Here is a 57,350-nt window from a genome sequence, read left to right as displayed (position 1 = left end):
GGCTTCGGCTCGGAGAGAGGGGTCAGCTCGGGCAGGCAATCCACTCCGATCGCTGCCCGGGGCGCCGCCGCAGGACATGCGGCTGGCTCTGTGTCGCTCGGGCAGCATAGCGCTCGGTAAGCGCGGCGACCCGGGCAGAGCGGATAGGAAGGCGCGAATCGGCGACCGCCGTAGTTATCTGTACAAGAAAAGTTACTTACTGTGATTGTGGTGGTGATTGGTCAGGGCAGGGCGAGCATCTGGTCCAGTGCTGCCCGGGCGTGCTGAGCCGTCGAAGGGTCGACCGTGATCTGGTTCACGATTCGTCCGGCGACCAGTTCCTCCAACGCCCAGACCAGGTGCGGCAGGTCGATCCGGTTCATCGTCGAGCAGTAACAGACCGCCCGATCCAGGAACATGATCTCCTTGTCCGGGTGGGCGTTGGCGAGCCGCCGTACGAGATTGAGCTCCGTGCCGATCGCCCAGGCCGAACCGGCCGGCGCGGCCTCGATGGTCTTGATGATGTACTCCGTCGACCCGACCTGGTCGGCGGCGGTCACCACCTCGTAGCGGCACTCCGGGTGGACCAGCACATTCACCCCGGGCACCCGCATCCGCACCTCTTCGACGCTGTTGAGGGTGAATCGGCCGTGCACCGAGCAGTGTCCACGCCACAGGATCATCTTGGCTTCCCGTAGCTGCTGCGCGGTGAGCCCGCCCCCCGGCTTGTGCGGGTCGTAAAGAACACAGTCGTCGAGGTCGAAGCCCATCTCCAACACTGCGGTGTTACGGCCCAGATGCTGGTCGGGCAGGAAGAGCACCCGCTGGCCCCGCTCGAACGCCCAGGTCAGAGCCCGCTTGGCGTTGGACGAGGTGCAGACCACGCCACCGTTGCGCCCGACGAATCCCTTGATGTCCGCCGAGGAGTTCATGTACGTCACCGGCACGGTCATCTCCGCCACCCCGGCGTCGGCCAGCACCTCCCAGGCCGCCTCGACCTGGGACAACGCCGCCATGTCCGCCATCGAACAACCGGCGGCCAGATCGGGCAGGACCACCTTCTGTGCGTCGGTGGTCAGGATGTCGGCGCTCTCGGCCATGAAGTGCACGCCGCAGAAGACGATGTACTCGGCGTCCGGCCGGGCGGCGGCCTCCCGGGCCAGCTTGAACGAGTCGCCGGTCACGTCGGCGAACTGGATCACCTCGTCGCGCTGGTAGTGGTGCCCCAGCACGAACACCCGCTGACCGAGCTTGGCCTTGGCAGCGGCGGCCCGGGCGACCAGGTCCGGGTCACTGGGCGCGGGCAACTCACCCGGACACTCGACACCACGTTCGGCGGCGGGGTCGGAACCCCGTCCGAGGAGCAGCAGTGCGGTAGCGGTGTCAGACGGCTCAACCCAGGTCGAAGTCACCCGTTCATGGTCCCCCAAGCGGTGGGCCGGACGCAGCCCAAGGGCATGTGGGCTGCCACACTGCCGGGCATGCGGATCCTGATCTGTCCGGACAAGTTCGCCGGTACTCTCTCCGCCCCCGAGGTGGCCGAGGCGGTGGCCGCCGGCTGGCGTGACACCGCCCCGGCCGATGAGATCGTCACCCGCCCACTCTCCGACGGCGGGCCGGGTTTCGTGGCGGTGCTGGCCGAAGCGCTCGACGGTCGCCGGTTGCCGGTGGACACCACCGACCCGTTGGGCCGTCCGGCCGCTGGCGAGGTGCTGGTCGTCGACGATCCGGTCAGCGGCGGGCGCACCGCGTACGTGGAAAGCGCCCAAGCCTGCGGCCTGCACCTGCTCTCCGCCACCGAACGCGACCCGAAGGCCACCACCTCGTACGGCCTCGGTGTGCTGGTTGCCGCCGCGGTGGAGACCGGGGCCCGGCGAGTGGTGATCGGCCTGGGCGGGTCCGGCACGAACGATGGCGGTGCCGGGATGCTCACCGCGCTGGGCGTGACCCCGCTGGACGAGACCGGATACGCCCTACCGTACGGCGGTGCCGCCCTGGTCGCCGTGGCCGCGTTGGACGGCGTACCCCGGGTGCGGGGGGTGGAGTTGGTGGCCGCCACCGACGTCGACAACCCGCTCACCGGCCTGCACGGCGCAGCCAGCGTGTACGGCCCGCAGAAGGGGGCATCCCGGGCAGACGTGCTGTTGCTGGACTCCGCGCTGGAGCGCTTCGGTGCGGTGCTGGAACGGGACCTGCCCGCCTGCCCGCCGGGACTGGCCGCCCAGCCGGGAGCCGGTGCCGCCGGTGGACTCGGCGCGGCGATCCTCGCCCTGGGCGGTCGGTGTGAATCGGGCATCGGGCTGCTGAGCCGCCTGATCGGGCTGGACGCTGCGATCGACCGGGCCGATCTGGTGATCACCGGCGAAGGATCGTTCGACCACCAGTCGCTGCGCGGCAAGCTGGTCGCCGGGGTCGCGGGGGCCGCCCGGGATCGGGGGCTGCCGTGCGTGGTGCTCGCCGGCCGGTGCAGCACCGGCCGCCGGGAGGCAGCCTCGGCCGGGGTGACCGAGTTCTACAGCCTGGTGGACCACTTCGGCGGCGAGGAACATGCTGGCGTCGAGCAGGCGCTGGCCCGACCCGCCGAGGGACTTCGCGAGATCGCCGCCCGGCTGGCGCGCCAATGGAGCCGCTGAGGTGTGTGAGGGGTGCGTGCGGGTGTTAGGAAGGGCCCCTTCCTATCGTTTTTTGTATAGGAAGGGGCCCTTCCTAACAGCCAAGGCCCAGTCAACCGGGTGACGTACGCCGCACCGACCTACAATCGAGGCGGCACCTGATTGGGAATCACTGGCCATGCGGATAGCGTTGGCCAGTACGTCCAGACCGAACGCGCGCAGGGAGAATACAAGTGACCACGCCAGCGCAGACCGAGTCGACCGAGGCCCAGGCCCCGACCACCATCGTCCTCACCGACGTCGCGGCGCAGAAGGTCAAGGCCCTGATCGAGCAGGAGGGCCGTGACGACCTGCGGCTGCGGGTGGCGGTGCAGCCGGGAGGCTGCTCCGGCCTGCGGTACCAGTTGTTCTTCGACGAGCGTTCGCTCGACGGGGACATCGTCACCGACTTTGACGGTGTCGAGGTTGTCGTTGACCGGATGAGCGGCCCGTACCTGGCCGGTGCGACCATCGACTTCGCCGACCGCATCGACGCCCAGGGCTTCACCATCGACAACCCGAACGCGCAGAACTCCTGCGCCTGTGGTGACTCCTTCCACTGAGTCGACCTCTGCTTCGTCTGGCGGGGCCGCCCAGGCACTGACCGACCACCGACCGGATTTGTCCGGCCGGTTGACGGGATCGGTGTTGGGGCGGCCCCGCTGTCGTTCTCACCGATCACCAGCCGGCTCGTCCGGGTACGCAACTGGGCACGACCGGCGTACGGCGGCGGTTCCAATGATCTTCGGTCGGCCGTCGGATGACCTCCGGGTGGCCTTCGGGCGACCTCCGGGTGGCCTTCGGGCGAGGAATGCGCAACCAGATGACATCGATCGGGTGCCCGGACCGGTAGGCTGACCGGCGCTGAGCCGTCCGCAACCGATTTCGAGGGCCAACCGAGATGAAGATCGCCGTTACCGGTTCGATCGCCACTGACCACCTGATGCACTTTCCCGGGCGGTTCGCCGATCAACTCATCGCCGATCAACTGCACCAGGTGTCACTCTCCTTCCTCGTGGACGACCTGGTGGTACGCCGGGGCGGGGTGGCGGCCAACATCGCCTTTGGCATGGGCCAGCTCGGGCTGAACCCGGTGCTGCTCGGGGCGGTCGGTGCGGACTTCGCTGACTACCGCTCCTGGCTGGAGCGGCACGGCGTCGACTGTGTGTCGGTGCACATCAGCGAGGTCGCGCACACCGCCCGGTTCGTCTGCACCACCGACGTCGACATGTGCCAGATCGCCTCCTTCTACGCCGGGGCGATGAGCGAGGCCCGCAACATCGAGCTGGCGCCGGTCGCCGATCGCATCGGCGGGATCGACCTTGTCGTGGTCGGTGCCAACGATCCGGCGGCGATGCTCCGCCACTCCGAGGAGTGCCGGAGCCGGGGGTACGCCTTCGCCGCCGACCCGTCCCAGCAGCTCGCCCGGATGGACGGCGAGGACGTGATCGGGCTGATCGACGGCGCGGAATACCTGATGACCAACGACTACGAGAAGTCGTTGCTGATGAGCAAGGCCGGCCTCACCGAGGACCAGCTGCTGGACCGGGTCAAGATCCGGGTCACCACGCTCGGCAAGCGCGGAGTGGAGATCGTCGGTCGGGACATCGAACCGATCCACGTACCGATCGCCCGCGAGATTCAGGCCTTCGACCCGACCGGGGTGGGCGACGGCTTCCGGGCCGGCTTCCTGGCTGGTCTCTCCTGGGGCCTGGGCCTGGAGCGGTCCGCACAGGTCGGCTCCCTGCTGGCCACGCTGATCCTGGAGACCGTCGGCACCCAGGAGTACGAGGTGCGCACCGACGTCTTCGTCAAGCGCCTGGCCGAGTCGTACGGCGACACCGCCGCCGACGAGGTACGCCAGCACCTCCTCGGCATCGGCTAGCCAGCCGAGGCACCGCTTCGTGATCAAGAGGTTTACGTCACCCGGTCCACGCCTACATGACGCAAACCTCTTGATCAACGGGGGAGGGGCCGGGCGCGCGGTGAATCAGTTGACCTGGTGGCTGACGAATGTTGCCGATCTGACGGCGGACAGGAACGCGGACCACTGGGTCGACGTGAAGACGAGGGTTGCCTGTGAGGAGGCCTTGCTGTCGCGTACGGCCACCTGGCCGGGCAGGTGGGCGCACTCGACACAGTCACCGTTGTTGGTGCTGCGGCTGCTCTTGAACCAGTGGGCGGTGGAGTGGTCAGGATGGGACACGGTTGCCTCCGGGCTAGGCCGCGCCGGCGAGCTCCCTGATCAGCGCCCGTGACTCGGCGGGCGAGAGGGCGACCTGGCGCAGGTTGTCGGCAACCATGCTATAGGTCCGCACCCCGTCCGGGTCCTGTACGTACATCGCCCCGTCGAGCACCTCCGTGTAGGCGATGGGGCGGACGTGCGTGAAGTCCAACACGACGAACTTGCCAATTGCGCCAGCCGCATGTGGACCGTCCTCCGGGCGGAGCACCTGGATCGTCACGTTGGGCAGTTCCGACATGGTGACGAGGTGGGCGAGTTGTGCCAGCCGGGTCGCATCGCCGTTGACCCGCAGTCGTAGTGCCGCCTCACCGATCACCGCGTGCAGGCTCAGTGGCGCGTCACCGGTGAGCCGTTGCGCTCGGGACTGGCGGAACGCGACGAAGCGTTCAGCATGATCAGGTCGGACGAAACCGGTGCCCAGGGTCAGCGCCTGTGCATAGTCCTCGGTCTGCAACAGGCCGGGAATCACCAAGGACTCGAAGGCGAATGCGCTATCCGCCAGCCCTTCGAGACCGACGAAGGTCTTGAACCAGTCGGGCATGACGTTCGCCCAGGGAGCCCACCAGGTTTTGGCGTCGGACCGGCCCGCCAGCGTCGTGAGCCGTTCGATCGCGCCTTGGTCCGCGCCGCAGGCCCGCAACACCGCCGCGATGTCGTCGGGGAACTGCTGGTAGCGCCCGCTCTCCATGTGTCCGAGCTTTGGCTTGCCGATGCGGGTTGCGGCGGCCAGTTCGCTGAGCGACATCGGCACTTCACGCCGGTAGCGGCTCAGTTCCGCGCCGATCAACCAGCGCAGCGCCGACGGGTCAGTGCGGGTGCTCACCAGGGCTCCACCTCTCGTCCGATCGATAGAAGCATCATCCGGGTAACCCTTTCGTTACGCAAGGCTAGCTGCTATACGTATAGCTACCCGACGTGATTTGAGGTTCCAGATGCGTGATGCAACGCCTCAACCGCTCGGTACCCCGGAGGAGTTCCACCAGATGCTGGTCGACATAGCGGTCGACTTCGCACCCCGGCGCTTCGCGATCTGTGAGGAGTACGGCGACCGGCTTGACGGTCGGGTCTTCGCGTGGGGCTTGGCGTTTGAGGAGCAGGCCCTGGTCAGTGACGTCGAGTGCAGGTTCCTGGGGCGCTTCCAGGCTGCCGACAGCGCGGTGCGGCTCTTCTCCCGCACCGGACGGCACCTGCGGCTGATCTGGGTTGATGAGGTGTCGTCCGGCCCAGCCGAGTCACTGTAAGCGGCGGACGTCGTACGCCGGGGCGTCGTCCACGCGCGACGCGCCGATGAACTCCTGCCCCCGCATCCGACACCAGGCCGGGAGGTCGACGGCGGCGGCTGGGTCGTCGGCGAGCACCCGGACCACCGTGCCGACTGGCAACTCGGGCAACCGGCGGGCGATCGCTATCACCGGCAACGGACAGCGCTGACCGCGACAGTCCAGGATTTCCGTTGGTTCGCTCACAGCCCCACCACCCCGGCCTCGGCCCGCAGGTCCGCCACCACCTGCGGCAACTCGGCGAGAAACCGGTCCACCTCGGCCTCGGTGGTCTCCCGGTGCAGCGAGACCCGTACGTTGCCGTGGGAGAGCACCCCCATCGCCTCCAACACATGTGAGGGTCGCAACGTCGAGGAGGTACACGACGAACCCGACGAGACCGCGAAGCCGCGCCGGTCCAGCGCGTGCAGCAGCGCCTCGCCGTCGACGTACAGGCAGGAGAAGGTGACCAGGTGGGGGAGCCGGTCGACCGGGTCGCCGACCACCATCACGTCCGGCACCGTCGCCGGCACGGTTACCCGGATCCGGTCCACCAGCGCCGAGAGCCGGGCCGCCTCGGCGGCCGCGTCGGCGACCACCGCGCGCAGCGAGGCCGCTGCCGCGACGATCGCGGGCAGGTCAAGCACCCCCGGTGTACGACCGGCCTCCCGATCGTCGGCCGGATAGGGCGACTCCCAGCGGGTGCCTTTGCGGACCACCAACAGTCCGACGCCGGGCGGCCCGCCCCACTTGTGGGCGCTGGCGGTCAGCACCGACCAACCCTCGGGGACCGGTGCCCGGCCGACCGACTGGGCGGCGTCGACGTAGAGCGGCACGCCAGCGTCAGCACACACCTGTGCCGCCTCGGCTACCGGTTGCACCGTACCCACCTCGTGGCTGGCGCTGATCAGTGCCGCCAGCGCGACTCCGGGGGCAGCGACCGCCGCTGACCAGGTCGCCAGGTCGAGCCGGCCGAGGGTGTCCACCGGCACCGACACCGCCGACCCACCGGTCGAGACGTGCCGCTGCGCGGCATGCAGCACTGCGGAGTGTTCGATCGCCGAGTGCACCAGTTCGCCGCCGGTACGTCGGCGGCCGGCCAGTCCGCCCAGCACCGCCGCGTGCGCTGCGGTCGTACCGCTGGTGGTGAAGGAGAGCTCGTCGGGGCGTACCCGGAGAATCTCGGCGGTCGTGGCCCGCGCCGCGTCCAGGAGTTGGCGGGCCCGGCGGGACTTCGCGTAGAGCTTGCCCGGGTCGGCCCAGCCGTCCTCCAGGGCGGCGAACAGCGCCTGCCGGGTCACCGGATGTAGTGGCGCGGCGGTCGCCGCGTCGAGGTAGACCGGTGGGACGTTCACGACGGAAACGGTAGCGCGTCGCAGGTGGGCAAGATCCCCGACCGGATGACCTGGCTACCCCAAGGCTGCCCAGGCTGTCATGGTCGAGTAATCTGCGACCGTCGGTGACGCCTTTGCCGCTGGTGCTGACGAAACAGACATCAGGCGGCGCGCTAGGGAGGCAGGACCAGGTGGTCTCAAGGGGTTCGGAGGTACGGCCTTCGGCTGTACGACACAGTGCTCCCCAGAATGCCGCTGGGCGTGGCCCACGGCGTGGTGTTGGACGGCTTGCCGGTCTCGGTGCTGGTGGGGCGGCGCTGCTCGTCCTGCTCACCGGTTGCGACGTCGGCAAGACGTTCGGCGGGTTCGGCTGGCCGCAGGGTGGCATCACGCCCCAGGCCAACAAGATGTACGACCTGTGGATCGCCTCAGCCATTGCCGCCCTCGCGGTCGGCATCTTCGTCTGGGGTCTGATCTTCTGGTGCGTCATTCGCTACCGCAAGCGGGGCGAAGAGCTGCCGGTGCAGACCCGGTTCAACATGCCGATGGAGTTCCTTTACACCATCGCGCCGATCCTGGTCGTCGCCGTGCTCTTCTACTACACGGCGATCGTGCAGACCAACGTCGACAAGGTCGGCAAGAACCCGGACGTCGTCGTCGAGGTCGTGGCGTTCAAGTGGAACTGGCAGTTCAACTACCGCGACGGCATCGGGGTGGACGCCAACACGGTTGCCTCCACCACGGGCACCACCGAGATCATTCCGGTGCTGGTGCTGCCGACCGACCGGACCATCCGGTTCGAGGAGACCAGCCGGGACGTCATCCACTCGTTCTGGGTGCCGGAGATGCTGTTCAAGCGGGACGTCTTCCCGGGTAAGGCGCGCAACGTCTTCGAGGTGACCAACCTCCAGACCGAGGGCGCGTTTGTCGGCCGGTGCGCCGAGCTGTGCGGCACGTACCACTCGATGATGAACTTCGAGCTGCGGGCGGTCAGCCCGGAGAAGTACGACCGGTTCCTCGCCGCCAAGCAGGACGGGATGACGACCCAGGCCGCGCTGGAGTCCATTGGTGAGGCGCCTTACGCCACCACGACGCACCCGTTCGACACCAAGCGCGACGAGCAGAACTTCAACAAGACCAGCGCTGCCGGCATCGGAAACTGAGGACCAGGCATGAAGACTGAGTGGCGGATCTTCGGTATCGTCGCGAGCTTCCTGATCGCTGTCTCGATCGTCTACGCCGTGTGGACCGATGGGCAGCTTGGCCACGTGGAGTGGGCCGGCACCACGGCCCTGATCCTCTCCGCTCTGCTCTGCGCGATGTGCGGTGGCTTCTTCTGGTTCGTTTCCCGTCGTATCGACCCGCGGCCGGAGGACCGGCCGGACGCGGAGATCGCCGAAGGGGCGGGCGAGATCGGCTTCTTCAGCCCGGGTAGCTACTGGCCCCTCGGGTTGGCGCTGGCCGCCACGATCGCCGGCGCGGGTCTGGCGTTCTGGCAGGTCTGGCTGATCCTCGTCGGTGGGGTTGCGATCATTTTCGCCGCGTGCGGATTGCTCTTCGAGTACTACACCGGCACCCGGCGTACCGCCGAGCACTGAGTTCGACCCTGCCGTTGCCCCGGCCAGCCCACCGGCTGACCGGGGCAACGTCGTTTCCGGAGGAGACAGCAACGTCGTTCTCGAGGAAATCAGTGCGCTGGGAAATCATCGCGGAACTCTTCCAGCGGCTGTCCGCCATTGCTTTCCGGGATGGTGCTTCCAGCCGCCTGAGATGGCGGCTCAGGGCTTGGCCAGCAGTATCTGTGTCGCAATAACCGGGCGGCCGTTCATGGTCTCCACGGCGATTTCACGGGTGGCAACCAGGATGAAGTTGGCCAGCAGGTCGTACAGCCAGTCCAGGGTGTGGTGCCGGCAGACCGCGCCATCGGCGGTCTCGAAGACGCCGTAGCTGCCGTACCTCTCGGCGAATTTCTGATATCGGGAACGGTTGCGTTGGTCTGCTTGTAGACACAGGTCGCTGACGTAGAGGAATCCGCCCGACCGCAGCACGCGGTGCAGCTCCGCGACCAGCTCGCGCTGCCCTGCATCGGTGACCACACATGTCAGAACCGCGAAGAGCAGTACCACGTCGATGCTTTCGTCGCCATGGGGTAGCCCGGGCGTGTGGTCGAGAACTGTGAACCGCGCGCCCGACTGTTCCTGCCGGGCACGGGCGATGAGCTGCGGAGCGGAATCCACTCCTTCGACGTTCTCAAAGCCCCACCCGGCGAGCAGCCCCGCCAGGCGCCCGTACCCGCAGCCGTAGTCGAGGATGCGCGCCCGCCGGTCGATCCGGTCCAGCCACGAGGGCTCCGGTGGATGTCCAAAGGATTTCGTCGTCCCGATGGAGTTCCAGTACGCCACTTGGTTGTCCAGCTCGGTCATGCCGGTGACCCTGTCACACCCGGTCGCCGCCGCTCGAGTGGATCGACCCGCGAACGAGAGTGGCGCCCGCCGGAATCGGCGGGCGCCACTCGTCGGTGACTGGGCTATCGGCTACGGCTTACTTGCCGCTGCTGCCGACCTCCTTCTGCTCCGGTCGCGGCTCGACCGGCGGGTGACCCGGCGAGACCGGAGCCTCGACCGGCTTCTCGATCGGGTAGAAGAAGCCCTTGATGGCTGGGCCAAGCGCGCCGAGCCGGTTCATCTTCTTCGGTACGACCCAACCGACGTAGTCCAGTTCGCCGTGACCGTGCTCGTCGGGCGTGGTGAGCGGCTGGTGCACCTCGACGAAGCGCCCGTCGGGCATCCGGCGGATGATGCCGGTCTCCACGCCGTGCGCCAGCACCTCACGGTCATGCTGCTGGAGACCCAGGCAGATCCGGTAGGTGATGTAGTAGGCCAGCGGGGGCAGGATCAGCAGGCCGATCCGGCCGACCCAGGTCATCGCGTTGAGGCTGATGAAGAACTTCTCCGCGATGACGTCGTTGGCGCCGGAGAGGGTCAGGACCACGTAGAACGTGACCGCCATGGCGCCGATCGCCGTCCGGTTGGGCACGTCACGCGGACGCTGGAGCAGGTTGTGCCGCTCCTTGTCCTTGGTCATCCGTGCCTCGATGAACGGGTAGGCCAACGACAGCCCGACCAGGATGCCGGGGAGCACGACCGTCGGCCAGAACATCGGCGGGATGACGTAACCGTCCCCGATCGGGATGACGATCTCCCAGGCCGGCATGAGTCGGGTCGACCCGTCGAGGAACATGACGTACCAGTCGGGCTGGCTGGCTGCGGAGACCACCCATGCCTCGTACGGGCCGAAGATCCAGATCGGGTTGATCTGGAAGAGACCGCCCATCAGCGCGATCACGCCGAAGACGACCATGAAGAAGCCGCCCTGCTTGAGCGCGTAGCGCGGGAACATCCGCTCGCCGACCACGTTCTTGTTGGTCCGGCCGGGGCCGGGCCACTGGGTGTGCTTCTGCTTGAAGACCAGCCCCAGGTGGGCACTGATCAGTGCGACCAGCAGACCGGGGACCAGCAGCACGTGGGCGATGAAGAAACGGCTGATGATGATGTCGCCGGGGAACTCGCCACTGAAGATCGAGGAGGTCACCCAGGAGCCCACCACCGGGATGGAGAGCATGATCGCCGAGGCGATCCGCAGACCGGTGCCGGAGAGGCCGTCATCCGGGAGGGAGTAGCCGGTGAAGCCGGCGAGGAAGCCCACCCAGAACAGCAGCGAACCGATGATCCAGTTCAGCTCACGCGGCTTGCGGAACGCGCCGGTGAAGAAGACCCGGAGCATGTGCACCACGATGGAGGCCATGAACAGCAGGGCCGACCAGTGGTGCATCTGCCGCATGATCAGGCCGCCACGGACGTCGAACGAGATGTCCAGGCTGGAGGCGTACGCGGCCGACATGTGCGTCCCGCGCAGCGGGGCGTAGCTGCCGTTGTAGGTGACCTCCTGCATCGACGGGTCGAAGAAGAAGGTCAGGAAGACACCGGTCAGCAGCAGCACGATGAACGAGAACAGCGCGATCTCGCCCAGCAGGAACGACCAGTGGTCCGGGAATACCTTGTTGAGTATCCGCCGCAGCGGGGTGGCTACCTGGAGCCGGTCGTCGACCTGGCTGGCTGCCTTACCCGGCAGCGCGGCCACGTCCATTTTTCGACGCTTCACCGCATCTCCTCGCTGCGCTCGTCGTCGCCACGGACATCAGGGCTGAGCGGACTGATCCGCTCGATGGGCTCGTTCACGGCCGCTCCCAGAAGTCGGGCCCGACGGTCTCGGTGTAGTCCGACTTCGCCACGAAGAAGCCCTCCTCGTCCACCTCGATCGGCAGCTGAGGAAGCCTGCGGCTCGCGGGGCCGAAGATCGGCTTGGCGTTGTCGGTGATCAGGAACTGCGACTGGTGGCAGGGGCAGAGCAGCCGGTTGGTCTGCTGCTCGTAGAGGCTCGCCGGGCAACCCGCGTGCGTGCAGATCTTCGAGTACGCGACGTAGTTGCCGAACATGTAGTCGGCATGGCCCACCCGTGCGTTCGCCTCCCGAGCGTCCTGCGCGTCGTCATCGCGCAGGTGGATCAGGAGGGTGGGGGAGTCAGCGTGCTTGTTGGTCGCACCGTGCGGGATGCCGGGGAAGACCGTCATCTGGCCACCGGCGCTCACGTCCTCGGGGCGGATCGGGCTGCCGTCCTCCCGGGTCAGCCGGATCAGCTTCTTGGTGCCGTGGTCGTCCGTCGGAGCCCACCCGGTGGTGAACATCTGGTTGTTCTCGTGCGGCTGCTTGATCAGACCACCGACCAGCGGCGCTGCGGCGACCGCGGCCACCGGAGCCAGACCGGCGAGCAGCGAGACCCCGAGCAGCGGCCGGCGGCGTACGCCAAGCTCGTCAGCGATGTAGGCCATGGTGCCGGCGGTGATCTTCTGGTCTTCCGGGCTGGACGGTCCGTCGTGCCGGTCCTGGATCGCCACCTCCTTCGGCAGCAGCTTCTTGCCCCAGGTGAGGATGCCGAAGCCGATGCCGAGCAGCGCGACGCCCAGCGTCACGCCGAGCAGCGGCGTGAACCACTTGTCCTGGCCGGTGCCGGCGCGGTACTCCCACGGCCACCAGATGTAGATGGCCAGGAACGCGGTCGCCGCCAGGCCGGTGAGCAGGAAGAAGAACGCGACCGTACGGACCAGTCGGCGCTCGCCCTTGGTCCCCGAGACCGGGAACTGCGGCTCGTAGTGGACGATCTCGATGTCGTCCCGGCGCAGCCCTTCCTTGAGGACGTCGAACCGGGTCAGTGACGGGTCGTCGAGGTCGACCGGCTCCTGGCCGGCCTGGGATGCCTGCGTGCTCATGACTTCCCCGCAATCCAGAGGCTGGCGAAGACCAGTGCCACGATGCCGACCAGGAAGATCGCCACGCCCTCGGTCGAGGGGCCGAGCCGGCCGAGGTTGAAGCCACCCGGGTCGCGGTCGTTCTTCAGCGTCTCCTGCACGTACGCGATGATGTCGGCCTTCTCTTCCGGCCGCAGCTGGTTGTCACCGAAGACCGGCATGTTCTGCGGGCCGGTCAGCATCGCCGCGTAGAGCTGGCGGTCGGTCGCTGGCTCCAGGCCGGGCGCGAACTTGCCGGAGGAGAGGGCACCGCCGCCACCGCCGAACGAGTGGCAGGACGAGCAGTTGATCCGGAACAGCCGGCCGCCCGCCGCCACGTCGCCGTCCTTGGCCAGGTCCGTACCCTCGGGCAGCTGCGGGCCGCCACCGAGTTCCTGGACGTACTGACCGAGCTGACGGATCTGGTCGTCGGTGTAGACCGGGGGCTTCCGCTCGGCCTGCGCCTCTTGACGGGCCATCGGCATCCGGCCGGTGCTCACCTGGAACTCGACGGAGGCCGAGCCGACGCCGATCAGGCTCGGGCCGCGGCCTTCGAGGCCTTGGGCGTCACTGCCGTGGCAGGAGACGCAGCTTACGTCGAACAGCGCCTTGCCGTCCTGCGCGGCACCGGTCAACTGGGGGGTGTCCTGCGCCTGTAGGCCCGGTGCGAAGACGGTGTAGGCACCGCCGGCCAGGGTCAGCGCGGCCAGCAGTCGTACCGCGGCGCCCAGCCGGCGGCGGCCCCGGCTGCGTGGTGTGGATCGCCCACGGCGTAGCCGCGCGAGCACGCCTCGCCCGCCCGTCTCGGGGCGGCTCGCCGACGATGCGGCCGCGCCCGAACGGGCGTCGGGGATGTCAGAAGTCATGGCCTGTGTCCTTAACGGTTTTCTCGACCTTGTTCCAGGGACGGAGCAGCTTGTCTCAGAGACGGCACAGTGGCGTCGCGGGTGGCCCTAGATCACTGGAGCCAGTAGATCATGAAGTAGAGGCCTACCCACACCACGTCTACGAAGTGCCAGTAGTAGGAGACGACGATTGCCGAGGTCGCCTGGGCCGGGGTGAACCGACCCATGGTTGTGCGGATCATGAGGATGAGGAACGCGATGAGGCCACCGATCACGTGTAGAGCGTGGAAGCCGGTGGTCAGATAGAACACTGATCCGTATCCGTCTTCATTGATCTTGACGCCGTGGTGGATCAGCTCGCGGTACTCGTTGAGCTGGCCGAGGACGAAGATCAGGCCCATCACGAAGGTGATGGTGAACCAGCGCCGGAGCGCGTGCACATTGCCCCGCTCCGCCGCGATCACGCCGATCTGACAGGTGACCGAAGAGAGCACCAGGATCGCCGTGAAGGTCGTTGCGTAGGGGACGTTGAGCACCTCGGTGTGCTTCTCCCACTGCTCGGGAGCAGCCGCACGGATGGAGAAGTACATCGCGAACAACGCCGCGAAGAACATCAGTTCGCTGGAGAGCCACACGATCGTCCCGACACTGACCATGTTTGGACGTGTCAGCGAGTGGATCCGGCTCTTGTCAATGGCTGGGGCCGCAGTCACGCGGTCATTATTGCCCGCGATCAGCCTCGCCGGACGCCGGGGTGGCCAAATGACCAGTCTTGCGGGGCGGCCGACCAGGCACGGACCGGCTGGCATAGCCTGAAAAGCGTGCTGCACGTCGATCCGAGTCCTAGTATCGCCCCGACCCTGGCGTCCGCCGTCGCGGCGGGCGGGGACGGGACGCCGCCGCCCTTCACCGTCTCCACGATCCTGACCGAGTCCACGCTGAACAATTGGCTGGCGGTCATGCTCGTGCTGGTGGCCGGGTGCTACCTCTACGGCGTGCACCGGCTGCGACTGCGCGGCGACCACTGGCCGGTGGCGCGGACCGTGCTCTTCCTCGGCCCCGGGCTCGGCTCGATCGCGGCGGTGACCCTGACCGGTCTGGGCGCCTACGACACCACGCTGCTCTCGGTGCACATGGTCCAGCACATGGTGCTCTCGATGATCGCCCCGATCTTCCTCGCGCTGGGTGCGCCGATGACCCTCGCGCTGCGTACGCTGCCCGCCGCTCCCCGGCGGCGGTTGCTGGCGATCGTGCACAGCCGGGTGGCGAAGGTCGTGAGCTACCCGCTGTACGCGTTCGCCATATTTGTGATCAACCCGTTTGTGCTCTACTTCACTGACCTCTACCGGCTGTCGCTGGAGAACGCGTTCGCGCACGAGGTGGTCCACGCCCACTTCATCCTGACCGGCTGCCTCTTCTTCTGGCCGCTGGTCGGGCACGACCCGCTGCCGGGGCGCTGGCCCTATCCGGCCCGAGCCCTGCTGATGGTGCTCTCCGTGCCATTCCACACTGTGCTCGGGCTCACCATCATGGAAAGCACCACACTCTTCGGTGGCGACTGGTACCCCTCGTTGGGCCTCGACTGGTCCAATCCCTGGTCTGACCAGGAGGTGGCTGGCGGGATCCTGTGGGCCGGTGGCGAGTTCGTCAGTGTCACCATGCTCGCCGTACTGGTCGTGCAGTGGATCCGACAGTCCGAGCGGGAGGCCCGCCGGGTCGACCGCGAACTGGACCGTCAGGAGGCCCGGGAGCGAGTTGCCCAGCTGGCCCCGGGGCAGGTTGCTCAGCCGGCCTCGGGTCAGGATGTTCAGCCGGCCCGGGAGCAGGATGCTCAGGAGGCTCGCGGATCCACCGCCGAGTCCGCGCCTGCCTGATCTTCCGAATGGCGCCGCCGCCCCGCTTCGCGTGGTGGTGCCACCGCTTCGGTCGGCCGGCGTGTCTGGATGAGTGCCTCGATTCCGTCGAGCACCCGTTCGAGGCCGAAGACGAACTGGTCCTCCATGCCGTCACCGTCGTCGTCCCAGACGTCAGCCTCGACGGCGAAGGCGTCGGCCTCGACGACCGTACTGAGCTCTGGGAACCGCTGCTTGTCGATCAGGCTCCGGAGTAGTTGGGTGTAGCCCGTCATCACCTGGCTCAGCATGACGTTGGAAGCCTGGGCGGCGGCGTTGACGTCTGCGGCCGTGGTGCTGGCGTTGCGGACGTACCCGGTGAGCAGCAGGATCACCGAGAGCTTCTCGGCTGGGGTGAGTGCGGTGTTACGCAGGCAGCGCAGGCCCTTCTCCAGCCAGAGGAGGTTGTTGGGAGTGGCCGGTGGTCCGCTGATCGGTACCCGGAGCACCCAGGGGTGCTGCCGCAGCGCTTCCCGCTCGGCCCAGGACCATCGGGTCAGCCCGCCCCGCCAGTCGTCGTCTAGGCCGCCAGTCGTCGGAGGGCTTCCGTACGCGGCGTCCACCATGAGGACCAGCAGTTCGTCCTTTGAGACGACGTAACGGTAGAGGGACATCGGTGCTGCCCCGAGTTCGGTGGCGACCCGGCTCATCGACACTGCAGTCAGGCCGTCGCTGTCCGCAACCCGGATGGCCGCCTCAACTATCTGCGGCAGGCTCAGGCCCCGCTTCGGTCCCTTCGGTGGGCGTTCCCGCAGCCCCCAGGCTGCCTCGATGCCTGGCGGCAGGGTGCCGGTGCTGTCGTCTTCCATGCCTTCGCTCTCTTCGGGTTGACCCGCATCCTAGTGGTGCGTATAACCTACGCAGTAGAGCGTAGACCCTACGCAGAAAAGCGTACGGCCTACGCGGAACCGGGATTGTTGGCGTCGAGGAAGAACGGGGTGCATTTCGAATGAGTGGGGCAACCCAACCCAGGGCGGGACGGCGGGAGTGGATCGGGCTGGTCGTACTGCTCCTGCCGCTGTTGTTGGTGTCCATGGACGTGTCGGTGCTGTATTTCGCGGTGCCGTTCATCAGTCGGGAGCTGACTCCGACCAGCACCGAGCAGCTGTGGATCTTTGACATCTACGGATTCGTGCTGGCCGGGCTGCTGCTCACGATGGGGGCGATCGGTGACCGGATCGGCCGTCGCCGGCTGCTGCTGATCGGCGCGGCGGCGTTCGGACTGGCGTCGGTTGCCGCCGCGTACGCCACCAGCCCGGAGCTGCTCATCGCCGCCCGGGCGTTGCTCGGCATCGGTGGGGCGACCCTGATGCCATCGACCCTGGCGCTGATCCGCAACATGTTCCACGACGACAAGCAGCGCGGTACCGCCATCGCGATCTGGTCCGCAGTACTGACCGGGGGTGTCGCGATCGGCCCGGTGATCAGCGGCCTGTTGCTGGACCACTTCTGGTGGGGCTCGGTCTTCCTGATCAACCTGCCGGCGATGGTGCTGCTTCTGGTGCTCGCACCGGTGCTGGTGCCCGAGTTCAAGCCGGCACGGACTGGCCGGTTCGACTGGATAAGCGCGGTGCTTTCCCTGTCCGCCGTCCTGCCGGCGATCTACGGCATCAAGGAGATCGCGGCGCACGGTGTCGACCTGACCCGATTGCTGATCATCGCTGCCGGCCTGGTCCTCGCTGTCCTGTTCATCTGGCGGCAGCGGATCGCCGGGAATCCGATGATCGACCCCGCGTTGTTCCGTAATCGGGGGTTCGGTAGTTCGGTCCTCACCAACCTGGTGGCGATGTTCGCGATCGTGGGCTTTGCCATCTTCACCACGCAGTACCTGCAGTCGGTGCTCGGCATGCGCCCACTGGAGGCGGCGCTGTGGAGCCTGGTGCCCTCGCTCGGGGTGAGCGTGGCGGCACCGCTGTCGCCGATGCTCGCCCAGCGGATCAACCGGGCCTACCTCATCAGTGCCGGCTTCCTGATCGCGGTCGTCGGCTTCGTCGTACTGGCCCAGGTCCAGGTCGACTCGCCACTGTGGGTGGTGCTCACCGGCGCCGGTGTCTTTGCCGCCGGCACGGCAGTGGTGATGACCCTGATCACCGACCTGGTCGTGGGCACCGCCCCGCCGGAGCAGGCGGGCACCGCCTCGGCGCTGGTGGAGTGCTCCTCGGAGTTCGGCGGCGCGCTCGGCATGGCGGTGCTGGGCAGCATCGGCCTGGCCGTGTACCGCGACGAGGTGACCGACGGTGTGCCCGGCGGCCTGCCCGCGGACGCGGTGGCCGGCGTACGGGAAACCCTGGCCGGTGCCACCGTGGTCGCCGAAGGTCTGCCTGGACCGGTCGGTGACGCACTGCTTGTGGGTGCTCGGCTGGCGTTCGTGCACGGGATGCAGGTGGCAGCCGTCACCGCCGCGGTCGTGATGGCCCTCGCCGCCGTCGTTTCCCTGCTCGCCCTGCGCCGGGTACGACCCGTTCAGCTCGGGGGCGACACACACCGGCTCTCGCCCCCGGCCTGGTCTTCGGCCGAGGCCACCGACCCGGCCCGTTCGTCGGCCTCCGTCGGCTGACCGTCGCCCGCACCGTCGGCACGTACCGGCTACCTGCACCGTTGGCTTGCGCTGGCGGCCTACATCGGCGGCCCGGCGGCCACCGGATGGTATGACGAGGGGCGCGGTCGCGCCCCTCGTCACGTCGACCCGGCCGGGACGACGGGGGTCCCACCCCGACCGGTACGATCGGCGGGCACGCCGGGGTCGTCCACCAGCCCAAGTCCGTTGGACGTGGTGAACCACCCCACCGACGCGGGAGCCATGCGACTGATGACCGATCGTCTTTACACCGTCCTGCTCTACAGCCACGACCCGCAGGTCCGGGACCGGATGCGGCTCGCCGTCGGCACCCGGCCGGCCAGCGACCTGAAGGTCGAGTTCGTCGAGGCAACCAGCTACGCCGAGTGCCTCCAGCTGGTCGACGACTACGAGATCGACCTGCTGCTGTTGGACGGCGAGGCCAAGCCGGCGGGAGGCATCGGCATCGCCCGGCAGATCAAGGACGAGCGCACCGACGCCCCGCCGACCTGTCTGGTGATCGCCCGGGCCGCCGACCGCTGGCTCGCCGCGTACGCCGAGGTCGAAGCGACCCTGGTGCACCCGCTCGACCCCGTGACCACCGGCCAGACCGTGGCCAGCCTGCTGCGCTCCACCGACAGCGGCGCGACCACCGCTGCCTGACCCGGCAGCGCTGGCGGCCGTACCGCCGTATCCGCCGATCCACCGCCCGCTCGGGAGGCCCATCATGGGCGAACGGACCTGGTCCAACCTGCTCAACGCGCTGCTGGGCAGCGAGGAACTCTCCACCGCCGACACCGCCTGGGCGATGGGCGAGATCATGTCGGGGTCGGCTACCCCGGCCCAGATCGCCGGGTTCGCCGTGGCGTTGCGGGCCAAGGGGGAAACCCCGGCCGAGCTGGCCGGTCTGGTCGAGACCATGTTGGCCGAAGCCGTTCCGGTGGACCTTCCGGAGGAGCTGCGGCAGAGCGCCCTCGACGTCGTCGGTACCGGCGGTGACCGGGCCCACACGGTGAACATCTCCACGATGACCGCCATGGTGGTGGCCGGTGCCGGGGTCCGGGTGGTCAAGCACGGCAACCGGGCTGCCTCCTCCTCCTGCGGTGCCGCCGACCTGTTGGAGTTCCTGGGCGTACCGCTGGACCTCGGCCCGGCGGGGGTGGCCCGGTGTGTCGCCGAGGCCGGCATCGGGTTCTGCTTCGCCCCCCGGTTCCACCCCGGCTACCGGCACACGGCGAGCCCTCGACGCGAACTCGGCGTGCCCACCGCCTTCAACTTCCTCGGCCCGCTGACCAACCCGGCCCGCCCCCGCTCAGCCGCCGTCGGCTGCTTCGACGCCCGGATGGCTTCCGTGATGGCGAGTGTCTTCGCTGGTCGTGGCGACTCGGTGGTGGTGATGCGGGGGGAGGACGGGCTCGACGAGTTCAGCACTGCCGCCCCCACCCGGGTCTGGGTGGCCCATCAGGGCCAGGTGACCGAGAGCGTGGTGGACGTCGCCGACCTCGGCGTTGCCCGGTCCGCGCCGGGTGATCTGCGCGGTGGTGACGCGGCGTTCAACGCCGAAGTCGCGCGCGGGCTCCTTGCCGGGGAGTCGGGACCGGTACGGGATGCCGTTCTGGTCAACTCCGCCGTGGCGTTGGCCACCCAGGGTGGTCTCGGTGGCGACCTCGCCACCGCGATCCGAGGCGGGATGCGGCGCGCGGCCGAGTCGATCGACTCCGGCGCGGCCGGCCAGGTGCTGGACCGCTGGATCGAGGTGGCTCGGGCCGCCCAGACGGCCGAACATTCGGACAAATAACCCTTTCGGTCGTAGAGCTTCACATCTCCCCGATTTCATCGGGATGGTCCGGGTTGATCCCGCGTGGATGCCTATCACGCGGGTACGCCCGAGGTTCAGCCATTCGAGGGGGGGATCAGAATGTTGGGGGTCAAACGCCTGGCGTCACTGGCCGGGCTGGTGGTGCTGTGCCTGGCACCGGCGACCGCGGCGCACAGTGCCATGTCGGCACCGCACGTTGCAGCGCCGTCGACACAGGATCAACAGTTCCTGAAGGCGATCCACCAGGTGAACCTGATGGAGATCGCCGCCGGTAACCTGGCCCAGCAGAAGGGTGCGAACCAGCAGGTCAAGGACCTGGGGGCACGGTTCGTGACGGACCATACGCAGCTGGACCAGACGGTGCAGAACACCGCCAAGTCGGTGGGGGTGAGCCTGCCGAACGCGCCGAGCGCCGAGCAGGAGACCGTCCTGAAACAGTTGCGCGGGCTGAGCGGTAAGGCGTTCGACACACAGTGGGTTTCGTCCCAGTTGACCGCGCACGCGCAGGCTGTGCAACTGGTGCAGTCCGAACTGGCTCAGGGTGTGGATTCGATGGTGAGACAGGTGGCACAGGACGCGTTGCCGGTGCTCCAGGCACACCATGAGGCACTCATCGCACTGGCTCAGCGGCTGGGCGTGACCGTGCCGGGCACACCGAGCCCGAGTGGTACGGGTACCCCACGGCCGGGTACGCCCACTCCGGGCACCCCGAGTCCGGGCGGTACGAGCACCCCGAGTCCGAGTGGTACGGGCACCCAGGGACCTGGCGTCACCCCGACAGTGCCAGCACCAACGGTCAGCTGATCTGCGGATCAGTTGCGGTCAGGCCGGCGGCAAACCCTGCCACCCGGGCGGCGAGCGGAGCAGAAGCTCGTACCCAGGTGAAATGATCCAGGGGGCCGCCGGCCTCTGCCGTGGTGTAACGCTCCCGGCGGATCGGGGCGTCGGTCAGCTTGCCGCACAGATGGTCGAGCGTCTCGTGCGGGGTGAACTGGTCGTCGTCCACGCTCACCGCCAGGATCGGGGTCCGTACCGACCGGAGGGCCGCCTCCGGGTCGACTCCGTCGAGGATCGGGAATCGGCCGGTACGGGCGGTGTAGGCCCAGTCCCGGATCACCCCACGGGCCTGCCGGCCACCGAAACCCCAGCCGGGCCAAACCCCCAGTACGGCAGTGGCGGCGGCGATGCCCTGGCTGTACGGCAGCAGAGCGTAGCGCCGCAGGTCGGAATAGGCCCGCCAGTACGGCACACCGACGGCCAGCAGGGCGAGCCCGTCCACCATCTTCTCCTCGGCGAGGGCGAGGTGCAGCAGGGCGGCCTGCCCGCCCAGCGAGTGCCCCAGCAGCAGCCGGGTACGCCCGTCGAGGCGGGACTTGAGGCTCTCCAGCACCGCCCCGACGTCGGTGACCAAGTCGGCGTAGCCGTAGCGGTCGGCGCGACTCGGTGCCGGCGTACTGGCTCCGGTGCCCCGCAGGTCGGCCACCACGACGGCCAGCCCGGCCTCGCGCAGCGCCGCCGCGAACGGCCGGTAGTAGCGTGCGCGTACCCCCATGGCCGGGCAGATCACCACGATGGGTGCCCCGACCACGCCGTCCGGCTCGGGATAGACCTGCACCCCGAGGCGGCCGCCGGGGACGTCCACGAACTCCTGCGTGTACTCCGGAGTAACTTCCACCGGCACAGCGTACGGGGGCCGATGACCGGGGGAGTAGGGGGCGGCCGGCGGCAGGTAGGTGGGGCGGCTGGCGGCCGGTCAGTCCGCGTTGGCGAGCCCGATGGCGAACGCCTCTTCGAGGTCGTGCTGGGAGTAGGCCCGGAAGGCGATGTGCGACTCGGTGTTGAGCACCCCGGGCACCTTGGAGATCCGCCCGGCGATCACCTTGGCGATCTCGTCGAACTCGCGTACCCGGACCATCGCGATCAGGTCGACGTGGCCGGCGACCGAATAGACCTCACTGACCCCGGGTAGGGCGGCCAACGCCTCAGCCACCTCAGGGATCGAGTCGGTAGCACAGTCGATCAGAACGATCGCGGTGATCAAGGTGGTCCTCCCGTTCGCGGCCTACGTCGGCATCGTGGCTCATGCTAGATGGTCGACCGGACCGCCGGACGTGCTACCGGCACCCCGCCGGCCGACCCGGGTCGGCCGGCGGGTGACCCGGCACCGGCCGGTGCACAGTGGGCCGGCAATTCGTCACCAGCCCGCCGGCGGTTCGTCACCGGCTCACCGGCAGTTCGTCACCGGCCCGCCGGCACGGTCACGTCCCGGCCGAGGCGCAGCACCTCGGTCAACAGCTCGCCCTCGGCCACCTCGCCGCCCGGCCAGACGACCGACCGGGTGATGCTGCCCCGTACCACCGCCCCGGCCCCGACGACTGACTGATGGCAGACGCCGGTCACCGTCGCGGTGGGATGGATCAGACTCTCCCCGGCCGCCGCGTGCAGGTTGGCAGCGAGATAGTCGGCCGGGGTTCCGGTGTCGAGGTAGGTGCCGGAGAAGCCGACGACGGTCAGTTCGCCGGCCGCCTCCGCCGGTCGCCACACCGCCCGGACCAGCTCGGCCCGCTCCAGCGGCAGGTCGCGTACCCGGTGCCAGGGCAGCAGCGACCAGCCGGCGAACCGGTACCCACTGAAGCTGCCCGGCTCGTCCGGGCCGGTGATCGGCTGGCCCAGCAGTCGTACGCTCCGACCGTCCCAGCCGGCGAGCAGGGCGGCGATGTCCGGCCCGGGTAGGGTCGGCGGATCGGCCAGGTAGCCGTCGGCGTTGCCGACCAGTACGCCGCGCCCGTCGATCCAGTTTCGCAGGTTGGCCAGGGCGCCGGCCGTACCGAGTAGGCCGCCGGACTCCACCGACAGGTGGGCGCGCGCCCCCACGTGCTCGACCACCTGTTCGCCGAGGTAACAGGCGTTGACAGCGACCCGGTCCGGTCCGGTGAGCTCAAGTCCGGCCAGCCGGGCCAACACCCGGTCCAGCAGCGGTACGTTGCCCACCGGGCACAGTGCCTTGGGGCGGTGTTCGGTCAACGGCCGCAGCCGGGTGCCTTCCCCGGCGGCGACCACGACCGCGCAGATCCCGTCGGGCAACAGTGACGTCGCCGGTGCCGGTGCCGGGGCTGCTTGGGTCGGGGTCGCGGCTGCTGGGGTGCTCATGAGGAGGCGGGGGAGGGACCGAACTCCCCGGCGCGCGGGCCGATGCCGTAGTGGCCGAGCAGGACACCGGTGGCCCGGGTCAGCCGGGGCAGGTCGTCGAGGGGATGCCAGGCCGCCTCGTACACCTCGGCACCGTCCACCACCAGGTCGGTCGTGGACGCTGGCACCCGGGCCTCGAACACCACATCCACCCAGCCCTTGGCGTGCACCACGGCGTTCGGTACGGCCGGCCGGAGCTCCGTCGGGTCCAGTGCGACGCCGGTCTCCTCCCGTAGTTCTCGGGCTGCGCCGACGATGGGTGCTTCCGCGCGGTTCAACAACCCGGCGGGCAGTCCCCAGCCGGGGCCGGACGGCTGGCGGAGCAACAGGATCCGGCCGGGTGCCTCCGCTTCGGCGTCGAAGACCAGGGTGACCGCGCCTACGACGTACTTTCGCACGGTGAGCCGGACCAGCCGCCGTCGTACGGGGACGGGCAGCCGGTAGAAGACGCCGTACAGGAGGGCGCGGGCGGGCGAGCGGCGAATGATCACGAGGCCAGGCTAGAGGTCGGCGGGCAGGTGGGTGAGGGTTGGGGCGGTCAGGGGCTAGGGGCGCTGGTCGACCTGGGCGATGAGCTGCTCGACCACCGTATCGGGCTCGATCGCCCGGTCGAAGACCGCGACCAGCATGGTGTCCAGGTCGGGGTAGCCCAGTTCTTCCGCGAGTTGACGTAGCGGTGTGTCGTTCTTCAGGCCACGGTTGTGCTTGCGCAGGGCCAGCCCGATCGTCGAGCGGCCAAGCCGGATCTTGTCGATGACCGAGATCCCGGGCTCGTGGTGCTCGGCGAACCACCGGTTGATCTGCATTCGGGCCTGGGGCGACTTGACGAAGCCGAGCCATTCCCGGCGGGGGCCGGGCCGGGCGACCGCGACGTCGAACTCGGTGCGCCCGTCGGCCTCGGTGAAGATCTCCACCACGTCGCCCTCGTCGAGCTGTGACGAGAGCGGGGCCAACCGGCCGTTGATCTTCGCCGCCAGGCAGTGGTCACCGCGTTCGGTGCCCAGTTCGTAGGCCAGGTCGACCAGGGTGGAACCGGCTGGCAGCACGACCGGGCGGCCCTCGGTGAAGACCTGGATCTGGGCTTCGGAGAGGTCACAGCGCAGCGACTGGAGGAACTGCGCCGGATCGGCGGTGTCCGGCTCCCAGTCGAGGACCCGACGCAGCCAGTCGAGCTGCTCGGCCCGAGCGGCGGCAGATGCGGCGGCGGAGGCGTTCGGCTGCGGGAAGCGGTACTGCGCGGCGATGCCGTACTCGGCCAGCCGGTGCATCGCCACAGTACGGATGAGCACCTCGACCGTGGTGCCGTCCGGACCGATGACGCTGGTGTGCAGGGAGCGGTAGAGGTTGTTCTTCGGGGATGCGATGAAGTCCTTGAATCGACCGGGGACCGGCCGCCACCGGCTGTGTACGGCACCGAGGGCCGCATAACAGTCGGTCTCCGGCCCGTCCACGACGATTGCGATCCGGGGCAGGTCGAAGGGGGTCACGTGCTGCCCGGCGACGGTGTCCTTCCAGATCGAGTAGTAGTGCCGAGGTCGGGGGGTGATCGTCGCGACGACCCGGTCCCGTTTGAGGGTGGCCTCGGTCGGGCCGATCACCGCCTTGAGGTAACCGTCCCAGCTTCCGCGCTCCTTGACGTACCGGTCGATCCGCTCGTATTCCTCGGGTTCGAGATGTTCGAGGACCACGTCGTCCAGTTCGCGCTTGAGCCACTGGATGCCGAGCCGGTCGCAGAGGGGGACCAGCACCTCCTGGGTGGCGCGGGCGATCCGGGCCCGGGAGGCGGGGGAGCGGACGCCAAGGGTACGCATGTTGTGCAGTCGGTCGGCCAGCTTGATGATCATCACTCGGACGTCCCGGCCGGCCGCGATGATCATTTTGCGGATGGTTTCCGCCTCGGCGGCCTTGCCGTAGAACGCCTTGTCGAACTTGGTGACGCCGTCGACCAGGTGGGCCACCTCGGGGCTGAAGTCCTCGGTCAGGGCCTGCAACGTGTAGTGGGTGTCCTCCACCGTGTCGTGCAGCAGGGCGGCTATCAGGGTGGTGGTGTCCATGCCCAGATCGGCGCAGATCTCCGCCACCGCGAGCGGATGGGTGATGTAGGGCTCTCCGCTCTTGCGGAACTGGCCCCGGTGCATGCTCTCGGCGATGGCATAGCTGCGACGCAGCACAGTGGTGTCGGCACCGGGGTGGATGCTGCGGTGGCTCTGGGTCAGCTGGGCCACCGGATCTTCGTTGGCCGGTGGGCGAGACAACAGGGCGCGCAGGCGTCGAGCCAGCGGGATCTCGGTCGGCTTCGTCAGCCGGGCGCCGCCAATGGCGGCCCCGTGGCCGGCGTCGAGGTCCACGTGGAGACACCTCCTTACGCAGCTTCCCGCTGGTGCGACCAGACGAACGGAAGCAGGCCACGAAACGGGCAGGACTGCACTTCCTCAACACCCTATGTGAGTCGACGTTATCCGATCGGCCATATGCTTATGGGCGTTCGGTGGAGAGTCGCACCAAAGTGGCCGCCTCAGCCTTGGCGAGCAAGTCACGAAACCGCGCCGCACCCCTGATCGGGGAGGCCCAACCGGTCGATGTGTGCACCAGCCGGGTGTCCGGTCGTTCCAACCAGGACAGGACACGTTCGGACTCCTCAGCCGAGGCGTTGGGGACCGGACCATGGCCGGGCGGCACCGTTTCGGCGGTGGCGCGTACCAGATCGAGGGTTGGACGTGGGTCGATCCCTGGTGGAGTGGCGCCCGCTCCGGCCAACCGACCGTGCCGGACGACCGCGAGTTCCCAGCCACCGTCGGACCCCCGTCGGGCGGCGGCCAACTCGCCGATCCGGGTCAGCCCGGCCAGCCGCTGCATCCGTACGACGGCCCGCAGCAGTACGGCCAGCCGACCGCGTACCACCGCCGCCTCCTCGAACCGTTGGTCGGCGGCGAGCGCGTCGATCCGGGCGAGCAGAGCGTCGACCACCGGCTGCGGATCGCCGGTCATGGCGGTACGGAACGGGTCGGTCGCCTGGTGTGCGTAGTCCGACACGGAGATACGGTGCTCGCAGGGAGCCGGGCAGCGGCCCAACTCGGCCAGGGCACAGGCCGGCATGGTGCTCCGGGTCGAGAGCCGATGGGTGCACTGCCGTACCGGCAGCGCGTCGTGGACGGCGGCGGCCGCCAGTTCCGCCGTACGCCGGGAGGTGAACGGCCCGAGGTAGGCGTCGTCGTCCGGGCCGATCGACCGGACCACCGACAACCTCGGGTACGCCTCGCTGGTCAGCTTCAGCCACACCGCCCGCTCCGGATACTTCGACCGGCGGTTGTACGGCGGCGCGTGCGCGGCGATCAGCCGCAGCTCGCGTACCTCGGCCTCCAGTGCGTGCGCGCACTCGACCGCCTCGACCCGTTCGGCGGCGGCGAGCATCTCGGAGATCCGGGCCCGCTTCTCGCTGGCGGTGAAGTAGCTGCGGACCCGGGTGGCGATGTCCCCCGAGGTGCCGACGTAGAGCGGGCGGTCGTCAGCGGCCCGGAAGATGTAGACCCCCGGCACCCGGGGTAGGCCGTCGGCCAGATGCCGTTTGCGGCGCTGGGTGGGGGTGACCGCCTTGGCGAACTCGATCACGTCGCCCAGGGTGTGCACGCCCTGGTTGCCCAGCCGGCCGATCAGGCCGTGCAGCACGTCGACGGTGGCGTGGGCGTCGTCCAGCGCCCGGTGGGTCGGCTGGACGCTGGTCCGGAAGTAGGCGGCCAGCGTGCCGAGCTTGCGGTTGGGGACTTCGTCGCGGGTCAGTACCCGGCGGGCCAGGGCGGCGGTGTCGACCACCCGGGGGTTGGGCCAGGTGTGTCCGTGCCGGGCACAGGCGGCCTTGAGGAAACCCACGTCGTACGGGGCGTTGTGGGCGACCAGCACCGCGCCCTGCAGGAACTCCAGGAAACTGGGGAGCACCGCCTCGATCCGGGGCGCGGGCGCGACCATGGCCTGGGTGATGCCGGTCAGCACGGTGACGAACGGTGGGATCGCCTCACCCGGGTTGACCAGGGTGCCGAGGACGCCCAACTGCTCGCCGCCGCGTACCTTCACGGCACCGATCTCGGTGATGCCCCCGCCGTCCGGGGCTCCGCCGGTGGTCTCCAGGTCGACCACCACGAAGGTGGTCCGGTGCAGCGGCAGGGTGTCGGCGGGGCGGTTGCCGTCGTCGTCGACCAGCAGTCCATCCAGGGTGTCCTGCACATATCCGGGTTGAGCCACGCCGGCAGGGTACGGGCCTCACCTGACACTTCTGTCCCAGTGGTACCGAGAGTGTCGGCTGGCTAACCCCGTGAGATCATCAGTGTCACTGAGCGGCGAACCTACTCGCGGTGGGAGACTGGTCACATGCCCCTCACCGAACCGTCCGACGACCGCCTCCCCGAGGCGGCAGTCGCCGCCGACCCACTCGGCGGCACGGACGGCGTGGTGGGCGATTACGTCGATTCGCCTGATTCGGCCCTTCCTGAGGCGACGGTGCCTGATTCGGGCCTGCCTGAGTCGGCGGTGTCTGATGCTGACCTGTCTGATTCGGCGGTGTCTGACTCGGCCCTGCCGGAACCGACGTTGCCGGAGCCGGTCCGGCAGCGGATCGTCACGCTGACCGCAGCGGCCCTACCTGGACTGCCAGCCGACGAACTGCCCGCCCCGTTACGCCGAGTGGCGAAGTTCGCGCCCAATCGCCGGGCCCGCCTCGGCGGCGGGGCGATCGCCACCCAGCTTGCCGGCGACCCACTCTTCCGACAGCGAGTGACCAGCCGGATCCTGGCCGAGGCCGGCGACCTCGGGGCGGCGGTGGTCGACGGCGTCGTACCGGCAGCCGCCGACCCGGTGGAGGTGGCCGCGCTCGCCTACCTGGTCCGGCCACCTGGCTGGCGGGACCAGGTCGAGGCCGCCGGTGCGGCCGTGCAGGCCGACGTCGACAGCGCGGTCGTCGCCGAACTGGTCCGCGGCGCCGAGCAACGGGTGGCCCGGGCCGAGCACGACCGGGCCGTCGCCAAGGTGGAGGCGGACAAGCTGCGGGACGAGCTGGCCCGGGTCCGGGAGGAGCTGGGCCAACTCCGGGAGGAGGCCCGGACGCTGGGCCGGTCCCTGCGGGAGACGCAGGCCCGGGAACGCAAAGCCACCGAGATGCTCGCCACCGAGAAGGGTCGATCCGCCCGGGCCGCGAACGACCACGACGCGGAGCTGCGCCGGCTGCGCGCCAAACTCGCCGAAGCTGAGTCCGGTGCCGCCGCCGCACGGCACACCGCCAAGGAGGCGCGCTCGGTCGACGACGCCCGGCTCTGGCTGCTGCTGGAGACGATCGGCCGGGCCTCCGCCGGGTTACGCCGGGAGTTGGCGCTCGACCCGGTCGACTGGCTGCCGGCTGACACGGTGGCCGAGGCGTACGCCGAAGGGCCGACCGCCGCGACGACCAGCCGGGCGCGGGACACCGACGACCCGGCCCGGCTCGACGAACTGCTTGCCCTGCCCCGGGCGCACCTGGTGGTGGACGGTTACAACGTCACCAAGCGCGGATTTGGCGAGATGTCCCTGGAGCAGCAGCGTAAGCGGCTCATCGCTGGGTTGGGCGGTCTCGCGGCACAGACCGGCGACGAGGTCACCGTCGTCTTCGACGGGGCCGAACGGATGCACGGGCTGCCTCCCGCGCCGCGCGGTGTCCGGGTGCTCTTCTCCCGTAAGGGGGAGACCGCCGACGAGCTGATCCGCCGCCTGGTCCGGGCCGAACCCCGGGGTCGGCCGATCGTCGTGGTCTCCTCGGACCGCGAGGTCGCCGACGGGGTACGCCGACACGGGGCCTATCCGTTGGGGGCCGACTCGCTACTGCGGCGACTAGCCCGATCCTGACCGGTCGCTGCCGGCCGTCCGCCTTGACCATCCCGAGGCGACTCGTCTGATCCAGACGGATCTTGGGCGGCTCATCCGGCCCGTCGGTTTTGTCGTACCCCCGAACTACCGTCGATGTAACCGACGGTGGTCGGGTCGCAACTTGCGGCGCGCACCACCTCCATTGCCGAGGAGGTAACCATGATCATCGACTGCAACGGCTGCACCGGACACGGAGTAGCGTGTGGTGACTGCCTGGTCAGCGTGCTGTTCGACGCGCCCCGGCGCACCGCTGACGCGCCCCCGGCCGAGGCTCGGCTCACCGCCGACGAGCAGCGGGCAATCGAGGCGTTCAGCCTGGCCGGCTTCGACGTGCAGGTGCTCGACGACGCGAGCAGCTCGATCCCACCCACACCGATACCCATGGCGCCACTGCCGTCCATGCCGGCCCGAGCCACCAGCCGCCCCCGCTCCCGATCGCGTACCCGTCGTCCCCGGCAGGTCGCCTGACTCCGCGTCGCCCGTACCTCGCCCGCCCGGTTCCCCGGTTCCGGGCAATAGGATGGGCGGCGCGGTGCCCGGCGAGAAGGAGGAACGGCGTGCGGACTGGACGGCTCACGGCTGCTGGCGAGCCCGAGCCGGCCCGTGGCTGTGCCCCGGCTGACTCGGCCCGTAGTCAAGACCCGGACCGTGGCTTCGACCCGGGCCATGACCGTGGCAGGGGGTTGGCGTGACCCCCCGAAGCTGGGCGGCCGTGACGCTCGCCGGACTGGTCGTCGCACTGATCGCCGCCGCCGTGCTGCTCGTGCCCTGGGGACGGCCACCTGCCCCCCGATCGGATCAGCTGGCCGCCCTGGGCGACCTGCCGCAGGCCGAGGTGGCCCGAGGGCGGGAGTTCCGCGCCGCGCTGCGCCCCGGTAGCTACGGCGCGCTGGCCATCGGCCTGCTGATCGCGCTGGTGCTCGGACTGACCCCGCTGGGCGCGAAACTGGTCAGCCTCGTCGGACGGCCCTTCGGTGACCACTGGATCGCCCAGGCGATACTCGGCGGGCTGGCCGTGGTGCTGGTCGCCGACCTGGTCACCCTGCCCTTCGCCGCCTGGCGACACGCCATCGTCTCCCGCTACGGACTCTCCACCCAGGGCTGGAGTGGGTGGACCGTCGACCTACTCAAGTCGTACGCGGTCAGCGCCATCATCGGCGCGGTGGTGCTGCTCGGCTTCTACACCGTGACCCGACTCGCCCCCCACTGGTGGTGGGCGTTCGGCGCGGCCGGTGCCGCCGCGCTGGTCGTACTGCTCTCCTTCATCCTGCCGGTGCTGGTCGAGCCGGTCTTCAACCGGTTCACCCCGATGGAACCAGGTCCGCTGCGCACCCAACTGACCGCGCTCGCCGCCCGCGACGGCGTACCGGTACGGGACGTGCTGGTGGCCGACGCCTCCCGACGTACCCGGGCAGTCAACGCCTACGTCTCCGGATTCGGGCCGACCCGCCGGATCGTCGTCTACGACACCCTGCTGCGGGAGGCGCCACCAGCCGAAGTGGCCAGTGTGGTGGCGCACGAGCTGGGGCACGCCAAGGACAAGGACGTACTCACCGGCACCCTGACCGGGGCGCTCGGCGCGGCAGCAGCGGTCGTCGCCCTTTACCTGCTCGGTTCCTGGGGTGCGCTGCTACGCCTGGCCGGGGTCGAGTCGATCGCCGAACCTAGGGCCTTCCCACTGCTGCTCGGGCTGATCACCGTGGCTGGCCTGGTGGCCACCCCGGCCCAGGCGCTCGTCTCCCGACACGTCGAAGCCCGCGCCGACGCACACGCCCTAGCCCTGACCGGTGACCCGGCCACCTTCGAGGCGATGCAGCGTCGGCTGGCGACGATCAACCTGGGCGACCCGGATCCGCCCCGCTGGGAATACCTCTACTCCGCGACACATCCGTCCACCGTGGAGCGGATGGCCGCCGCCCGCGCCTATGCCCGAGGAGGCGGCGGGTGACCCGTACGCTGCTGGTCACCAACGACTTCCCGCCGCGTCCCGGTGGCATCCAGTCCTTCGTGCACAACCTGGCGATCCGCCAGCCCACCGGATCACTGGTGGTCTACGCCTCGACCTTCGCCGGCGCGGAGAAGTTCGACGCCGAGCAGCCGTTCGAGGTGATCCGCGAGAACACGCAGATGCTGCTGCCCACCCCGGCGGTGGCGCGCCGGGCAGCCCGGCTGGCCATCGAGTACGACTGCGACACGCTCTGGTTCGGGGCTGCCGCCCCGCTCGGCCTGCTCGCCCGAGGGCTGCGTCGCCGGACCGGAATCGAGCGGGTGGTGGCGTTGACCCACGGCCACGAGGTGGGCTGGGCCGCGTTGCCCGGGGCGCGAACCCTGCTGCGGCGGATCGCCCGGGACGCCGACGTGGTCACCTACCTCGGCGAGTACACCCGGGTACGGCTCGACCGGGCGTTGCACGGCCTCACCGACCTGCGTCGGCTCGCGCCCGGCGTGGACATCGACGTCTACCACCCGGACGTGGACGGCTCCGAGGTGCGCGCCCGGTACGGCCTCACCGACCGGCCGGTGGTGGTCTGCGTGTCCCGGCTGGTGCCGCGCAAGGGGCAGGACGCCCTGATCCGGGCGCTGCCCGAGATCCGTCGCCGGGTGCCCGACGCGGCGTTGCTGATCGTCGGCGGCGGGCCCTACCGCGATGAGCTGGGCAAGCTCGCCCGGCAGACCGGGGTCGCCGACGACATTTTCTTCACCGGTGCGGTGGAGTGGGCCGAGTTGCCGGCGCACTACGCGGCCGGGGACGTCTTCGCCATGCCGTGCCGGACCCGCAACCGGGGCCTCGACGTGGAAGGGCTGGGCATGGTCTTCCTGGAAGCCTCGGCGACCGGGTTGCCGGTGGTGGCTGGCGACTCCGGCGGCGCACCCGACGCGGTCCGGGAGGGCGAGACGGGGTTCGTCGTCGACGGCCGCAACATCGTCCAGCTCGTCGACCGGATCGTGCCCCTGCTCGAAGATCCGGAGCTGGCCCGCCGGATGGGTGCCGCTGGTCGTACCTGGGTGGAACAGGAGTGGCACTGGGGGCTCCAAGCCGCCCGAATGGCCAAGCTGATGGGGCGCAAGGCCGGCTCAGCGACCTGACCAAGGCAACCTGAGCAGGGCGAGGGAGCAAGTAGGTCAGCGAGGCCAAGTACGACCCGCTGGGCCGACTCGTCGAGGCATGGGGACCCGGCCGTACCCCGTCCAGCACAGCGATCCCGGACTTCCGGGCCGAGTACGCCACCCCCGTCGGCAAGCCCCCGTACATCACCACCTTCAGTCGTGGGCACGAGGGCCGGATCGAGGTATCCGTCACCCTCTACGACGGTCTCGGTCGTGAGCGGCAGATCCAGGAACAGGCCACCGGTGGCGGCCGCCTGATCACCGACACGCTCTACAACAGCTCCGGCGAGATCTGGCAGACCAACAACGCCTACCTCACCGACGGGTCGCCGGTCGGCACGCTCTTCACACCGCTCGCGGACAACGTCGTACCCAACATGACCCGCTACACCTACGACGGCCTCGGTCGAGTCACCACGGAACTGCCGGTCCTGCGCGGTGTCGACACCCCGTCGCGGGCCACCAACTACGAATACGGCGCCGACCACTCCACCGTGATCAACCCGGCGGGGGCTGCGTCGTACCGGCTCTTCACCGACGCGGTGGGCCGGACCACCCGGGTGGACACCTTCACCGACGCCGCCCGCACCGAGTTCACCACCATGCGGTACGAGTACGACGCGCGCGGCCAGATGGTGAAGGCCACCCACTCCGCGGCTCCGACCCACCCGTGGACCTGGGCCTACGACCAGCGCGGCCGCATGGTGATCACCACCGACCCGGATGCCGGCACCACCAGCTTCACGTACGACCACCGGGACCGGCAGCTCACCACCACCAACGCCCGCAACGTCACGACCTGGAACGGGTACGACGAGCTGTCCCGCCCGACCCAGCAGCGGCTCGACAACAGCACCGGCCCGCTGTTGGCCGAGTTCACCTACGACTCGGTTCCCGGCGGCAAGGGCCTGCCCGCGATCGCCACCCGGTACACCGAGGGACTGGCGTACACCCAGACCATCGGTGGCTACACCGACGACTACCAGCCGACGTCCACCACACTCCTGCTGCCGCAGTCGATTGCCGACACATGGGGCCTCCAGACGTCCTACCGGTACGACTACTCGTACACCGACACGGGTCTGCCCGAGTCGACGACCTTGCCAGCAGCGGGTGCCTTTCCCAACGAAAAGATCCTGTACCGCTACAGCAAGGACGGTCTGCCGCTGTCGGTCTCCGGCGCGGACTGGTACGGGGCGGAAACCATCTACTCGCCGTACGGTCAGGTGTTGCGCTCCACGCTCGGCGCGCAGCCGTACCGGGTGTGGACCATGGCCTCGTACGACGATGCCAGCGGGGCTCTGACCGATCAGCAGGTCTACCGCGAGCAAACCGGGGATGCGAGCATCGTCACCGGGAACCTCGTCTCGCACCGCTCCTACGCGTACGACGCCGCCGGCAATGTCACCGCGATCCGTGAGGGTTCCGTCGGCATCCAGGAGCGGCAGTGCTTCAGCTATGGCCAACTCGGTCAGTTGGCGAAGGCGTGGACAGCCAGCGACCTGACGTCCTGTGGTACTGGTCCGGTCGGTGCGGACGGGGCTGTGAATGTGGCTGCCGGGCCGGATGGTGCGGGCTACTGGCAGGAGTACGAGTACGACCTGCTCGGTAACCGTAAGAAGCTGGTGGAGAAGAACCTTGCCGGTGATGCCGCCAAGGACGCGACCACCACCTACACCTACGGCAAGGCCGACGGCAGCCAGCCGCGAACCCTGACCAAGGTGGCCAAGAGCTACGTCACCCCGGCGGGCGCGGCGGTCACCGCCGAGGCCCAGCGGCTGTACGAGCTGACCGGCGAGACCAAGTCCGTCACCTCCATTCAGAACGGTGACCAGCAGACGCTGTCGTGGACCTACGACAGCCAGGTCGAGCGGATCACGGGTGCGGGCAGCAAGGGCCGTACCTCATACGTGGGGCTTGCGGGCAAGTGCCTGGACCTTCGTACCAGCCTGGCGGTGGCCGGACAGCCGATTCAGCTTTACACCTGTAACGGCTCCATCGCGCAAAAGTGGACCTTTACGCCGGCCCCGAACCAGACCAACGCCAATCTGGGCACCCTTTCCGCGCACGACAACTGGTGCATCCAGCCGGCCGGTGCCACGGCAGGGTCGGCGCTGCAACTACAGCGGTGTGACGGTTCGGCCGCCCAGCAGTTTGAGCGCGCTGCAACGGGCAACCTCAAGCATCCGGCCTCCAGCCTCTGTGCCGCGGTGGAGAACGGGGCGGCCGTCAACTCGACCCCGATCGTGCTGGCAACCTGCGACAACGATGCTCTTGCCCAGCAGTGGGAGGCGCAGGACGAGACCCGGCACATCTACGGGCCCGGCGGCAACCGCCTGCTGACGGTGCAGGGGCAGCAGGCCACGCTGAACCTGGGCGAGGTGCAGGTGACCGTGCAGCGGGGCGGGGTGCAGGTGAGCACCCAGCGCTCATACGCCACTCCGGGCGGTTCGGTACTGCGTTACGCGGATGGTGCCCACGCCCCCGGTCTCATAGCCCTTGTTGGTGATCATCAGGGCAGTCCGTATGCGGAGGTGCATCTCAGCGGCGGGATGATGGTCGGGATCCGTAAGCAGGATCCGTTCGGTAACCAGCGTGCTGCGGCAGCCTTGGGCATGAGCATGCGGACCAACACCGGGTTCCTCGGCGCGGTGCGGGATGACGCGTCTGGTTACACGCCGTTGGGGGCGCGGTTGTACGACCCGGTGGTGGGGCGGTTCCTGTCTGCCGACCCGGTGTTGGACATTGCCGATCCGATGCAGTCCAACGGGTACGCGTATGCGCACAACAACCCGGTGACGCATTCGGATCCGTCTGGTTTGTCGATTTCGTTGACGCCTTCGGAGATGGCGGCGGCGTTGGCGGGTGCGGGTTTGTCGGCGGCGCAGGTTGCCGAGGCGCAGTCGAACATGGGCCGGTCGTTGATGTCGGTGATCATGGACGCGGCGTGGTCCATGTTGAAGGATTTCATCGGTATCACGGATGCGATGAACTGCTTTGCCGGTGATATGTGGGCCTGTGGCAGTTTGATCATCGGGGCGGTTCCCTGGGGGAAGATCGCTAAGCTTCCGAAGATTGTGAAGGCCATCGATCGTACGATCGCGGCGATCCAGGCATGGAAGGCGGCGAAGCGGGCGGCTGAGGCGGTGTTGGCGGCTGCTCGGGCGGCTGAGGCTGCGGCGTTGAACGCGAAGAAGTTGGCGATCGAGCGGGCGAAGAAGGCTGCTCAGGCGGCGAAGAAGAAGGCCGCTGACAAGGTCAATACGACCAGCAACAAAGCCTCCAACGCGACGAAGAAGACCGGTAATCCGGTACAGAAACAGGCGCAGGCCAAGTCCAACCCGAAGGGCTCCTCAGCAGCCTCCAGCGGTGCGGGCGGTAAGTCCGGCGGTGGTGGTGGCAAGGAGTCGAAGCCTGGTGGTTCGTCGGGTGGTTCCGCCCGTAGTAACGGCGGTTCCAGCGGCAGCGGCGGTGCCGGCCGAGCGGACGAGGGTGGTGGCGGTGGCTCATGCCCGACCGACGGCAACAGTTTCGTCCCCGGTACTCGGGTGCTCATGGCCGACGGTTCCACGAAGCCGATTGAGGATGTCAAGCCGGGTGACGAGGTCGTGGTCACCGATCCGGAGACCGGTCGGACCGAGACAGAGACGGCCTCGGCGGCGATCACGGGTGATGGCGTCAAGCACCTGGTGAAGGTCGTCATCGACACCGACGGCGAACAGGGTTCGGAGACTGCCGAGGTCACCGCGACCGATGGTCACCCGTTCTGGGTGCCGGGGTTGGGTGAGTGGATAGGCGCCACCGATCTTCAGGCTGGCCAGTGGCTACAAACCAGCGCCGGCACCTGGGTGCAGATTACGGCCATCGAACGCTGGAGCGTCCCGCAGGTCACCGTCCACAACCTCACCGTCTCCAACATCCACACGTACTACGTGGTGGCCGACGACCAGTCCATCCTCGTCCACAACTGTGGTGGAACGGCAAGTACGAATGGAAAGCAGCATTCTGCGAAATGCACGTGCGCTACTGGTGGCGCACCGCGTATTCCTAGAAACCTCCACGGCAGGAAGGGAAATCCCGCCACCCGAATGCAGTTGGACGATCTCAGAGACGAAATTTTGGATGCAAATCCAGACTGGAAACACACTGCGGGCGGTTCCCTTCCCGAACAGGCAGTATTTGGGTCAAATGGAGAACCGCGATTCCCGGACCTGATATTCGAGCATCCGGGGAGTGGTAGTCGGATCTTCGTGCAAACTGTGGATACCTATAAGAGCGGCTCTCCCGATATTCGAGAACTGGAAAACGCTCTTGATATTGGGCGCTGGGGGAACGGTGTAGTTATCATGTACCCCAAGGCTTGAGTGGTGGGGCGCCAGGAGAAGCAAATGTCGCAGCGAAGACAGCAGATATCGTTCTTTCTAACACAGGAAGACGAAGTTAATCTGACTGATGAGATCCGGAAGCAGTTGCCAGAGGTCAGGCTCGTTGACGAGTGGCGTTGGGTTGATCCAACGTGGCCGCCAGTGCGAGAGTCGCCTGCGGACTGTGGTGGCGCGATCGGGATTTGGAACACGGTCATTGCGCCGGAGCTGACCGGCGTTGTGCGCGCAAATGGAAAGGTGGATGGGCCAAATGTCGGTCCTGTGGTGCAGTGGCTTCGATGCCGTCTTGTGGATGGGAGGCTGAACGCTGGGCGTTGGGCCGCTGCCTACGATTCAGCAGACAAGGAGAATGCTGCTTATGTTCGTAAATTGTGGCGGATGCTGAACTCTAAAACCCGAAATGATCTAAGACGTGTGTCTGGCGATCTGTCTATGGGTGCCATCGAAGAACGCAGGTTTCGTGTTGGGAATGTGGCCTATCGCGGCGCGTTGAATGGGAAATTCGCCCTGGTGGTGGATCAGCTCATTCTTGCGCCAGAGTAGGCCGCAGGCTCCGCTGCGGATGGATCGCTTAGCTTCAGCCCTTCGTTAAGGGCTGTCCACGGTTGGGTAGGAATCAGGAAAGTGCCTTCTGATCGGGACGATAGGGCTTGTCGAAGGTCCTGATTATCCCGTCACGGAAGGCACTTGCAGGGTGAAGGCTACTCGAACGCGTCCGAAGATCGTGGTTACCGGTGGCGCGGGGGACGAGTCACGCTGGTGCCCGGTTACTGGCCGATCTCGCGGACGCGACCGGTCTGACCAGGCGCGTTCAGTCAGGCCCCCGTTGAGCTGCGGCAGCGGCAGGGCGCGCACGACCCGGGCAGCGGCATCACAACGCCGGTCAAGCAGCCCGTCGACGGCCGCCGACGGAACGTGGCCGTGCAGTAGGAGCACCTATATGACGTGCGGCTGACTATCTACGGAGGAGAAAGGGTGGCACCCGTGTCAGGTATGCCAGCCGTGAACGACCCTGACGAGCCGCCGAAGGAGCCCGTCGTCGTCGAGTCATCCCGTACGACTCTCGGCGTAGCTTGATCAGCGACTGGGACGAGGACACCGTGCTGCGGATAGAGGTGCTCGAGACGCCGGCGAAGACGATCCTCATCTCGGGCAGCGCGGCCGGGCTCACCTCGCTCGCCCGTCACCTGCTTACCCTTGCGCAGCCCAGTGTGCCGGCCGCGTCGCACCTGGACTTCGACGAGTACTGCGGCTGGTTCGAGGAAGGTTCGTTCGGGGTCCGGATCGAGCTGGAGTAGAGGCTTTCCGCCGACGCCTGGACATTGATCTAGACCTGTGCGACCCGGTTTACGCGGAGGTTGTTTCGGGCGGGTGACTGATCTCCGATGCTGGCTCTCGTGGGGGTGTGCCTCTGTGGCGGATCTCGGGCGCCTGAAGCGTGCAACAGTGGGCGACGGTTGTTTCCGGTGGGTAGTGGTGCGTAGTAGTCGACCTGCGTTGCCGTCGCGGTTGCCGTCACCGCAGGCTGCTCATACAAGGGCATCGATGATCGGTGTTTTCGTGCTGGCGGGTCCGTCAAGTGTCGGAGCTGGCGACGGGAGCCTGTATTCAGTCGGCTCGGCCTCGGTTGTAGGCCGTCCGACCATCTTTGATGGGCACGGTTGGCGGCGTGCGCGTGGGGCCGCAGGCCTATAGCGCGTGCGTGCGGCCCGGTCTCGCGCCGGGCCGCACTTGATTCTGTAAAGCAGTTTTGAGCCAGTCGGATCTTGGTCGAGGGCCTTGGTCCGGCCGGATTGCTGCTTCGATGCGTGGTTGCGGCTGCTGCGGGAGCGCTTGGCGGGTGGCGGGGCCTGCTTCCGCCATCGGTGTCCTACTGCGGGCATCGCGAACATCTCCGCCGCCAACCAGCGCCACGCCCGTGACAGCAGCCGCCCGCTGGCACTACTCGGCATCACCTGACGACTTTGCTGGGTCCTGCCTCAACCCCCGCTAATTTCGTTGAGCTTACAAACCGTGTCGGCGTCCACTAATGCGAAATCCATATAGGGTCAATGTTGTAGGACCGATGATCCGCCCACGTTCAAGAACGAGTGCCCATTTTACGTAGCGGACCACATCATTATTTGTGACGGGAGGAATCAGTGTCTGAAATGGTGGGCTTAGCGCTGCTAAGGCGACACGTCGGAAGGCTGCTCGCGGCGCTGCGTAGACGCGCCGGCATAACCCAAGAAGAGGCTGCGACCGCCCTGGAGCGAAGCGTTGTCACCATCCAGCGCATCGAGTCCGGCTACGAACGCGTCAAGTTCCGCGACACCTCGGTGAACGCGATGTGCGATCTCTACGGGGCCAGCCAACAGGATCGAGAGCACCTGCTTGGTCTCACCAGGGAGACCCACAACGGCAACAACAAGTCCTGGTGGCTCGACTACACCGAGACCACCCTGCCAAACTGGTTCGGCCTCTACGTCAGCCTGGAAGACAGCGCCCGAACGATCCGGGAATACAGCGCAGAGGTCGTCCCGGGCCTGCTGCAGACCCGTGGCTACGCCCGGGAGATCTTCAGTGCGCCGCAGCGTGCTCGTGATGCTCACGAGATTGAGCGCAAGGTCCAGGTTCGGCTTGATCGCCAGGCCCTGTTGCTCAAGCCGCAGGCCCCGCACCTGAGCGTCATCCTGAGTGAGGCGGTTCTGCGCCGACAGGTCGGGGGCGTGGCGGTGATGGCCGAGCAGCTCCGACATCTGCGCAAGGTCGCCGAGTGGCCAGGGGTCAGCCTCCGAATACTGCCGTTTGCCGCCGGGGTGCATGGCGCCATGAACTCGGCCTTCATCATTCTGGACTTTCCGCACCTGCCGCACACCAGCGAGCCCTTGGAGCCGCCACTGATCTATGTGGACACGTTCACTGGCGCGCTCCATCTGAACAAGGCCACAGAAGTGCAGGCGTACGAGCTGATCTGGAAGGATCTGGAGAGTCGAGCCCTCGACGAGGACTCGTCGACAAAGCTGATCATCGAGGCATTGGAGGCGCTCACCAATGGCTGACCTGAGTACTGCCACCTGGCGCAAGAGCACCCGCAGCGGCAACGAGGGCGCGTGCGTCGAGGTGGCAGACAACCTGCCTGGCACCATCGCGGTCCGGGACAGCAAGGACCCGCACGGTCCGGCCCTGACCTTCCGCCCCCACGCGTGGATGGCCTTTACCACCGCCCTGCGCGACCATCAGATCGACCGATTGGCCCTGAGCTAAACCTGCGTGGACAACAAGCCGCCGCACCACACCCTGTTATCCGGTCCAGCCCACCGGCTCAAGCGACCAGTCGTAACCCTCCGGCGATTTCATCCAGGCGGTGCGAGGATCGATGTCCGTGCCGACCCGGGCAGCTCGGCCGGCTTGCCTGGCCGGGGCCGGTCGGCGAGGGTCGTGAGCCGGTCGGATCTTGGCCTAAGACCCTTGGGCTGGTTCTCGTACGGGTTCGGCTTGCGGTGGCGTACGTTGTGCGTACGATCGTGGGTGTGAGTGCGAAGGCGGAGCGGCTGCACCTGCGGCTGGATGAGCATCAGAAGGCGTTGTTGGAGGCGGCCAGCCAGGCTGCCGGGGACAGCGTGTCGACTTTCGTGTTGAAGGCGGCGACCGAGGCGGCGGCGGATGTGCTGGCCGACCGGCGGATATTCCTGCTGGACGAGGACGCCTGGCGGGTCTTCGACGAGGCGCTGCAACGTCCGGCTGAGGAGGTTTCCGGGCTGCGGGAACTCTTGGCTGACCCGACGGTTCTTGACCCGCCGGCGAGCGGTGCGGCGCGGTGAGTTCGCGCTTCTCACCGGTCGAGCCGTTGTCGGTTGCGCATACGGTGACCGGGTTTGACTGCGGGTCGCGGGCGCAGTCCGGGTGGCTGGTCGAGCATGCCCTGCAAGCCCATCGGGCGGGGCTGTCTCGGGTGTACGTGGTGTGTGACGCTGACCAGCCCGACCGGCGGGTGGTTGGCTACTACGCTCTCGCTGCCGGCAGTGTCGCTCCGGCCGATGCTGCCCCACGGCTGACGCAGGGTGCCGGCCGCTACCACCAGCCGGTAGTGATCCTGGCGCGGCTTGGCGTCGACCGATCCGCCCAGGGCGTCGGGCTGGGACGGGCCCTAGTGGTGGACGCGCTACGGCGAATTGCGGCCGCCGCTGAGGTCATTGGCGTACGCGCGGTGCTCATCCATTGCGAGAACGAAGCTGCCCGTGACTTCTACCTGCGGCTGGCCAAGTTCGAGGCCAGCCCCACCGACCCGATGCATTTGTTGCTGCTGATGAAGGATCTGCGCCGCGCGCTCAGCGGCTGACAACCCTGGTGGAGAGCGAGAAGGCCGGATCAACGGCCCGGATGTATCCCCGCGCTACTGTCTGTCGAACACGTCGTCGAGTACAAGTCGTGCTCGACCGGGGACTTCCTCTTCGGGGAAGATCTCTGCGCAAAGGCGAAGAACTTCGTCGGTGCTGTGCAGGTTGAGGTGTTCGACCAGGAAGCGGATGTCTTCGGCGTCTCGACGTCGTGCGGCGAGTACCTTCATTGCCAGTAGGTGCTCCGGTGATGCTGCCGCGACCCGTAGGCCGGGATGGTCGAAGACGCGAGGAGCTGCCGGATCCCCGCCGGGAGCTACGTAGGCGCTTGCCTGTTCATTGAGCCACCAGTGGGGTAGGCCGAGTTCGTCGGCGGCTGCCTGAGCCTCGTCGAGGACGATGCCGTGTGGCTGGAGAACAGCGTCGATGTCTCGGGTGGCTCGGCGTGCGTCGTAGGCCAGGGCCATGGCCGCGCCTCCGAAGATGTAGAAGTCCCGCGACTACGCCCCGGCGGGCGAGCCGGTCTCCGAGTCGGCGAAAGGCGTCCTCGATCGCGGCGCGATCCAGGAGTGGATCAACGGGGCTCACGCGACGTTCAACTCCTGCGCGGCGACGTACACACCACGTCGCCGGAATGCCGCTGGCGCGTGCACCATTGCGTCTACGCGGGCAGCACGGGTGTTGAAGGGGAACCAGAATCGACGTAGTGAGCGTGTCTCAGCCCAGGGGGGTGCACCGCGTCCGTCTTTGGCCGCCAGATGCTCGGTCAGGGCTGCGAGGAAGACATCCCAGTGCGCGTCTCCGGTGGGGGCCGGTTCCGAGTTCAGTAGGGCAGCGCGCGTGTTCAACGGTTCCCAGCGGTACTCTTCCAGGAACTCTGCCACTAGCCGCCACCGTCGTGTTTCGTTGGCCTCGACGAGCAGGGCACCCAGGTGTTCCACCGTCAGGGGCTCGTACGGGGTGGCATGGTTCTTCACGGCTCTGACGCTAGTACACAGGCGGGTGAAGTCGTGTATTGCCAGCGGTGGTCCACCTTTCAGTCTGGGCGTGGGTCCCAAGACCTTTGAGCTGGTTCTCGTGTGGGCTCGGCTTGTTGTGGCGTACGTTGTGCGTACGACATGTCAGTGTGGGTGCGAAGGCGTAGCGGCTGGACCTGCGGTTGGATGAGTATCAGAAGGCGTTGTTGGAGGCAGCCAGTCGGGGCTGCCGGGGATAGCGTGTCGATTTTCGCGTGTTGAAGGCTGCGACCGAGGCGGCGGTGGACGCACGGAACTCGCACAGGGCGAGGGTTCCGTCGTCGAACTGTTTGTCTCGGTGACCCGGCGTGACTGGTTGTCCGGCCTGTTCGGCGGCGCGTAGTGCGTCGAGCACGCCGCGTGGTCCGGCCGCGTCGAGGATGGTGAACGCGTCCTGCCAGCTTCGCCCGAACCGTTCGACGAGTCGCGCGGCACCGTCGGTGAGTACGGCGGCCCGGCGTACGTCGGGAAGTGGGGTGCTGCCGGTCAGCGCGTGTTGGGCCGCGACGGGGCTGGTGGAGGCGGCCCAGAAGCCGCCCGGTGCGTTACGTAGCTGGGCCACTGTGCCGGCGTCGTACGCCGGGAGTCTGGCGGTCCGGTCGTCGATGACCACCCGGTGGCCACCGTCAATGTCGAGGACGATCGACGAGTCGCACAGGACGAAGTGGTCGATGGTGTCGGCGTGGGCGAGCACTGGACATCGCCCGGGGCATCGAGGACCGCTGGGGCTTCACGCACTACGTCAGCGAGGACCGCCTGGCCCTGCCTACGAGCTACCGGCTACCGGCGATCATGACGGCTCGGGCCATCCTGCTGATGGTCTCGATGAGCCCGGAGATGGAGGCGCTGGGCCGGCTGCCGGGCGACGGCTTCGAGAGCTGGGCCGAGGCGCGGGCCGACCTGCTGAAGCGCTTCGAGGATGCCTATCGCTACATTGAGCGACCGGCGGATAACGAGAACGGTGAGCCGTGGCCCCTGCTCGGGGACCACGAGCGGTCGGTGGTCCAACTCCGTCTACACCTCGCGTTGCTCGCGCCGGGGTACGACTTCGCCGCAAAGGCCGTCTTCGATCCGTGTGTCGCGACCAATCCACTCGATGACGAGGCGGTGGCGGCGATGTCGAGCTGGCTCGCCGCAATCGGTGACGATGGTAGGCAGCGCGGGGACGCGAACGTGGTCGGCAGCGCTACCAAGCCGAGCTTCATCAGGTCGGTCGAGACTGTCCGCAAGGCGCTCGGCGGGTCGAGTGGGTACGCCCAGTGGCGCCGCGACTGGTTCGAACTCGACCGGTACTGGGACGAGGACGGTCATCGGGGTCGGGTGGACCAGGCGCTGGCCGATGCTGCTGAATGATTGGTATCGCGCCTGGGTCGCCCGTGCGGAGACGAGCGGCAGACCTTCCTGAACGCACTACCCTGCGTCATTGGTAGCCGGGCGAGCGGGCGACCTCGTCCTGCCTTTACTCTGCTTCACTATCGGCGACACCGCCCTGAACAAGGCATTCGCTATAGGCTCCTTGCGGTGGCCGCCCGATCCTCCGCATGACGACAGAAATGCCCTTCAACTGAAAGTCGTGCTCGTCGAGCGAGAGTTTCCAGGGCGGTAACGACCGTCGGCCGCCTATCGGCTCGATGTGTCGCTGGGCGGAGAGAGGCTTCCCTTACCTGGCGGGGAATCTGGCCGCCATGCTCGCTTGCTTACGCAGACGTGGATTGTCCGGCAGATCGGCTGGCCCGCTCTCCGGCGTAGTCAGCCGCGATCGGCAGCCGGGCCCGTACGTCCAGTCGCTGGCCCCCGAGCGCATCGGGCCGGTCGACTACGCGGCGGAGCACCGCCTGGCCTTCTGGACCAGCCCGCACCGGTCCAGCACGGCCGCCAGCCCGCACCGGTCCAGCACGGCCGCCAGCCCGCACCGGCCCACCACGGCCGCCAGCTAGCGCTACGGTCGGTCCCGGTCCAGCCGCTCGGTGATCCGGGCGGCTGGTGCCGGCATACCCAGATGCCAGCCCTGGCCGGCGTCGCAGCCGATGGCGCGCAGTCGTTCGGCCTGGTTGGCGGTCTCGACACCCTCGGCGGTGACGGTCAGGCCCAGGGCATGGCCGAGCGCCACCATGGTCGCCAGGATCCGCTCGTCGATGTGGCTCGCCGGGTCGTCGGCGGGTGCGCGTAGACCAGCCACGAAGGACCCGGCCACCTTCAGCTCGTTGACCGGCAGGTCCCGCAGGTAGGCGAGGTTGGAGTAGCCGGTGCCGAAGTCGTCGATGGCGATCCGTACCCCAAGGTCGGCCAGGGTACGCAGGGCGTGCACCGGCTCTCCGGCGGTGCTCATCATGGCGCTTTCGGTGATCTCCAGTTGCAGCCGCTCGGGGGGCAGCCCGGTCTGTTCCAGCACCCGGACGACCTCGTTCACCAGCCCCGGATCGTGCACCTGCCGTACGGCGAGGTTGACGCTGACGAACGGGGGAGGGCCGTGCCGGCTGGTCCAGCCGCTCGCCTCCCGGCAGGCTTCGGCGAGCACCCAGCCGCCGAGCCGGACGATGAACCCGGTCTCCTCGGCCAGTGCGATGAAGGCGTCCGGCCGGAGCAGGCCCAGTTCGGGATGCCGCCAGCGTACGAGCACCTCGACCCCGAGCACCCCACCGTCGGTGAGCGAGGCCAGCGGTTGGTAGTCGAGATAGAACTCGCCCCGATCCAGAGCGTCGGGCATCGCCGCGGAGAGGGCGTACCGGATTTGTTCCTGCTCGTTGCGTTCGGTGTCGAACACCTCGCATCGTCCCCGCCCGGCGGTTTTGGCCCAGCGGAGGGTGACGTCGGCGGCGCGCATGATCTCGGTGGGGGTGGCGTCGTCGACTGGTCGCTCGACGATGCCGACGCTTGCCGTGACGCTGAGCAGGTGACCATCCACGTACGACGGTTCGCGGCTGGCGGCCAGGGCACGCTTGGCCACCGTCAGCATGTGGTCGGTGCCGGTGGACTCCTCGACGAGGATGGCGAACTTGTCGCCCCCCAGCCGGGCGACGACGTGGTCGCCGACGTCCCGACGGAGTCGCTCGGCGACCGCGACCAAAAGTCGGTCCCCGACCTGGTGGCCCCGGGTGTCGTTGATCTCCTTGAACCGGTCGAGGTCGACGAAGCAGACGCCCACCCGGGCGTCCACCTGGTCGGGCCGGTCGATTGCGGCGGCGAGCCGGTCGGTGAAGAGCGCCCGGTTGGGCAGGTCGGTGAGCGGATCGTGGGTGGCCTGGTGCCGGAACCGCGACTCGCTGTCTCGCAGGGCCTGTTCGGCGTGCTCTCGGGCGACCATTCCGGCCCGCCGGACGGACTCCTGCTCGTCGAGGGTGCGGTCGCGCAGTGCGCGGGCGTACCCGGTTGCGATGCTGGCCAGCAGTCGGGCCAGCCGGTCCTCGATGTCCTCTCCGGAGAGACCGAGGTCGCGCAGCAGTCGGAGGTGGATGACCTCGATGGTGCGGCCGAGCCCTTCGGCTGAGGCGATGTGGTTGGTGACGAGGTCGGTGCCGACCTTGATGCCAATCCGGGGATCGAATGGTTCGGCGTGCAGCGACCGGGCCAGTCGGATGGTCAGCCGGCGGAGAAAGGCTTCCAGTTGGGCCGGGGTCATCGGAATGTAGCTGGTGTCGTCTACCGCCTTGCCCCAGGCGTGGGCGAAGGCGCTCGCCCCGGGCTGTACCGAGGCCGTGGTCCGTTTCTGGTCAGTCACCGAGCTGGCCTACTCCACCGAGGAAGACGGTGTGCTCGGCGTCCTCCGCCGCGCCCTCCGGGCAGTCGGACCGCCACTGCGGCACCCACACCAGGCCAGGCTCGACCAGGTCGAAGCCGTCGAACAACTTGCCGATCTCCGCTCGACCACGAAAAGCCAGATGGTTGTCGGTCTGTTGGTAGACCGCCTCGGCATCGCGCCGTTCGACAGTGCTCCGACCGTCGTCGCTGGCGTGGGAGAGGACCAGGTAGCTGCCGGGTACGAGGGTGCGCCGGATGGTACGCAGGAGACCGGCTGGGTCGTCGGTGTCGGGGATGAAGTGCAGGACCGCGACGGCCATGACCGCGATCGGCTGGTCGAAGTCGAGCAGTCCGCGTACGTCCGGATGGGTCAGGATCCGGTCGACCCGGCGTAGGTCCTCATGGATCACGGTCGTCCGGTCGTTGCCGCGCAGGATCTCCCGGCTGTGCGCCACCGCCACCGGATCGATGTCGACGTAGACCACCCGGACTTCCGGGGCCAACTGCTGGGCGATCTCGTGCACGTTGCCGACCGTGGGGATGCCGGAACCGATGTCGAGGAACTGGCGGATGCCGGCCTTGACCAGGTATTGCACGGTTCGACGCAGGAAGGCCCGGTTGGCCTGGGCCATCAGGGGTGCATCCGGGATCGCGTCGATCAGCGCCTGCGCGGTACTTCGATCGACCGCGAAGTTGTGCGACCCGCCCAGATAGTAGTCGTACATGCGGGCCACGCTGGGCCGCTCGATGTCGATCTTCTCCGGTGCCCAGTCCGGCCGCTGCATAGCTGCCCCTTTTGCGCGGTACGCGACACTTTGGTGCCTGCCAGGTATTCCCCGGTATTCTGCCCGTCGCGTGCCCGACTATCCAGAGCGGTGTAAAGCCCGTCCGGACGTATTTGTTGCGGGGCCGGGTCGATCGCCTGTTTCACCCGGTGTCGCGGTCGGTCCGGGCCGGGCCCTGCCCGACCGCGACAGCGGTCAGAACTTCGGCGCGTCGGGTGCTTCGAGTAGCCCCAGCCGCAGCGCGGTCATCAGGGCCTGGGCCCGGTTGGCCGCCCCCAGCTTCTCGTAGAGCTTGGAGATGTGGGTCTTGGCCGTCGACTCACTGACGAAGAGCTGCTTGGCGATGCCGGCGACGCTCATCCCATCGGCGAGCAGCCGCAGCACCTGGCCCTCGCGGGGGGACAGCTGCGGGCCGGAGGGGGCCAGCCGGCGCTTCATCGCCTCGGCCAGGTCGGCGGCGGTGAAGGCGCTGGGAGAGGAGGCGGCGTGGCGGGCCGCGGCGACCACCTCGTCAGCCGGCGCGGTCTTCGGTACGAAGGCGCTCGCCCCGGCTTCGAGGGCCCCGAAGAGCTGGTCGTCACCGGCGTACATGGTGAGTACGACGATGCCCATCGTGGCGCTGGACTTGCGCAGGGCGCGGGTGGCCTCCAGGCCGCTACCGTCCGGCAGGCGGAGATCCATGATCACGACGTCGGGCTGCAGGGCGCCGGCCTGGCGGACCCCCTCGGCGGCGGTGGCGGCCTCGCCGACGACCTCGAACTGCCGATCCCGCTCGAACGCGTGGCGCAGTCCCTTGCGGATCAGGTCATGATCATCCACAAGCAGGACCTTGGTACGGGTCGTCGGCGTGGGGCTGGTGGTCATGCTCGGGTTACTCCCCTTCTGGTGCGGTGACGCTATCGCGGACGCTATCGCGCCGGGGCAAGGTGCCGAGTACCACCGCCACGGTCGTGCCGCTGGGGCGTCGCGGTCTGATCTCTAGGCGGCCTCGGATACGTTCCGCTCTCTCCGCCATGATCGCAAGACCGTAACGCCCGTCGGGCCGCTGGTCAGCTATGCCCTGACCATCATCCGACACTTCGATCTGCGCGAACGGCGGGTCGACGGCACAGGTTACCCACAAATTGGTGGCCTGTGCGTGCTTGCGGGCATTCGTGATGGCCTCTTGGGCGATACGGAGCATTTCGGCCTCGGTCGCGGCCGGCAACCGGGCGGTGGACTCGTCGAGGGAAAGGTGCACCCGGAGCCCTGCCGACGCGCCGACCGTCCGGGCGTACTCGGCGATCGCGGCCGCCAGTCCGCCGTGCCGGTCCACCTCGCTGCGCAGCTCGAACAGGCTCAGCCGCAGCTCGGTGATCACCCGGGTGACCTCGCCGCGCAGCGTACGCAGCTCCTCGGCGGTCTCCTTGGCGTCCTCGGGCAGGGTGGCCAGGGCGTTGTCTATGCCGTACCCCACCATCACGAGCTCCTGGGCGACCCCGTCGTGGATCTCCCGGGCCAGCCGCTGTCGTTCCTCGTTGGTCGCCAGCGACCGGACCTCGTCGAAGAGCAGCGCGGCCTCCAGCCGCAGCGCGGCCGGCCGGGTCAACGCGGTCACCCGGTCCACCACCGAGGCCGGGTACGCCCCGGCCGCGTCCGCCTCCAGGGTGACCAGGCCGACCGTACGCACCCCGGCGACCAGCGGTACGACCAGCGCGGAGACCTCCGGCCCGGAGTGGGAGCGCGACTGCGACCGGTGGGCAGTCTGGGGCTGCTGGGTGGCCCAGGCATCGGCGATGGCCGAGTCGGCGTCGAGGGTGGTTTCCCAGTCGACCCGATCCACCCCCACCTGGGCGAGCACCACCAGCCGCCCACCGCCGCTGGCCGAGAGCACGGCCGCCCGGTCGGTACGGGCCACCGTGCGCAACTCCTCCAGCAGGTGCTCGGAGATGCCGCCCGGGTCGAGGGTGGCCCCGGGCAGTTGCCGGGCGACGCTGCGCAGTTGGGTGAGCAGCCGGGTCGCCTCGGCGTACGGCTGGGGTTTGCTCTCGCCCCGGACCTGCATGAGCCGCTGCAAGGTGCTGGCGGCGATCGTGCCGAGCACCGCCATGGTCAGCCACTGGGCGCAGACGGCGAGGTAGTCGGACTGCCCGATCTGTCGGCCGGCGGAGGTCTCGGTGAGCAGCCCACTGACGACGAGCGTGAGGGCGGCGACGCCGAGCAGGGTCGCGCCCTCCCGTACCCGTCGGTTGAGTGCGGTCACGGTGAGCGGTACGGCCAGGTAGGGGAGTATCGCCGCCGCGCCGAGGTTACTGCCCTGGGCCGCCGCGCCGAGGTCGCCGGCCTGGAGCGCCGAGGCGGCCACCTGGCTGGCCGCCAGCCCGACGATCACCACCTCGGCGAGCCGGCCGAGCGGAGCGAGGATCCGGTGTCGGGGAGCGAGCACCGCGGGGATGCCGGCCCCGGCGAGCAGGGCGATCCACCAGAGCTGAGTCACGTCCCGGGTGGCGATCAGGGTCAGTACGGCGACCAGACAGAGCATCACCACCCGGGCTGCTACTGCCAGCGGGTGCAGGAACGGCAGGGGGACTGTCGATGCGGGCACCTGACGGATCGTAGTCAGCTTCCGTAGATGGCGGCGATTTCCGCCGCGTGCTTTCTGTGTACGACGTCCCGCTTGACCTTCATCGACGGGGTCATCTCGCCGCTGGTCTCGGTGAAGTCGCCGGACAGGATCCGGAACGTCTTGATCGCCTCGGCGCGGGAGACCAGCTGGTTGGCGGAGTCGATGGCGCTCTGCACCTCGGCCCGCAGGATCGGGTCCTCGGTCAGCTCGGCGACCGGAGTGCCGGCGGGATGCCCGTGACCGGCGAGCCAGTTCGGCCAGGCCTCCTCGTCGATGGTGATCAGCGCGGCGATGAACGGCTTCCGGTCGCCGACCACGACGCACTGGCTGATCAGCGGGTGCGCGCGGACCGGGTCCTCCAGCACGGCCGGGGCGACGTTCTTGCCGCCCGCGGTAACGATGATCTCCTTCTTCCGGCCGGTGATGGTCAGGTAGCCGTCCCCGTCGAGTTCGCCGAGGTCACCGCTGAGGAACCAGCCGTCGCTGGTCAGCGCCGAGGCGGTCGCCTCCGGGTTGGCCCAGTAGCCCTGGAACACCAGGTCACCCTTGATCATGATCTCGCCGTCGTCGGCGATGCGGACGGTCACCCCGGGCAGGGGCCGGCCGACCGTACCCATCCGGGTGTGGGTGGGCAGGTTGGCGGCGGCGGCCGGCGAGGTCTCGGTCAGCCCGTAGCCCTCCACCACGGGCACCCCGATGCCCCGGAAGAAGTGGCCCAGCCGGGCACCCAGCGGTGCACCGCCGGAAATCGCGTCCCGACAGCGGCCGCCGAGCGCGTCCCGCAGCTTGCGGTAGACCAGCCGGTCGAACAGCGCGTGCTGTAGGCGCAGCCACAGGCCTGGCCCGGATGGGGTGTCCAGCGCCTCGCTGTAGGCGACGGCCACCTGCTCGGCCCGGTCGAAGATCTTGCCCTTGCCCTCGGCCTGGGCCTTCTGTCGGGCCCCGTTGTAGACCTTCTCGAAGACCCGGGGGACCGAGAGGATGAAGGTGGGGCGGAACCGCTGGAGTTCGGGGACCAGGTTCTTGACGTCGGCGCTGTGCGCCATCGTCGACCGGGTGTGCACGACGCCGATCTGGATCAGCCGGGCGAACGAGTGCGCCAGGGGCAGGAACAGCAGGGTCGAGGCACCCGGGTTGAACAGGTTGGGCAGCACCGGTACGGCGTTGGCGATGTCCGCGTACATGTTGCGGTGGGTCAGCACGCAGCCCTTGGGGCGACCGGTGGTGCCACTGGTGTAGATGATCGTGGCGGTGTCAGTGGACCGGAGGTTCTTGCGTCGTTCGTCGATCTCGGCCGCGTCGACCGAGGTGCCCTGCTCGACCAGCTTGGCCAGGTCGTCCGCGTCGATCTGCCACACCGGGCCGAGATCGGGCAGCCGGTCCCGGATCTCCGCCACGCACTGGGCGTGGCCGCCGGTCTCCACCAGGCACGCCACCGCACCCGAGTCGGAGAGGATCCAGGCCACCTGTTCGGCGCTGGAGGTCTCGTAGATCGGCACCGTCACCGCGCCGGCAGCCCAGATCGCGTAGTCGAACAGGGTCCACTCGTAGCGCGTCTTGCTCATCAGCCCGACCCGCGCGCCTGGTTCGATCCCGGCCGCGACCAGCCCCCGGGCGACCGCGACGACCTCGTCGCGGAACTGGCGGCAGGTGACGTCCACCCAGCTGTCAGTTCCGTCCGATGCCCGCCGGACGAACTGCACCGCATCCGGTGCCGCCTCGGCGTTGTCCCAGACCGGATCGGTCAGGTTGGCCGCTTCGCCGACGGTGACGGCCGGTGGCACGGAGAACTCACGCACCTGCACTCCTCGCGTTCGTACTGGGCCGGTCTGCCGTCCTGGGTGACGGGGCCCGCCGTCGGCCGGTGGGGGCTTACGCCGCCGTCGACGACAGGTCCGGCACTGCCGAACCTACCCGCCCGCCCATGAGGACTGTTCAGGCAGGTTGCCTGGTCGGGGCCGGGAACCGGCGAGTCGGGACGATCCGGCCGGCTGAACGGCCCGGATCACCGGGTAGCCTGCCCCACATGACGGACTTCTCCACCCAGTCGATCGTCATCGCCGCACCTCCCGAGCGGATCGCGGCGGTGATCTGCGACTTTGCGCGCTACCCGGAGTGGACCGAGGCCGTCAAGAGCGTCGAGGTGGTGCAGGAGTACGAGGACGGTTACGCCAGTCAGGTCCGATTCGTGCTCGACGCCGGGGTCATGGCCGACGAGTACACGCTGGCCTACGAGTACGCCGAAGACATCTCGCGGATCCAGTGGCACCTGGTGGATCCCTCGAAGATGCAGAAGGCCCAGAACGGGTCGTACGACATCGAGGACAACGGCGACGGCACGTCAACAGTGACCTACACCCTGGCGGTCGAACTCTCGGTCGGCATGCTGGGGATGTTTCGGCGCAAGGCCGAGAAAATGATCATGGATGCCGCGTTGAAGCAGCTCAAGCAGCGGGTGGAATCATCCGCCGCGACGCAGTGACCCGCTCGTGACGAGCACCGCCCGGGCAGAGGAGCCGCACATGGGAGGAATCAACCCGGGTACGGCCCGGGAGGAGGCTGAGCGCCTGGTCACCACGGCCCTGGCCGCTGTCCGGCTGGCCGCCTCCGGGACCGTCGACGGTGGCAGTGGACCCGGCCCGTCCGGCCCGTCCAGCTCGCTTGGCCCACTCGGCCCACTCGGCTCGCTCGGCGAGATGATCTCGGGCGTACTGGGGGCACCGCCTGCCGGGCATTCGGCGGCGGGCTCCGGTGCCTCGGCTGGCCCTGGTGCCTCGGCTGGCTCTGCCTCCTCAGCGGCGGGCGACGCCGCGGAGGCCGCAGGTGCGGGCACCGCGCCAAGAGACGGACACTTCGCGACCGGTACGGCAGAGTGCTGTGTCTGTCCGATCTGTCGGGCGATTGTGGCGCTGCGCGACCCGAGCCCCGAGTTCAGCGAGCGGCTCGCCACCGGAGCCGGCGACTTCGCCGCCGGGGTGGCCAGTCTGCTACGCGCCTTCTCCACCGCCACCGCTGCCGGCACGACCTCCTCCGGTACGACCGCTTCCAGTGCGGCGGCCGCCGACCCGACCGCCTTCAGCCCGACCGCCTCCGACCCGACCGCGTGCGAAGGTGGACCGGACATCCCGGCCGGAACGAGTACACCCCGCCAGGCATCGGCTGCCCGTGCGGAGTCGAGGCGGACCCAGATGTGGCGCGAGGCGACCGATACCGGGCATGATTCGTGGGCGGCGCCCGAGCAGGACGTCTGGGCGGTCGCGACGCGTACGGACGGGGCCGGACGTTCGGGCGGTGCCGGCGCACCCACCGACGCGGCCGGAAGCCCCGACGCTGCCGAGACGATGGCTCACGAGGCGATCGATCGGCCGGTGGTGCCCGCCTCGCGGAAGCCGACGTCCGGGACCGATACGGACGACCTGTCAGGCGACGACGCCTGACCACGGAGGAACTGGACCCTCGACGGCCAATCGGCCGCCGACGGGATGAACGTGCAGCAGAGCAGAGGGGAGCGGCAGCGGTGACGCTGACCATCGGAGTCGACGTCGGTGGCACGAAGGTCGCCGGCGGAGTCGTCGACGACGCAGGTGTGGTGTTGGCGCAGACCCGCCGGGAAACCCCCGCCGACGACGCGGCGAAGACCCGCGACGTCATCGTCGAGGTGGTCACCGAACTGGCCGCCGGTCACAAGATCGAGGCGGTGGGCATCGGGGCGGCTGGCTGGATCGACGCGACCCGTTCCACCGTACTGTTCGCCCCCAACCTGGCCTGGCGCGACGAGCCGTTGCGCGATCACGTCCGATCCGCGGTCGACCTGCCAGTGATCGTGGAGAACGACGCCAACGTGGCCGCCTGGGCGGAGTTCCGTTACGGTGCGGCCCGGCACGCGGACGACTCGATGGTCATGTTCACCATCGGCACCGGCGTCGGGGGCGGCATCGTGCTCGGCGGTGAACTGGTGCGCGGCTCCCACGGAGTCGCCGCCGAACTGGGGCACATGCTGGCGGTGCCGGACGGGCACCGGTGCGGGTGCGGCCGACTCGGCTGCATCGAGCAGTACGCCAGCGGCAGCGCCCTGGTCCGCTTCGCTCGCGCGGGCGCCCGGCAGGAGCCGCGTCGCGCGACCGGGCTGCTCGAGTTGGGCGGTGGTGACGTCGACGCCATCACCGGACACATGGTGACCGCCGCCGCGAAGGCCGGTGACCAGGTCTCCATCGAGGCGTTCGCCCAGTTGGGCCGGTGGCTCGGCATCGGGCTCGCTGACCTGGCGCAGATCCTCGACCCGCAGGTGCTGGTCGTCGGCGGCGGTGTGGTCCATGCCGGAGATCTCCTGCTCGGCCCTACCACACGATCCTTCATGGACTCCCTGGCACAACGGGGGCGACTTCCGGTGGCCGAGGTGCGACCCGCGGAACTGGGCAACAGCGCGGGTGTGATCGGTGCGGCTGACCTGGCCCGCCGCCGGTAGCCAGGGACGAGTGAGGTAGGACGTGGCAGAGGCACAACCGGTCGAGCAGGAGTCCGAGACGGTCCGTCTGCGGGTGCTGTCGTACAACGTGCATGGTCAGCGGGACGACACCGCCGCCCTGGTGGCGGCGGTGCGCGGTGTCGAGCCGGACGTGGTGATCGTCCAGGAGGCGCCGCGTCGGTTCGGTTGGCGACAGCGGTGCGCCGCGCTCGCCGACCGGCTCGGGATGGTGGTGGCCGTCGGTGGCCTGCCATCACTTGGCAATCTGCTGCTGACCAACCTGCGGGTCCAGGTTCTGCGTAGTTGGTGTCGGCAGTTCCCGCTCACCCCGGGCCGACACATGCGCGGTGCCGCGTTCGCCGAATGTGCGGTCGGCCGGGCCCGGTTCGTGGTCGCCGGCTCACACCTGTCCACCGACGCGACAGAACGGCCGGGGCAGGCCACCCTACTCAAGGCGGATCTGGCCGAGGTAGACCTGCCGCTGATCCTTGGCGCGGACCTCAACGAGAACTCCGGCGGTGCCGCTTGGCGTACGCTCGCCGACGGGCTGACCGACACCGCTGTGGCCGCCGACCGGGCCGACCGGTGCACGTACTCGTGCGCCAATCCGCGTGAGCGGATCGACGCGCTGTTCGTGTCGCCGCAGATCGCCGTCACCGACTACGACGTGGTGGACACCGAGCAGACCCGCCGCGCCAGCGACCACTTCCCGGTCCTGGCCGACCTCCTGCTTCCGCTGGCCCGCGCCTGAGCCCCCAGCTCGGTCGACGCGCCGGCTAGCTCGGCCCATGACCGGCTAGCTCGGCCTACGAACGGCTAGCTCGGCCTACGAACGGCTAGCTCGGCCGGACGTGCCGGCTCGGCGGACACCTGGCGGATTCCCTCCAGCAGCTGGGTCAGCGCCGCGCTGGCATCGGCCAGGTCGGACGGATCGGTCGACTGGGCCAGCCAGAGCGCGGTCTCGTTCATCGCCCCGGAGAGCAGCCGGGTCAGTGGCGCCACCGGTTGTTCGCGGAGCGTTCCGTCCTGCATCAGCGCGGTGAGCGCCTCGGCGAGGTGTCGTGCCGAGGAGGCTTCGTCCATGGCCCGCCACTCCTGCCAGCCGAGAACGGTCGGCCCGTCCAGCAGCATGATCCGCTGCACCTCCGGGTCGGAGCCGGCGGTGAGGAACGCCTGACACCCGGCGAGGAGCTGGGACCAGGGCTCGGTTTCCGCGTCGGCGGCTGCGGCCACTCGATCGGCGACATCGCGTTGTACCTGTTCGACCACGGCCCGGAAGAGGCCGTTCTTGCTGCCGAAGTGGTGATAGAGCGCGCCCTTCGTGACTCCGGCGGCGCGGGCGACCTCGTTGATGTTCACCGCGGCGAATCCGTCGCGGGCGAACATCCGTCGCCCCTCGGTGATCAGGGCGGTCATGGTCTCCCGGCGCTGCTCGGCCTTGGTCCGTGTTGTCGTGCCCATTGCTGCCTCCCATTTGACATACCCAGGGTACGCATCTACCTTCTCGACAAGAAACATACTCTGGGTACGTATCTTGTGGAGGAGTGCCAGACATGCCCCTGACCAGCTTCTATCCGGTCATCTGCACCCAGCGGGTCGCCGAATCTCGGGCCTTTTACACCGAGCACTTCGGATTTGAAACAACCTTCGAGGCTGACTGGTATGTCAGTCTCCGGCGACCGGAGTCACCGCACTACGAGCTGGCGCTGCTGGATCACACCCACGAGACGGTGCCGGCCGCGTACCGGCACCCGGTGCGAGGGCTGATCCTCAACTTCGAGGTGACCGACGTCGACGCCGAGTACGAGCGCCTGGTGGTTCAGGCCGGTCTGAAACTGGAACTCCCGCTGCGCAGCGAGGAGTTCGGGCAGCGTCACTTCATCGTCGCCGGCCCCGATGACGTGCTCATCGACGTCATCACCCCGATCCCGCCGAGCGAGTCCTTCGCCACCCAGTACGTCGAGCCCTAACGGTGCCCACGGATGTTAGGAAGGGCCCCTTTCTATCGCATTTTGTAGAGGAAGGGGCCCTTCCTAACGCTCAACGCGTCGCGCCGGCGGCAACCGTGGACAGTTGGGCCTACGACCCGCCGCCGCCAGGCGACGCGGCGGTGCGACGGACAGCGCTGGAACAACCCGCCATTGCGGGCCTGCTTGCCGCGCTTCGATACGTGGCGAAGCGATGACCACGAAACGAGTGTTCAGCAGCACGGACATCGGGTGCGGCAGTGTCGTGACGGATTGACATTCGGCAACTGGTAGGTCCGATGGGCTGGACAAAGGGCGACCCGAGTCGAGAGGATTCGGCGGCAGTTCGGCTTTCGTGCGGAAACAAGGAGAAACCTGGTGTCTACCTCCGCCGACCATGACCGTCCCGACTCCTCGTTCGGCGATTACGATTCCGGGATCAGCACCGCCGGTCACCCAGGCGGCCGCTCGGTCTCCGACCGAGGCGGTGCCGTCTGTGTCATCGGTGCCGGGGCCAGCGGGCTGACGGCGATCAAAAACCTCAAGGAGTACGGCTTCGACGTCGACTGCTACGAGCGGGAGACGGGCGTCGGGGGTGCGTGGAACTGGCGACACGACCGAAGTCCGGTCTATGCCAGCACCCACTTGATCTCGTCGAAGCCGTTCACGCAGTTCCCCGACTTTCCGATGCCAGACTCCTGGCCGGACTATCCACATCACAGCCAGTTACTGTCCTATCTGGACCATTATGCCGACCATTTCGACCTACGGCCGCACATCTGGTTCGGCACCGAGGTGGTCCGGGTGGAACCGGTCGATGGACATCGCTGGGACGTCACCACCCGCAGTACCGGTGGCTATGGCACCGAACGTACCTCTCGATACGCGGCCGTCGTGGTGGCCAACGGGCACAACTGGTCCCCGAAACTGCCGTCGTACGAAGGGCTGGAGGAGTTCCGGGGTCAGGTCATGCACGCCTCGGCGTACAAGGAGGCGACGCAGCTTCGCGGTAAGCGGGTGCTGGTGGTGGGGGCCGGTAACACCGGCTGCGACATCGCGGTGGAGGCCGGGCAGCAGGCCGCGAAATGCTGGCACTCCAGCCGACGCGGTTACTGGTACGCCCCGAAGTACGTCTTCGGCCGGCCGACGGATCAAGTGAACGACCGGGTGCTGGCGATGCGGCTACCGCTGTGGCTGCGGCAGTGGCTCTTTCACCGCACCCTACGCCTGACCGTGGGTGACCTGACCCGGTTCGGTCTGCCCCGACCGGATCACAAGGTCTACGAGACGCATCCGATCGCCAACAGTCAACTCGTTTACTACATCGGGCACGGGGCGGTGACGCCGGTGCCGGACATCATCCAGTTCCGGTCGTACAGCGTGAAATTCTCTGACGGACAGGAGATCGAGCCGGATCTGGTGGTCTTTGCCACCGGTTACCTGCCCCGCTTCGAGTTCCTGGCCCCGGAGATCCTCGGTACGGACGCGGACGGTCGACCAGCACTCCATCTCAACGCCTTCCCGCGCCGTTATCCGACGCTGGCCGTGGCGGGCCTGTTGCAGGCCGACTCCGGGGTGTTTCCGCTGGTCCATTGGCAGACCGTGGCGATTGCCCGCTGGCTGCGGCTGCGGGAGGCCGCGCCCGAACGGGCGAACTCCTTCGCGGCGCGAATCGACGCCGAGGCGGGCCGCCGGTTCAACCGGGCGAAGGTCAAGGACAGCAGTCGCCACTGGTTCGAGATCGGTCACGTCGACTATTTGCGTGCGTTGCAACGCACCCTCGACGAGTTGGAGACAGCAGCGTGAGCGCGAGGAGTGAACGAGCGCAGCGAGTGAGCCCCGCAGTCGCGAACAAGGTCAACACAGTGAGCGCGAGGAGTGAACGAGCGCAGCGAGTGAGCCCCGCAGTCGCGAACAAGGTCAACACAGTGAGCGCGAGGAGTGAACGAGCGCAGCGAGTGA

The 57,350-nt window shown here is 68.4% G+C and carries 54 protein-coding genes and 3 pseudogenes; 31 read left to right on the top strand and 26 right to left on the bottom strand.

Translation table 11 applies throughout. The features are described from left to right. Nucleotides 1-221 precede the first annotated feature (221 nt). Nucleotides 222-1,391 (bottom strand): quinolinate synthase NadA, encoded by a 1,170-nt coding sequence (nadA, locus tag ACWDV4_RS14830; RefSeq protein ID WP_449978528.1) that lies wholly within the window; start codon nt 1,389-1,391, stop codon nt 222-224. 45 nt (nt 1,392-1,436) lie between these two features. On the opposite strand from nadA, the gene ACWDV4_RS14825 reads away from it, so the two are divergent. The 3 genes from ACWDV4_RS14825 (at nt 1,437) to ACWDV4_RS14815 (ending at nt 4,515) form a co-directional block, all read left to right on the top strand. After that, on the top strand, nt 1,437-2,612 hold the full coding sequence (locus ACWDV4_RS14825) for a glycerate kinase family protein (RefSeq protein ID WP_449978525.1): 1,176 nt from the start codon (nt 1,437-1,439) through the stop codon (nt 2,610-2,612). A gap of 212 nt (nt 2,613-2,824) precedes the next feature. Then, nucleotides 2,825-3,193, top strand: coding sequence for an iron-sulfur cluster insertion protein ErpA (gene erpA / locus ACWDV4_RS14820; RefSeq protein WP_449978522.1), 369 nt, complete (start codon nt 2,825-2,827; stop codon nt 3,191-3,193). A 338-nt stretch (nt 3,194-3,531) separates the two neighbouring features. Next, a complete protein-coding gene (locus tag ACWDV4_RS14815; RefSeq protein WP_449978520.1) occupies nt 3,532-4,515 on the top strand; it encodes a carbohydrate kinase family protein in 984 nt (327 codons plus the stop codon). Between the two features lie 105 nt (nt 4,516-4,620). Here the strand turns inward: ACWDV4_RS14815 and ACWDV4_RS14810 are convergent, their stop codons facing one another. Together ACWDV4_RS14810 and ACWDV4_RS14805 are read right to left on the bottom strand one after the other, a co-directional pair. Then, complete coding sequence (locus ACWDV4_RS14810; protein ID WP_449978517.1) at nt 4,621-4,836, bottom strand: DUF397 domain-containing protein; 216 nt, start codon at nt 4,834-4,836, stop codon at nt 4,621-4,623. Between the two features lie 13 nt (nt 4,837-4,849). Next, a complete protein-coding gene (locus tag ACWDV4_RS14805; protein WP_449978514.1) occupies nt 4,850-5,698 on the bottom strand; it encodes a helix-turn-helix domain-containing protein in 849 nt (282 codons plus the stop codon). Between the two features lie 109 nt (nt 5,699-5,807). On the opposite strand from ACWDV4_RS14805, the gene ACWDV4_RS14800 reads away from it, so the two are divergent. Continuing rightward, nucleotides 5,808-6,116, top strand: coding sequence for a hypothetical protein (locus ACWDV4_RS14800; protein ID WP_449978511.1), 309 nt, complete (start codon nt 5,808-5,810; stop codon nt 6,114-6,116). Here ACWDV4_RS14800 and ACWDV4_RS14795 read toward each other — a convergent pair. Both ACWDV4_RS14795 and ACWDV4_RS14790 read right to left on the bottom strand, forming a co-directional pair. Beyond that, nucleotides 6,108-6,341 (bottom strand): sulfurtransferase TusA family protein, encoded by a 234-nt coding sequence (locus ACWDV4_RS14795; protein WP_449978509.1) that lies wholly within the window; start codon nt 6,339-6,341, stop codon nt 6,108-6,110. The genes ACWDV4_RS14800 and ACWDV4_RS14795 overlap by 9 nt on opposite strands. Then, nucleotides 6,338-7,489 (bottom strand): cysteine desulfurase family protein, encoded by a 1,152-nt coding sequence (locus tag ACWDV4_RS14790; protein WP_449978506.1) that lies wholly within the window; start codon nt 7,487-7,489, stop codon nt 6,338-6,340. Before ACWDV4_RS14790 ends, ACWDV4_RS14795 begins: the two co-directional genes overlap by 4 nt. A 170-nt stretch (nt 7,490-7,659) precedes the next feature. Between ACWDV4_RS14790 and ctaC the strand changes: the two genes are divergently transcribed. Continuing rightward, nucleotides 7,660-8,631: an aa3-type cytochrome oxidase subunit II gene (gene ctaC, locus ACWDV4_RS14785; protein WP_449978504.1), complete on the top strand. Its 972-nt coding sequence runs from the start codon at nt 7,660-7,662 to the stop codon at nt 8,629-8,631. Nucleotides 8,632-8,640: 9 nt separating this feature from the next. Continuing rightward, complete coding sequence (locus ACWDV4_RS14780) at nt 8,641-9,066, top strand: cytochrome c oxidase subunit 4 (protein ID WP_449978502.1); 426 nt, start codon at nt 8,641-8,643, stop codon at nt 9,064-9,066. Between the two features lie 180 nt (nt 9,067-9,246). Here ACWDV4_RS14780 and ACWDV4_RS14775 read toward each other — a convergent pair whose 3' ends face one another. The 5 genes from ACWDV4_RS14775 to ctaE form a co-directional block, all read right to left on the bottom strand. Continuing rightward, nucleotides 9,247-9,891 carry a class I SAM-dependent methyltransferase gene (locus ACWDV4_RS14775; protein WP_449978499.1) on the bottom strand — a complete coding sequence of 215 codons (645 nt, stop codon included), beginning with the start codon at nt 9,889-9,891 and terminating at the stop codon, nt 9,247-9,249. A gap of 118 nt (nt 9,892-10,009) precedes the next feature. Continuing rightward, nucleotides 10,010-11,629, bottom strand: coding sequence for a cytochrome bc1 complex cytochrome b subunit (qcrB, locus tag ACWDV4_RS14770; protein ID WP_449978496.1), 1,620 nt, complete (start codon nt 11,627-11,629; stop codon nt 10,010-10,012). A gap of 73 nt (nt 11,630-11,702) precedes the next feature. Further along, complete coding sequence (gene qcrA, locus ACWDV4_RS14765; RefSeq protein ID WP_449978494.1) at nt 11,703-12,794, bottom strand: cytochrome bc1 complex Rieske iron-sulfur subunit; 1,092 nt, start codon at nt 12,792-12,794, stop codon at nt 11,703-11,705. Next, a complete protein-coding gene (gene qcrC, locus ACWDV4_RS14760; RefSeq protein ID WP_449978491.1) occupies nt 12,791-13,678 on the bottom strand; it encodes a cytochrome bc1 complex diheme cytochrome c subunit in 888 nt (295 codons plus the stop codon). Before qcrC ends, qcrA begins: the two co-directional genes overlap by 4 nt. Before the next feature lie 92 nt (nt 13,679-13,770). Beyond that, entirely contained in the window at nt 13,771-14,370 is a 600-nt protein-coding gene (gene ctaE, locus ACWDV4_RS14755; protein ID WP_449978488.1) for an aa3-type cytochrome oxidase subunit III, read from the bottom strand. A gap of 108 nt (nt 14,371-14,478) precedes the next feature. Between ctaE and ACWDV4_RS14750 the strand changes: the two are divergent. Beyond that, nucleotides 14,479-15,426: pseudogene (locus ACWDV4_RS14750) on the top strand (cytochrome c oxidase assembly protein); the annotation flags it as partial. A 62-nt stretch (nt 15,427-15,488) separates the two neighbouring features. Here the strand turns inward: ACWDV4_RS14750 and ACWDV4_RS14745 are convergent. Further along, on the bottom strand, nt 15,489-16,358 hold the full coding sequence (locus ACWDV4_RS14745) for a TetR/AcrR family transcriptional regulator (RefSeq protein ID WP_449978485.1): 870 nt from the start codon (nt 16,356-16,358) through the stop codon (nt 15,489-15,491). A 140-nt stretch (nt 16,359-16,498) separates the two neighbouring features. Between ACWDV4_RS14745 and ACWDV4_RS14740 the strand changes: the two genes are divergently transcribed. The 4 genes from ACWDV4_RS14740 to ACWDV4_RS14725 all read left to right on the top strand — a co-directional run bounded on the left by ACWDV4_RS14740 (nt 16,499) and on the right by ACWDV4_RS14725 (nt 20,729). Next, the gene (locus tag ACWDV4_RS14740) at nt 16,499-18,106 is read left to right on the top strand and encodes an MFS transporter (protein ID WP_449978482.1); all 1,608 of its coding nucleotides are present in this window, start codon (nt 16,499-16,501) and stop codon (nt 18,104-18,106) included. 252 nt (nt 18,107-18,358) lie between these two features. After that, nucleotides 18,359-18,769 (top strand): hypothetical protein, encoded by a 411-nt coding sequence (locus ACWDV4_RS14735; protein WP_449978480.1) that lies wholly within the window; start codon nt 18,359-18,361, stop codon nt 18,767-18,769. A gap of 64 nt (nt 18,770-18,833) precedes the next feature. Beyond that, the gene (trpD, locus tag ACWDV4_RS14730; RefSeq protein ID WP_449978477.1) at nt 18,834-19,904 is read left to right on the top strand and encodes an anthranilate phosphoribosyltransferase; all 1,071 of its coding nucleotides are present in this window, start codon (nt 18,834-18,836) and stop codon (nt 19,902-19,904) included. A 120-nt stretch (nt 19,905-20,024) separates the two neighbouring features. Beyond that, entirely contained in the window at nt 20,025-20,729 is a 705-nt protein-coding gene (locus ACWDV4_RS14725; RefSeq protein WP_449978474.1) for a DUF4142 domain-containing protein, read from the top strand. On the opposite strand, the gene ACWDV4_RS14720 is transcribed toward ACWDV4_RS14725, so the two are convergent. The 6 genes from ACWDV4_RS14720 to ACWDV4_RS14695 form a co-directional block, all read right to left on the bottom strand. After that, nucleotides 20,722-21,600, bottom strand: a complete 879-nt coding sequence (locus ACWDV4_RS14720; RefSeq protein WP_449978472.1) for an alpha/beta hydrolase family protein — start codon at nt 21,598-21,600, stop codon at nt 20,722-20,724. The two genes, ACWDV4_RS14725 and ACWDV4_RS14720, sit on opposite strands and share 8 nt — an antisense overlap. A 78-nt stretch (nt 21,601-21,678) precedes the next feature. Beyond that, the gene (locus ACWDV4_RS14715) at nt 21,679-21,966 is read right to left on the bottom strand and encodes an Lrp/AsnC family transcriptional regulator (RefSeq protein ID WP_184536765.1); all 288 of its coding nucleotides are present in this window, start codon (nt 21,964-21,966) and stop codon (nt 21,679-21,681) included. A 197-nt stretch (nt 21,967-22,163) separates the two neighbouring features. After that, nucleotides 22,164-23,075 (bottom strand): nucleotidyltransferase family protein, encoded by a 912-nt coding sequence (locus ACWDV4_RS14710; protein WP_449978468.1) that lies wholly within the window; start codon nt 23,073-23,075, stop codon nt 22,164-22,166. Continuing rightward, entirely contained in the window at nt 23,072-23,602 is a 531-nt protein-coding gene (locus ACWDV4_RS14705) for an NUDIX hydrolase (RefSeq protein ID WP_449978709.1), read from the bottom strand. Before ACWDV4_RS14705 ends, ACWDV4_RS14710 begins: the two co-directional genes overlap by 4 nt. 57 nt (nt 23,603-23,659) lie before the next feature. Continuing rightward, nucleotides 23,660-25,462 carry a RelA/SpoT family protein gene (locus ACWDV4_RS14700; protein ID WP_449978465.1) on the bottom strand — a complete coding sequence of 601 codons (1,803 nt, stop codon included), beginning with the start codon at nt 25,460-25,462 and terminating at the stop codon, nt 23,660-23,662. A 127-nt stretch (nt 25,463-25,589) separates the two neighbouring features. Further along, nucleotides 25,590-27,350, bottom strand: coding sequence for a DEDD exonuclease domain-containing protein (locus ACWDV4_RS14695; protein ID WP_449978463.1), 1,761 nt, complete (start codon nt 27,348-27,350; stop codon nt 25,590-25,592). A gap of 126 nt (nt 27,351-27,476) precedes the next feature. Between ACWDV4_RS14695 and ACWDV4_RS14690 the strand changes: the two genes are divergently transcribed. The 12 genes and pseudogenes from ACWDV4_RS14690 to ACWDV4_RS14635 all read left to right on the top strand — a co-directional run bounded on the left by ACWDV4_RS14690 (nt 27,477) and on the right by ACWDV4_RS14635 (nt 40,814). Next, the gene (locus ACWDV4_RS14690; protein WP_449978460.1) at nt 27,477-28,979 is read left to right on the top strand and encodes an NYN domain-containing protein; all 1,503 of its coding nucleotides are present in this window, start codon (nt 27,477-27,479) and stop codon (nt 28,977-28,979) included. A 180-nt stretch (nt 28,980-29,159) separates the two neighbouring features. Next, nucleotides 29,160-29,468: a hypothetical protein gene (locus ACWDV4_RS14685; RefSeq protein ID WP_449978457.1), complete on the top strand. Its 309-nt coding sequence runs from the start codon at nt 29,160-29,162 to the stop codon at nt 29,466-29,468. Between the two features lie 220 nt (nt 29,469-29,688). Beyond that, on the top strand, nt 29,689-30,948 hold the full coding sequence (locus ACWDV4_RS14680) for a M48 family metallopeptidase (protein ID WP_449978454.1): 1,260 nt from the start codon (nt 29,689-29,691) through the stop codon (nt 30,946-30,948). After that, entirely contained in the window at nt 30,945-32,087 is a 1,143-nt protein-coding gene (locus ACWDV4_RS14675) for a glycosyltransferase family 4 protein (RefSeq protein ID WP_449978452.1), read from the top strand. Before ACWDV4_RS14680 ends, ACWDV4_RS14675 begins: the two co-directional genes overlap by 4 nt. A gap of 35 nt (nt 32,088-32,122) precedes the next feature. Beyond that, nucleotides 32,123-36,088 (top strand): annotated as a pseudogene (locus tag ACWDV4_RS14670) (ricin-type beta-trefoil lectin domain protein); the annotation flags it as partial. Between the two features lie 408 nt (nt 36,089-36,496). After that, entirely contained in the window at nt 36,497-37,036 is a 540-nt protein-coding gene (locus tag ACWDV4_RS14665) for a hypothetical protein (protein ID WP_449978449.1), read from the top strand. 151 nt (nt 37,037-37,187) lie between these two features. Then, nucleotides 37,188-37,357: pseudogene (locus tag ACWDV4_RS14660) on the top strand (IS1380 family transposase); the annotation flags it as partial. A 209-nt stretch (nt 37,358-37,566) separates the two neighbouring features. Next, the gene (locus ACWDV4_RS14655) at nt 37,567-37,791 is read left to right on the top strand and encodes an Imm32 family immunity protein (RefSeq protein WP_449978446.1); all 225 of its coding nucleotides are present in this window, start codon (nt 37,567-37,569) and stop codon (nt 37,789-37,791) included. Between the two features lie 852 nt (nt 37,792-38,643). After that, nucleotides 38,644-39,534, top strand: a complete 891-nt coding sequence (locus tag ACWDV4_RS14650; RefSeq protein ID WP_449978443.1) for a helix-turn-helix domain-containing protein — start codon at nt 38,644-38,646, stop codon at nt 39,532-39,534. Continuing rightward, complete coding sequence (locus tag ACWDV4_RS14645) at nt 39,527-39,739, top strand: DUF397 domain-containing protein (RefSeq protein WP_449978441.1); 213 nt, start codon at nt 39,527-39,529, stop codon at nt 39,737-39,739. Before ACWDV4_RS14650 ends, ACWDV4_RS14645 begins: the two co-directional genes overlap by 8 nt. Before the next feature lie 266 nt (nt 39,740-40,005). Next, nucleotides 40,006-40,296, top strand: coding sequence for a type II toxin-antitoxin system TacA family antitoxin (locus ACWDV4_RS14640; protein ID WP_449978439.1), 291 nt, complete (start codon nt 40,006-40,008; stop codon nt 40,294-40,296). A gap of 44 nt (nt 40,297-40,340) precedes the next feature. Continuing rightward, complete coding sequence (locus ACWDV4_RS14635; RefSeq protein ID WP_449978436.1) at nt 40,341-40,814, top strand: GNAT family N-acetyltransferase; 474 nt, start codon at nt 40,341-40,343, stop codon at nt 40,812-40,814. A 54-nt stretch (nt 40,815-40,868) separates the two neighbouring features. Here ACWDV4_RS14635 and ACWDV4_RS14630 read toward each other — a convergent pair whose 3' ends face one another. The 3 genes from ACWDV4_RS14630 to ACWDV4_RS14620 all read right to left on the bottom strand — a co-directional run bounded on the left by ACWDV4_RS14630 (nt 40,869) and on the right by ACWDV4_RS14620 (nt 42,522). Further along, nucleotides 40,869-41,297, bottom strand: coding sequence for a DUF6036 family nucleotidyltransferase (locus ACWDV4_RS14630; protein ID WP_449978706.1), 429 nt, complete (start codon nt 41,295-41,297; stop codon nt 40,869-40,871). 99 nt (nt 41,298-41,396) lie between these two features. Then, complete coding sequence (locus tag ACWDV4_RS14625; protein ID WP_449978433.1) at nt 41,397-41,789, bottom strand: hypothetical protein; 393 nt, start codon at nt 41,787-41,789, stop codon at nt 41,397-41,399. 193 nt (nt 41,790-41,982) lie between these two features. Then, nucleotides 41,983-42,522, bottom strand: a complete 540-nt coding sequence (locus tag ACWDV4_RS14620; RefSeq protein ID WP_449978430.1) for a protein phosphatase 2C domain-containing protein — start codon at nt 42,520-42,522, stop codon at nt 41,983-41,985. A gap of 98 nt (nt 42,523-42,620) precedes the next feature. Between ACWDV4_RS14620 and ACWDV4_RS14615 the strand changes: the two genes are divergently transcribed. Together ACWDV4_RS14615 and ACWDV4_RS14610 are read left to right on the top strand one after the other, a co-directional pair. After that, the gene (locus ACWDV4_RS14615) at nt 42,621-43,181 is read left to right on the top strand and encodes a hypothetical protein (RefSeq protein ID WP_449978427.1); all 561 of its coding nucleotides are present in this window, start codon (nt 42,621-42,623) and stop codon (nt 43,179-43,181) included. A gap of 359 nt (nt 43,182-43,540) precedes the next feature. Continuing rightward, a complete protein-coding gene (locus ACWDV4_RS14610; RefSeq protein WP_449978424.1) occupies nt 43,541-43,765 on the top strand; it encodes a hypothetical protein in 225 nt (74 codons plus the stop codon). Between the two features lie 2 nt (nt 43,766-43,767). Here ACWDV4_RS14610 and ACWDV4_RS14605 read toward each other — a convergent pair whose 3' ends face one another. The 5 genes from ACWDV4_RS14605 to ACWDV4_RS14585 form a co-directional block, all read right to left on the bottom strand. Continuing rightward, on the bottom strand, nt 43,768-45,447 hold the full coding sequence (locus ACWDV4_RS14605) for a putative bifunctional diguanylate cyclase/phosphodiesterase (RefSeq protein ID WP_449978703.1): 1,680 nt from the start codon (nt 45,445-45,447) through the stop codon (nt 43,768-43,770). 91 nt (nt 45,448-45,538) lie between these two features. Further along, complete coding sequence (locus tag ACWDV4_RS14600) at nt 45,539-46,351, bottom strand: SAM-dependent methyltransferase (protein WP_449978421.1); 813 nt, start codon at nt 46,349-46,351, stop codon at nt 45,539-45,541. A 195-nt stretch (nt 46,352-46,546) separates the two neighbouring features. Beyond that, nucleotides 46,547-47,215, bottom strand: coding sequence for a response regulator transcription factor (locus tag ACWDV4_RS14595; protein ID WP_130460771.1), 669 nt, complete (start codon nt 47,213-47,215; stop codon nt 46,547-46,549). Between the two features lie 7 nt (nt 47,216-47,222). Beyond that, a complete protein-coding gene (locus tag ACWDV4_RS14590; RefSeq protein WP_449978416.1) occupies nt 47,223-48,935 on the bottom strand; it encodes a GAF domain-containing sensor histidine kinase in 1,713 nt (570 codons plus the stop codon). 14 nt (nt 48,936-48,949) lie between these two features. Then, nucleotides 48,950-50,755, bottom strand: coding sequence for an AMP-dependent synthetase/ligase (locus ACWDV4_RS14585; RefSeq protein ID WP_449978413.1), 1,806 nt, complete (start codon nt 50,753-50,755; stop codon nt 48,950-48,952). Nucleotides 50,756-50,982: 227 nt separating this feature from the next. On the opposite strand from ACWDV4_RS14585, the gene ACWDV4_RS14580 reads away from it, so the two are divergent. From ACWDV4_RS14580 to ACWDV4_RS14565, 4 genes are all read left to right on the top strand, one after another. Then, the gene (locus ACWDV4_RS14580; protein ID WP_449978410.1) at nt 50,983-51,438 is read left to right on the top strand and encodes an SRPBCC family protein; all 456 of its coding nucleotides are present in this window, start codon (nt 50,983-50,985) and stop codon (nt 51,436-51,438) included. A gap of 40 nt (nt 51,439-51,478) precedes the next feature. Further along, the gene (locus tag ACWDV4_RS14575) at nt 51,479-52,393 is read left to right on the top strand and encodes a hypothetical protein (protein WP_449978408.1); all 915 of its coding nucleotides are present in this window, start codon (nt 51,479-51,481) and stop codon (nt 52,391-52,393) included. Nucleotides 52,394-52,473: 80 nt separating this feature from the next. Further along, on the top strand, nt 52,474-53,421 hold the full coding sequence (locus ACWDV4_RS14570; protein WP_449978405.1) for an ROK family glucokinase: 948 nt from the start codon (nt 52,474-52,476) through the stop codon (nt 53,419-53,421). Between the two features lie 22 nt (nt 53,422-53,443). Beyond that, the gene (locus ACWDV4_RS14565) at nt 53,444-54,172 is read left to right on the top strand and encodes an endonuclease/exonuclease/phosphatase family protein (protein ID WP_449978402.1); all 729 of its coding nucleotides are present in this window, start codon (nt 53,444-53,446) and stop codon (nt 54,170-54,172) included. 65 nt (nt 54,173-54,237) lie between these two features. On the opposite strand, the gene ACWDV4_RS14560 is transcribed toward ACWDV4_RS14565, so the two are convergent. Beyond that, nucleotides 54,238-54,882, bottom strand: a complete 645-nt coding sequence (locus ACWDV4_RS14560; RefSeq protein ID WP_449978400.1) for a TetR/AcrR family transcriptional regulator — start codon at nt 54,880-54,882, stop codon at nt 54,238-54,240. A gap of 92 nt (nt 54,883-54,974) precedes the next feature. Here ACWDV4_RS14560 and ACWDV4_RS14555 point away from each other — a divergent pair, with 92 nt between their 5' ends. Beyond that, on the top strand, nt 54,975-55,391 hold the full coding sequence (locus tag ACWDV4_RS14555; protein WP_449978397.1) for a VOC family protein: 417 nt from the start codon (nt 54,975-54,977) through the stop codon (nt 55,389-55,391). Nucleotides 55,392-55,766: 375 nt separating this feature from the next. Further along, nucleotides 55,767-57,194, top strand: a complete 1,428-nt coding sequence (locus tag ACWDV4_RS14550; protein ID WP_449978394.1) for a flavin-containing monooxygenase — start codon at nt 55,767-55,769, stop codon at nt 57,192-57,194. Nucleotides 57,195-57,350: the final 156 nt, after the last annotated feature.

The organism is Micromonospora sp. NPDC003197 (genome assembly GCF_053590565.1).
The sequence above is the reverse complement of the archived record's forward strand: the minus strand, read 5'-3'. Positions and strand labels throughout refer to the sequence as shown.

Bases quoted from the DNA above. Each gene is read 5' to 3' on its own strand.
- ACWDV4_RS14740 (WP_449978482.1), top strand. From the start codon at position 16,499: ATGAGTGGGGCAACCCAACCCAGGGCGGGACGGCGGGAGTGGATCGGG.
- ACWDV4_RS14555 (WP_449978397.1), top strand. From the start codon at position 54,975: ATGCCCCTGACCAGCTTCTATCCGGTCATCTGCACCCAGCGGGTCGCC.
- ACWDV4_RS14825 (WP_449978525.1), top strand. From the start codon at position 1,437: ATGTGGGCTGCCACACTGCCGGGCATGCGGATCCTGATCTGTCCGGAC.
- ACWDV4_RS14775 (WP_449978499.1), bottom strand. From the start codon at position 9,891: ATGACCGAGCTGGACAACCAAGTGGCGTACTGGAACTCCATCGGGACG.
- ACWDV4_RS14780 (WP_449978502.1), top strand. From the start codon at position 8,641: ATGAAGACTGAGTGGCGGATCTTCGGTATCGTCGCGAGCTTCCTGATC.
- ACWDV4_RS14815 (WP_449978520.1), top strand. From the start codon at position 3,532: ATGAAGATCGCCGTTACCGGTTCGATCGCCACTGACCACCTGATGCAC.
- ACWDV4_RS14560 (WP_449978400.1), bottom strand. From the start codon at position 54,882: ATGGGCACGACAACACGGACCAAGGCCGAGCAGCGCCGGGAGACCATG.
- ACWDV4_RS14690 (WP_449978460.1), top strand. From the start codon at position 27,477: ATGCCCCTCACCGAACCGTCCGACGACCGCCTCCCCGAGGCGGCAGTC.
- ACWDV4_RS14685 (WP_449978457.1), top strand. From the start codon at position 29,160: ATGATCATCGACTGCAACGGCTGCACCGGACACGGAGTAGCGTGTGGT.
- trpD (WP_449978477.1), top strand. From the start codon at position 18,834: ATGGGCGAACGGACCTGGTCCAACCTGCTCAACGCGCTGCTGGGCAGC.
- ACWDV4_RS14665 (WP_449978449.1), top strand. From the start codon at position 36,497: ATGTCGCAGCGAAGACAGCAGATATCGTTCTTTCTAACACAGGAAGAC.
- ACWDV4_RS14735 (WP_449978480.1), top strand. From the start codon at position 18,359: ATGACCGATCGTCTTTACACCGTCCTGCTCTACAGCCACGACCCGCAG.
- ACWDV4_RS14600 (WP_449978421.1), bottom strand. From the start codon at position 46,351: ATGCAGCGGCCGGACTGGGCACCGGAGAAGATCGACATCGAGCGGCCC.
- ACWDV4_RS14605 (WP_449978703.1), bottom strand. From the start codon at position 45,447: ATGACCCCGGCCCAACTGGAAGCCTTTCTCCGCCGGCTGACCATCCGA.
- qcrA (WP_449978494.1), bottom strand. From the start codon at position 12,794: ATGAGCACGCAGGCATCCCAGGCCGGCCAGGAGCCGGTCGACCTCGAC.
- ACWDV4_RS14615 (WP_449978427.1), top strand. From the start codon at position 42,621: ATGACGGCTCGGGCCATCCTGCTGATGGTCTCGATGAGCCCGGAGATG.
- ACWDV4_RS14575 (WP_449978408.1), top strand. From the start codon at position 51,479: ATGGGAGGAATCAACCCGGGTACGGCCCGGGAGGAGGCTGAGCGCCTG.
- ACWDV4_RS14725 (WP_449978474.1), top strand. From the start codon at position 20,025: ATGTTGGGGGTCAAACGCCTGGCGTCACTGGCCGGGCTGGTGGTGCTG.
- ACWDV4_RS14650 (WP_449978443.1), top strand. From the start codon at position 38,644: ATGGTGGGCTTAGCGCTGCTAAGGCGACACGTCGGAAGGCTGCTCGCG.
- ACWDV4_RS14800 (WP_449978511.1), top strand. From the start codon at position 5,808: ATGCGTGATGCAACGCCTCAACCGCTCGGTACCCCGGAGGAGTTCCAC.
- ACWDV4_RS14580 (WP_449978410.1), top strand. From the start codon at position 50,983: ATGACGGACTTCTCCACCCAGTCGATCGTCATCGCCGCACCTCCCGAG.
- qcrC (WP_449978491.1), bottom strand. From the start codon at position 13,678: ATGACTTCTGACATCCCCGACGCCCGTTCGGGCGCGGCCGCATCGTCG.
- ACWDV4_RS14745 (WP_449978485.1), bottom strand. From the start codon at position 16,358: ATGGAAGACGACAGCACCGGCACCCTGCCGCCAGGCATCGAGGCAGCC.
- ACWDV4_RS14595 (WP_130460771.1), bottom strand. From the start codon at position 47,215: ATGACCACCAGCCCCACGCCGACGACCCGTACCAAGGTCCTGCTTGTG.
- ACWDV4_RS14710 (WP_449978468.1), bottom strand. From the start codon at position 23,075: ATGAGCACCCCAGCAGCCGCGACCCCGACCCAAGCAGCCCCGGCACCG.
- ACWDV4_RS14645 (WP_449978441.1), top strand. From the start codon at position 39,527: ATGGCTGACCTGAGTACTGCCACCTGGCGCAAGAGCACCCGCAGCGGC.